Origin of the sequence: Morganella sp. EGD-HP17 (genome assembly GCF_000512315.2) — a bacterium.
GTDB lineage: Bacteria > Pseudomonadota > Gammaproteobacteria > Enterobacterales > Enterobacteriaceae > Morganella > Morganella morganii.
The window spans coordinates 1-57,671 of sequence record NZ_AZRH01000016.1; the positions used below are offsets into that span (position 1 = coordinate 1).

Below are 57,671 nucleotides of genomic sequence, written 5' to 3' on the forward strand. Positions count from 1 at the left end.
CAACTTTTTTCGCTTTCCTCTACTGTCGGCGCGCTTCTCAGCGTGTTGTTCCGTGTCAGTGAGGGCGCATTATAGACACTCACTGAGATCACGCAAGTGTTTATTTCAACTTTTTTTCTGTTTGCTCAAAAACCGGGCAAACATACAAGGTATCGCTGATTTCCTGTGCATTATGCACAAAAAAGGGGCGCTTTCGCGCCCCTCTGTTTTGTTTTCTTCTGTTATTACTGTTTCGCGGTGATCACACCATCGGTTAAATCCAGAGTGATCATTTTGCCCGGAATCAGTTTGCCGGACAGCATCGCCTGCGCCATCGGGTTTTCGATCTCCTGCTGAATAGCCCGTTTCAGCGGACGTGCCCCGAATACCGGGTCGAATCCGGCTTCTGCCAGTTTATCCAGCGCACTGTCAGTAATCGTGACCTGATAGCCGTGCTCTTCCAGACGTTTGTACAGGCGTTTGAGCTGAATTTTCGCAATCGCGTGGATCTGCTCTTTCGCCAGCGGATGGAATACCACCACTTCATCAATACGGTTGATGAATTCCGGTCTGAAGTGATGAGAAACCACTTCCATGACCGCGCCTTTCATTGCATCGTAATTCAGTTCACCAAAGTGTTCCTGAATCCGGTCAGACCCCAGGTTAGAGGTCATAATCACGACCGTGTTACGGAAGTCCACGGTGCGACCCTGCCCGTCAGTCAGCCGTCCGTCATCCAGCACCTGTAATAAGATGTTGAAGACATCCGGATGCGCTTTTTCCACTTCATCCAGCAGAATGACGGAATAAGGACGACGGCGGACCGCTTCGGTCAGATAACCGCCCTCTTCATACCCGACATATCCCGGAGGTGCCCCGATAAGCCGTGCCACAGAGTGTTTTTCCATAAACTCGGACATATCGATACGCACCATCGCGTCATCGCTGTCGAACAGGAAATCAGCCAGCGCTTTACACAGCTCGGTTTTACCCACCCCGGTCGGTCCGAGGAACAGGAACGAACCAATCGGACGGTTCGGATCCGATAACCCGGCACGGCTGCGGCGGATAGCATTGGCTACCGCGTCAACTGCTTCATCCTGGCCGATCACACGGCTGTGCATCACCTGCTCCATGCGCAGCAGTTTTTCACGCTCGCCTTCCAGCATGCGGGATACCGGAATACCGGTCCAGCGCGCCAGGATCTCAGCGATTTCCACATCAGTGACTTTATTACGCAGCAGTTTCATCTCTTTATCTTCTGCCGCATTGGCTGCTGCCAGCTGTTTTTCCAGCTCCGGAATTTTACCGTACTGTAATTCTGACATTTTGGTCAGATCACCGGTACGGCGTGCCTGCTCCAGTGCCGTTTTTGCCTGCTCCAGTTCTGCTTTGATGTGCTGGGTACCGGACAGCGTTGCTTTCTCCGCTTTCCACTCTTCTTCCAGAGACGCATACTCGCGCTCTTTCTCGGTCAGTTCCTGCTCCAGCATATCAAGCCGTTTTTTACTGGCATCATCAGACTCTTTTTTCAGTGCCTGCTGTTCCAGTTTTAACTGAATGATACGGCGATCCAGTCTGTCGAGGGATTCCGGTTTGGAATCCATCTGCATACGCAGACTTGCACCTGCTTCATCAATCAGGTCAATCGCTTTATCCGGTAACATACGATCCGTGATATAGCGGTGAGATAACGTTGCCGCCGCGACAATCGCCGGGTCGGTTATCTGCACATGGTGATGCAGTTCATACCGCTCTTTCAGACCACGCAGAATCGCAATGGTGTCTTCCACTGTCGGCTCTGCCACATAGACTTTCTGGAAACGGCGCTCTAATGCCGCATCTTTCTCTATATACTGGCGGTATTCATCCAGTGTGGTTGCGCCCACACAGTGCAGTTCACCACGGGCCAGTGCCGGTTTCAGCATGTTCCCGGCGTCCATTGCGCCATCCGCTTTACCTGCGCCGACCATGGTATGCAGCTCATCAATAAAGAGGATGACACTGCCTTCTTCTTTGGATAATTCATTCAGAACGGCTTTCAGACGCTCCTCGAAATCACCGCGGTATTTGGCACCAGCCAGCAGCGCACCGAGATCCAGAGACAGCACGCGTTTATTTTTCAGTCCTTCCGGGACTTCGCCGTTGACGATACGCTGCGCCAGTCCTTCCACGATGGCGGTTTTACCCACCCCGGGCTCCCCGATCAGTACCGGGTTGTTTTTGGTTCTGCGCTGTAAGACCTGGATAGTCCGGCGGATCTCTTCATCACGGCCGATAACCGGGTCGAGTTTGCCGGATTCGGCGCGCTCAGTTAAATCAATCGTATATTTCTTCAGGGCCTGGCGTTGATCTTCCGCGCCCTGGTCATTCACATTCTCACCACCACGCATAGTGTCTATAGCCTTCTTAAGTGTTTGTTTATTAATTCCGGCTGCTTTTAATACATCTGCTAATGAGCTGTTGCTCTCTAATACAGCCAGAACAAAAATTTCGGATGCGATGTAAGCATCATTTTGTTTTTGTGCAATCTGGTCACATATATTCAGGTGACGGATTAAATCCTGAGAGGGTTGCACATCCCCGGCGGAACCTTCCACCTGCGGTAAACGACTGATGGTGTCATCAATCTTCTGATTAAGCTGCGCAATATCCGCCCCGGCTGATGCCAGTAACGGACGCACCGACCCGCCTTCCTGATGCAGAAATGCTGACAGTAAATGCACGGGTTCAATAAACTGATTGCTGTGCCCGACTGCAAGAGACTGGGCGTCGGCGAGCGCTTGCTGGAATTTATTCGTGAAACGATCCAAACGCATAACACCTCCAAAAAATGGCTTTGAATTTTAGCTAAGTACTAAATGAGGACTTTTGTCAAATATTCAAGCCAGATTTTGAAAAAATATTAAATATTATGCGTAATCCTGAAGGTTATGACTTTTGCGGCGGGGTGATCCAGATAAATGACGCCATCCGTCCGGTACGGGCATCACGGCGGTAAGAAAAGAAGCGGGCAGAATCTGTCACGGTGCATTCGGTGCCGCCGGAAACAGCGGTCACACCGGCTGCTGCCAGCCGCTGACGGGCCAGCTGATAAATATCTGCCAGATATTTATCACCATGCGGAATAAATGCTGAAGCTGCTTCTGCCGCGTGCGCCATAAACGCCTCCCGCACTTCAGCGCCGACCTCAAATTTCTGCGGGCCGATGGCCGGCCCCAGCCAGGCAATAATGTCTGACGGCGCAGCCGTAAAGCAGGAGACCGTATTTTCCAGCACGCCACCACATAAACTGCGCCAGCCGGCGTGAGCACCGGCCACTTCGCGCCCGTCACGGGAACAGAACAGTACCGGCAGGCAATCCGCCGTCATGATCGCACAGACCTTCCCCGGGGTGCGGGTATACACCGCATCGGCCTGCGGGCCGCGCGGTGTGTTGTCATCCAGAATGGCAACATCCGTTCCGTGTACCTGATTCAGCCACAGCGGCGTGTCCGGAAACCCGGCCGCCTCTGCCAGAATCGCCCTGTTACGGGCGACATCCTCCGGGGAATCACCGGTATGCAGCCCCAGATTGAGGCTGTCAAACGGCGGCTGACTGACACCGCCTGTACGTAATGAACTGCAGGCTCTCACACCTGCGGGCAGCGGCCATTGCGGGGTAATCAGTGCGGTCATGGTGACTCCTTACCAGTCCATATCATCCTGATGCTCTTGTGCATCAGCTTTGAGAACTTCAATCAGTTTCACCATATCATCCGGAATCGGCGCGTGCCACTCCATCTGAATCCCGGTGATCGGATGGTAAAGACGCAGCATGGTGGCATGCAGAGCCTGGCGGTCAAATTCACGCAGTGCATCGCGGAATTCATCACTTGCCCCTTTCAGCGGGCGCGGACGACCGCCGTAGAGCTGATCACCCACCAACGGATGATTGATATGTGCCATATGCACACGGATCTGGTGAGTACGGCCGGTTTCCAGACGCAGACGCAGACGGGTGTGAGCACGGAAATGCTCCATCACACGGTAATGTGTCACCGCCGGTTTACCCATCGGGTTAACGGCCATATGAGTACGTTTGGTCGGGTGGCGGGAAATCGGTTCTTCCACTTTGCCGCCCGCTGTCATACGGCCATTGGCCACCGCTTCATATTCACGGGTGATTTCGCGCAGTTGCAGTGATTCCACCAGCCGTGTCTGGGCAGGTACAGTTTTCGCCACCACCATCAGCCCGGTGGTATCTTTATCCAGGCGGTGAACGATACCCGCACGCGGCACATCGGCAATATCAGGATAATGATACAGCAGCGCGTTCAGGACAGTACCGTCCGGATTACCTGCTCCCGGGTGCACCACAAAATCACGCGGTTTATTAATCACCAGGATATCATCATCTTCATAAACGATATTGAGCGGCAGGTTTTGCGGTTCAAAACGCATGTCCTCATCAATCAGTGCATCAATACTGATCTGTTCCCCGCCCAGCATTTTTTCTTTTGGTTTGTTGACAAGACGGCCGTTAACCTGAACCCTGTCATCTAAGATCCACTCTTTTATACGTGATCGTGAATAATCAGGGAACAATTCCGCCAAAGCCTGATCTAAACGCTGACCGAGCTGTGATTCATTAATAGTTGCGGTAAGTTGTATTTCTTGAGCCATGTTTGTCTCTGTTTCAGAAAGTTATATTTTGAACGGTAACACCGTTTCATTTAAACTATGTGGTATTGTATCGTGATCGCCAGCGGGAGCTGTACGGAGTGCTCCCTAAAAAATATTCAGAGGATAATCAACACGTGATGATACGTATGAAATATCTCGTGGCCGCCGCCACGCTAAGCCTCATGTTGTCCGGCTGTTCCGGAAACAAGGAAATTCTCCCGGATGCCTCACCGTCAGAGCTGTATACTGTCGGCCAGGAAAAATTACAGGACGGTAACTATAAAGGGGCCATCACGCAGCTTGAGACCCTCGATAACCGTTTTCCTTTCGGCCCGTATTCGCAGCAGGTTCAGCTGGATCTGATTTACGCCTACTATAAAGCAGGTGATTTACAGATGGCACTGGCCTCAATCGACCGTTTCATGCGTCTGAACCCGACACATCCGAACATCGATTACGTCCTGTACATGCGCGGTCTGACCGCTCAGGCGCTCGATGATAACATGCTGCAGAGTTTCTTTGGTATCGATCGTGCAGACCGTGACCCGCAAAACGCGCGTGTGGCGTTCCAGGATTTCAGCCAGTTACTGCGTTATTATCCGACCAGTATCTATGCAACAGACTCCGCAAAACGTCTGGTATTCCTCAAAGATCGCCTTGCGGCCTTTGAACTGGCCGTTGCGAAATTCTACACGAAACGCGGGGCATATGTCGCGGTGATTAATCGTGTTGAATTAATGCTGCGTGATTATCCGGACACACTGGCGACACGTCAGGCGCTGCCGCTGATGGAAAATGCCTATAATGAACTGGGATTAACGGCGGAAGCCGGAAAAGTGGCACAGCTGATTGCCGCCAACCCGCGCGACTGAGTTCCGTTTTACTCATCTGATTGAAAAGGCCATCTCCGGATGGCTTTTTTATTGTCTTATCATTATGTTACTACATAAAAAATGGCCGACAGCCTTCTCGTCTCTGAGAATATGCGGTCAGCCAACTTATCGATAATGCACGATTCAGTCCCTTCCCGCAAGTTGTATCATCTGTATTCTCAGCCTGAGTCACAAAATTATAACCTTTTGAAAAAACTAAAAAATATTAGTGACGGCGATCAATTTTTTCTTGCCGCCATCAACGTATTCTGAGTATCAACAAGACGGATGTAACAAAGAGAGGTCACTATGAATGTGAATATCACCAGTAAGCAAATGGAGATCACCCCGGCAATCCGGGAGCATGTTGAAAACCGTCTCGATAAGCTGAGTAAGTGGCAGGTTCCTTTAATTAACCCGCACATTATCCTCGCGAAAGATCCGCAGGGATTTGTGGTTGATGCCACCATCAGCACACCGAATGGAAATTTAGTTGCCAGCGCCAAACACGCTGATATGTACGCCGCCATCAATGAATTACTGGCGAAACTGGAACGGCAGCTGAATAAAGCACAGCACAAAGGTGAAGCGCGCCGCGCGGATAACAGTGTTAAAGAAGCCAACCTTGTGTCTGATGAAGAATCCGCAGAATAAAAAATATAATAAATTGAGTTTTGTCTCTGCGCGCCCTCCGGGCGCGTTTTTTTTGGTTGACACAACGGGTTGCATCAGGTCTATTAACTATCATCTGATGACACAACGGACAACGCACTGACCATGTATCCCCGTATCCGCTTCTTCTTTTTCTTTTTTCGCTTCTGTTAATGAGGCTTTTTGTCGTGTGAGAAAGAAAACGAAGACGCACAGAAAAGCCTCCCGCTGCGGAGGCTTTTTTTATCGCCGGGAAACAGGGTCTGAGGACAACATATGAACGATCTTTTAGCTATACGGGAACAAATCAGCCAGCTGGATGCACAATTGCTGGATCTGCTGGCAAAGCGGCGGCAGCTCGCCGTGGCTGTCGCACAGACAAAATTACAGGATAACCGCCCCATCCGCGATAAAAACCGCGAGCGTGAACTGCTGGATGTGCTGATAAACAAAGGCAAGCCGCACGGACTGGACGGATTTTATATCACCCGCCTGTTCCAGCTGATTATTGAGGATTCCGTCCTGACCCAGCAGGCGATTCTGCAAAAACACCTGAACCAGACACCGGATAACAGTGCACGGATAGCCTTCCTCGGCCCGAGAGGGTCTTATTCACATGTGGCCGCCCGCCAGTATTCCGCCCGTCATTTCGATCATATGACCGAGTTCAGCTGCAGTAAATTCCGCGATATTTTTGAGCTGGTTGAAAACGGTCAGGCCGATTACGGGATGCTGCCGCTGGAAAATACCAGTTCCGGCGCCATCAATGATGTCTATGATTTACTGCAGACCACCCCGCTTTCCATTGTCGGCGAGTTGCGCCTGCCGGTGAATCACTGTCTGCTGACCATTCCGGGCGCGGATATTGCCGGGATCACCACCCTTTACAGCCATCCGCAGCCGTTTGAGCAGTGCAGCCAGTATCTCAGCCAATTCCCGGATCACAAAATTGAATACTGCGAAAGTACCGCGGCGGCGATGGAAAAAGTTGCCTCCCTCAACCGGACAGATGTTGCAGCTCTCGGCAGCGAGGCCGGCGGCGCACTGTACGGGTTACAGGCGATCGCACAGAATCTTGCCAATCAGCAGACCAATATGACGCGCTTTATTGTCATTGCCCGCCAGCCGATTGATGTGTCAGAGCAGGTACCGGCGAAAACCACGCTGCTGATGGCGACCGGGCAACAGGCCGGTGCGCTGGTCGATGCCCTGATTATCCTGAAAGAGCATGACATTGTAATGAGCAAACTGGAATCCCGCCCTATTCACGGCACGCCGTGGGAAGAGATGTTTTATATTGATGTGCATGCCAATCTGCGCTCAGTACCGATGCAGCAGGCGCTCAAAGCGTTACAGGCAATCGCCCGTTCAGTGAAGGTGCTCGGCAGTTATCCGGGGGAACATGTCCCGCCTGCCTTAATCGGCTGATTATACCTGCCCGGGGTGCTGCCGCGCCCCGCCGCCGCACAATACGCCTGTTCAGAGTACGGTTTTACACGTAGCATGTTCTGCATATCTGTTTGTCACCATCAGAGGTTGCGGGTAAACTGCACCCTTTATTTTTATTCGGAGTTCTTACGGCATGAGTGATATTGCGGGCTGGCAGCCGACTGCCCCGATAGCCAATCTATTAAAACGCGCAAAAATTGTTAATGAAATCAGACATTTTTTTGCAGACAGAGGTGTATTAGAAGTCGAAACGCCGACCATGAGTCAGGCGACCGTCACCGATGTCCATCTGCGCGCCTTTGAAACTCAGTTTACCGGCCCCGGAGCCGCACAGGGAATAACGCTTTATCTGATGACCAGCCCGGAATACCACATGAAACGGTTACTGGCAGCGGGCAGCGGCCCTATTTATCAGATGGGCCGCAGTTATCGTAACGAGGAAGCCGGACGCTATCATAATCCGGAGTTCACCATGCTCGAATGGTATCGTCCTCATTATGATATGTACCGTCTGATAAATGAGGTTGATGATTTATTACAGCAAACCTTAGAGTGTGAAAGTGCAGAATCGTTATCCTATCAGCAGGCTTTCCTGCGCTACCTGGATATCGATCCGCTGACCGCCGAGAAAGACAAACTGCGTGAAGTTGCGGCCAAACTGGATGTCAGCAATATTGCCGATACTGAGGAAGATCGCGATACTATTTTGCAGTTGCTGTTTATGGTGGGTGTGGAGCCGCATATCGGGCTGGAAAAACCGACCTTTATTTATCACTTCCCGGCAAGCCAGGCGTCACTGGCGGAGATCAGCTCTGAAGATCACCGCGTGGCCGAGCGCTTTGAGGTGTATTACAAAGGGGTTGAGCTGGCAAACGGCTTCCGTGAACTGACTGATGCTGCAGAGCAGCGTCAGCGCTTTGAACGGGATAACCGCAAACGGGCAGCTATGGGTCTTCCGGAACAGCCGATTGATGAAAATCTGCTGGCAGCACTCGAGCACGGATTCCCGGAATGTGCAGGTGTGGCACTGGGGATTGACCGCCTGATTATGCTCGCACTGGGTGCAGAGCGGATCAGTGATGTGATCGCCTTCCCGGTTGATCGCGCATAATACCTCCTTCAGCCATCTGTTATGCAGATGGCTGCTTCTCTTTTCTTCATCTCATCTTTATTTTACCCGGCATAGCTAGTCAGCTCATTATTTGAAAGTGATCTGCATGGTCTGGTGCTATTTTTCGCTGAACATATATTAACGATATAAATCAGCGGAAAATAAATTATGCACATATCATCAGAAATCTTATCAGCTAAATTTCATGTGATTGAATCATCTGTAAAATCAGCAGTTAAAAACCTGTTTGCTTCATTACATTCTGTTTCTGATATTAAAATGACCAGCCATAAACCAGCTGAACCCACATTTAAGCAGGTTAACCTATGTCTTGATGAGGATGTGAATCAGGATCAAAGCATCACGTTCCGGGGTTACTGCAATAACTTCCGTGGCAATAAAGAAGATGCCATTCTGCTGCATGGACACTGGAAAGACGGACTCATACAGGTTGGTGGTAAGGCTGCCGCCGTTATAGAAAATAACAGGCTGGTTAAAATAAACGGGCAAGTTCAGCTAAAAACGGATCTGAGTGAAGCACAATGTCTGAATGCACAAGAACTGGTGGCTTACATAAATAAAAAATCCGGAGGCTCAGTTGATCTACTCAGGAATAACGGTCCTATCCATTTAGTTAGTTGTTTTGCAAAACGTCAGGCTGCGCAAGACCTTGCTGATGTGACAGGTCGTCCGGTCATTGCTTACTCCAATCAGCAAACAATTACTGCCGGTTATAACTATATTCATAACAAAGAATTTAATATTGAATCCAAACTCAAACATGCATGGGATCCGCGAGCTGTCATTATGAAAAAGGTATCTCATCAGGCAGTACCAAAAACCTTCTACCCTTCGGGAAATGGTGTGAAATAACCGGCAATGTATGAAGGTGCTGAAAATATCAGCACCTTCATATTTATCAGCGGCGGCTGTCGCTAGCCTGTTGCAGTAATCCCTGACTCTCTTTCATAAAGCGCTGTGCGTGCTCACCAAACCAGTCACTGACGGCGGAGAACTGCGAAATAAACTCTGCTTTATCCCGGCTTTCCAGCAGTGACATGGCTTCACCGAACTCACGGTGATAATCCTCTATCACATCCAGGTTATCTTCCGAAGCCATAATGATATCGGCATAAAGCTGCGGATCCTGGGCAAACAGACGACCAATCATGACCAGTTCCAGCCGGTAAATCGGTGAGGACAATGACAGCAGCTGCGCGAGATCGACATTTTCTTTTGCCAGATACCGCCCGTAAGCAAAGGTAGTGAAGTGACGCAGCGCCTGAATATAGCGCATATTGCGATCATGCTCCTGCGCCATAATACCCTGTAAATGCGCACCCCAGACCGTAATCTGTTCAAGGAACCACTGATACCGTTCCGGGAAACGTCCGTCACAAAAGGCCACCACCTGCTTGGCAAAACTGCCGACATCCGGCCCGAACATCGGGTGCAACCCGAGCACCGGCCCGTTGTGTACTGCCAGCATCGCCTGTAACGGCCCCGCTTTGACCGACGCAAGATCCGCCAGAATGCAATCTTCCGGCAGCGGCGGTAATTGTTTAATAACCTGTTCGGTCAGGTGGATAGGCACACTGACAATCACCATGCCCGCATCTGCCAGCAGTTCCGGGGCATCCGCCCAGTCGCCGCTGTCCAGAATACGCACGGTATAACCGGACAGTGTCAGCATTCGCCGGAACAACTGCCCCATTTTGCCGTCACCACCGACAATCACTATCGGCCGGGCCTGCTCATTGAGCTTTTTAAACCCTTTATCATTCTCACGGGAATAGGACTCCCGCATGATACGGCGCAGCAAATCCTCTATCAGATCCGGCGGAACCCCGAGTGATTCCGCCTCCTGCCGCCGTGATGCCAGCATTGCGGCTTCGCGATCCGGCGCATAGACCGGCAGGCCGTGCTGGCTTTTCACTTCCCCGACTTCCGCCACTAGCTGCAGGCGTTTTGCCAGCAGTGACAGCAGCGATTTATCCACTTCATCAATTTGATCACGTAAATGTGTTAATGCACCGGACATACACCCTGCCTGTTTTTATTATCCTGCCTGCTGTAACTGAACCACACGCTCTGCCAGCGCCGGTGAGATCTGCTGATGCAGCTGACGCAGAACTGCTTCAGTGGTTTCCCAACTGATGCAGGCGTCTGTCACTGACACGCCGTACTGCATGGCACTGCGCGGCTGTTCTGATGACTGATTGCCTTCATTAATATGGCTTTCCAGCATAATACCGGTAATTGAGGTATTTCCGGCACAAATTTGTTCTGCCACGGCATCCACCACCAGCGGCTGACGACGGAAATCTTTATCCGAGTTGCCGTGACTGCAGTCTACCATCAGTGAAGGGGTGAGACCGGCTTTCTTCATTTGTGCCTCGCATTCCGTAATATCTTCCGCACTGTAGTTCGGGCGTTTTCCGCCGCGCAGGATCACATGGCCGTTCGGGTTACCCTGTGTCTGTAACAGACAGACCTGACCGGACTGGTTGATCCCCATAAAACGGTGTGGCATGGACGCAGCTTTCATGGCGTTGATGGCAGTGCTCAGGCTGCCGTCAGTCCCGTTTTTAAAGCCGACCGGCATGGACAGACCGGATGCCATTTCACGGTGTGTCTGTGATTCAGTGGTACGTGCACCGATAGCAGACCAGCTGAACAGATCCCCGAGGTACTGCGGGTTATTCGGATCCAGCGCTTCACCGGCCAGCGGCAGGCCGAGCTGAACCAGATCCACCATCAGTTTGCGGGCGATGTGCAGACCTTTTTCCATCTCGAAAGATCCATCCATAAACGGATCACTGATAAGTCCTTTCCAGCCCACGGTTGTCCGCGGTTTCTCAAAATAGACACGCATCACGATATACAGACTGTCACTCAACTCAGCAGATAATTCTTTCAGACGACGGGCATACTCCAGCGCTGCATCCGTGTCATGAACGGAACACGGGCCACAGACAACCAGTAAACGCGGATCGCGGTGATGAACAATATCCGCAATCGTCTTACGTGCACCGGCGATGGCATGCTGGTCGTTGCGACTCAATGGGTACTTTTGTTTCAGTTCTTCCGGTGAGATTAAAACAATTTCATCACTGATGTGAACGTTATTGAGTGCGTCTTTTTGCATGATCATAGTGTTTTCCTGCTGAGTTTTACAAAAAATGGATTACGTGTTGAGTGTCTGAGAAAACACCATAACATCCTTTGTAAATAATTCAATCCAAAATCGTAAAATATTTAACTTTTCGTACATTTTAAATTACAAAATAAAAATGAGATGTTCTGCACAGATAACCCCCATCAGCTACACCGCTTACAAATAAACGCTAATTCATTGAAAATAGAGTTAATTGATCGGGTTAAGGTTATAGTGTGTAAGATAATGACAGAAAGAAAGGTAGTTTATAAGGCAGGTATGATGTAAATAAATATTTACATCATAAAAATAATGTCATATAAACAATACAGAGAATCGAACGGAAAACAGGCAGGAAAGGAAAATAAAATAGCGTATAAAAAAGGCCAGCACGAGGCTGGCCTTTTATTATCATATCGGATGCTTGCGCATTATTTTGCGTTCAAACGCTCTTTAATACGAGCTGCCTTACCTGAACGCTCACGCAGGTAGTACAGTTTAGCACGACGAACGGCACCACGGCGTTTAACGCTGATGCTGTCAACAACAGGTGAGTGAGTCTGGAATACACGCTCAACACCTTCGCCGTTAGAAATCTTGCGAACAGTGAATGCAGAGTGCAGACCGCGGTTACGGATAGCGATAACCACGCCCTCGAATGCCTGCAGACGTTTTTTAGAACCTTCAACGACCCATACCTTAACTTCCACGGTGTCACCCGGACGGAATGAAGGTACGTCTTGTTTCATCTGCTCTTGTTCAAGTTGTTTAATAATGTTGCTCATAATAAATCTCTTACCCTAGGTAAACTGATATTTCAAAAGATATCCCGCAGGATACCTGGATTAACTTGTTGCTCCGGACTGATATTCCCGCTGGAATTCAGCCAGCAACATCCTTTGCTCGTCAGTCAGAGCTAGGCTTTCCAGAAGTTCAGGTCTTCTGAGCCAGGTGCGACCGAGTGACTGTTTCATACGCCAGCGATCAATTTCTGCATGGTTTCCCGACAGTAAAACCGGCGGAACACACATGCCATCCAACACTTCAGGGCGGGTATAGTGTGGGTGGTCAAGTAAACCGTCAGCAAAGGAATCTTCTTTTGCTGATGCCTGATGTCCGAGGACACCCGGAACAAAACGCGATACCGCATCAATCAGCACCATCGCCGGTAATTCACCACCGCTGAGCACGTAATCCCCGACTGACCATTCTTCATCAATCTCAGTCTGGATAACGCGTTCATCTACTCCCTCATACCGGCCGCACACCAGAATTAACTTCTCGTTGGCGGCCAGCTCACAAACTCCCTGTTGATCGAGTTTGCGGCCCTGCGGCGAAAGATAAATCACTTTCGCATTGTCACCTGCGGCAGCTTTTGCTGCATGGATAGCTTTGCGCAGAGGCTCCACCATCATCAGCATGCCGGGACCGCCCCCGTAGGGCCGATCGTCCACAGTGTGGTGCCGGTCATACGTGAAATCACGCGGGTTCCAGCAATCTACACTGATCAGGCCGTTTTTTACTGCCCGTCCGGTTACACCATGCCCGGTTATTGAGAGGAACATTTCAGGAAACAGGCTGATAACCCCAATCCACATTTTCGTGTCCCACTTAATGACAAAACCATCACCGGAGGTTTAAAAACCGGGATCCCACTCAACTTCAATCAGTTTTTCAGTGAGATCAACTTTCCTGATAACCTGCCCGTCAAGAAACGGTACTAACCGCTCTTTCATGCCGAAGGCATCTTTCAGATTTGCTTTAATCACCAGAACATCATTCGACCCGGTTTCCATTAAATCGGTTACGGTGCCGAGATCATATCCGCCGGTGGTCACTACACGGCAGCCCATCAGGTCTTTCCAGTAGTAATCATCGCCGTCTAATTCCGGTAACTGCGAACTGTCTACCACGATTTCCGCGTTAGTCAGTACGTTTGCCGCATCTCTGTCGTCAACCCCTTTGAGTTTGACGATCATATCCTGATTGTGGGATTTCCAGTCTTCCGGTTCGATGTGTTGCCACACCCCGTTACGCTGGATAAACCACGGCTGATAATCAAAAATACTTTCAGTATTTTCGGTGGAAGAAAACACTCTGAGCCACCCTTTAATACCGTAAGATGACCCCAGTTTGCCGAGTACAATCGGATCAGAAGGGGCTTGCGGATTAGTGTGCTTGCTCATTGTTACCACCGTGACAGATTAAGCTGCTTTTTTTGCGTCTTTGATCAGTACAGCAACACGATCAGAGACAGTTGCACCCAGACCAACCCAGTGTTCAACACGGTCCAGATCTAAGCGCAGAGTTTCAGCCTTACCGGCAGCGATAGGGTTGAAGAAACCAATACGTTCGATGAAACGACCGTCACGTGCATTACGACTGTCGGTTACGACGATTTGGTAGAACGGACGCTTTTTTGCGCCGCCACGAGCTAAACGAATTGTTACCATAACATCCTCATTGAATTGACAAACAACCAGACCCCATCGAGGAATGGCGTCCGGTTGTCATAGAAAAAGCCCGAAAAGTTTACTCACTTTGGCGAAAAAATCAATCCAAAGTGATTATTCTTTGTGACTTTCTTTGTTTTACCGCCCCATCATACCCGGCGGCATCATACCTTTCATGCCCCGCATCATCTTCGCGAGGCCCCCTTTCTTCATCTTTTTCATCATGCGCTGCATATCATCGAACTGCTTGAGCAGCCGGTTGACATCCTGCACCTGAGTCCCGGAACCCGCTGCGATACGGCGTTTGCGGGAACCTTTAATAATTTCCGGTTTGACGCGCTCTTTTTTGGTCATGGAATTGATCATCGCTTCCATTTTGGTCAGCACGCTGTCATCCATCTGCGATTTCACCGCGTCCGGCACCTGAGACATGCCCGGCAGTTTGGTCAGCATCCCGGCCATACCGCCCATATTGCGCATCTGCTTAAGCTGTTCCAGGAAGTCGTTGAGGTCAAACCCGTCACCTTTTTTCAGCTTGGAGGCCAGTTTTTCCGCCTGATCACGGTCAACTTTGCTCTCAATCTCTTCAATCAGTGACAGCACATCGCCCATGCCCAGAATACGGGAGGCAACGCGGTCCGGATGGAACGGCTCCAGTGCTTCAGTTTTTTCCCCTACCCCCAGGAATTTAATCGGTTTACCGGTGATATGACGGATAGAAAGCGCCGCACCGCCGCGCGCATCACCATCAACTTTAGTCAGCACCACACCGGTCAGCGGCAGGGCTTCGTTAAAGGCTTTGGCGGTGTTTGCCGCATCCTGACCGGTCATGGCATCCACGACGAACAGGGTTTCCACCGGGTTAATGGCCGCATGCAGGTCTTTGATTTCGCCCATCATGCCTTCATCGACATGCAGACGGCCTGCGGTATCCACCAGCAGGACATCAAAAAATTGCAGCTGCGCATGTTTCAGCGCTTTTTTAGCGATATCAATCGGTTTTTCTGACACATCAGACGGGAAAAATTCAATTCCCACTGTCTCTGCCAGTGTCTGTAACTGTTTAATCGCCGCCGGACGGTAAACGTCAGCAGAGACCACCAGTACCTTTTTCTTGTGTTTTTCTTTCAGCAGTTTACCGAGCTTCGCCACACTGGTGGTTTTACCCGCACCCTGCAGACCGGCCATCAGCACCACAGCCGGCGGCTGGGCGGAGAGATCTAGGGCGTTGTTTTCCTCGCCCATCGCCGCAACCAGTTCGCCCTGAACGATTTTGACGAACTCCTGCCCCGGCGTCAGGCTTTTATTCACCTCATGGCCGACAGCACGCTCTTTGACGCGGTTGATGAAATCCCGTACCACCGGCAGGGCAACATCGGCTTCCAGAAGCGCCATGCGCACTTCGCGCAGCGTTTCTTTAATATTGTCTTCCGTCAGTCGTCCGCGACCACTGATATTGCGCAAGGTGCGCGAAAGTCTGTCAGTTAAATTATCAAACATGTCATCGACTCTGCCAAAACTGAGCTAAAAATAGAAAAGATACCCGGGATTATAACACGCACCGCAGCAAATCAGCGAACCGATTTACGTAAAGTATCGTGTAATCATTGGAGTGATCTGCGGGCTGCGGTATACTGGCGTATGAATTTTGTTTCATCTTACTGACTGAATAATCACAAAACCATGCCTGAAATCTCTGTTGTTGCAATTAGCGCATATCTGTTAAGCCTGGTACTTCTGATGCCGGGCGTGCTCCGCTATCAGCGCGGCTACCGGAAACTGGCGCTTATCTTCGCCGTTATCGCTCTGGTGTGTCACGGCGTGGCGATTAAATCACAGATTTTTCAGGGCGTTGGTCAGAACCTGACACTGCTGAACCTCGGTTCGGTGGTCAGCCTGCTGGTCTCCGTCATTATGACGATTGTCGCGTTTCAGGGCCGGGCGTGGTTCCTTATCCCGATTGTTTACAGCTTCTCGATGGTCAACCTGATTCTTGCCACCCTGATGCCGGGCGAGTTTATCACCCACCTGCAGGCCAGTGTGCCGCTGTTTGTGCATATCGGACTGGCGCTGCTCAGCTTCGCGACACTGATTATTGCGGCACTGTATGCTATGCAGCTCGGCTGGATGGATCATCAGCTGAAAAACAAACGTCTTAAGTTTACGCCGGATATGCCGCCGTTAATGGTTATCGAGCGTAAAATGTTTCATATCACGCAGGTCGGCGTGATTCTGCTGACACTAACACTCGCCACCGGCATTGTGTTTATGGATAACATCTTTGATAAAGATAATATTCATAAATCATTGCTGTCGATGGTTGCCTGGTGTGTCTACATCGTGCTGCTGTGGGGGCACTATCATGAAGGCTGGCGCGGCAAACGGGTTATCTGGTTTAACTTCGCCGGTGCCTTTATTCTCACACTGGCATTTTTCGGGCACCGTCTGTTTCAGGAACTGATGCTGTATGCATAACAGCCGGTCTCTGTAACGCCCTTTTCCGCTCATCACAAAAGAAAGGAACACCGCTGTGGAGCACGTCTCAACAAGTACGCTGATTATTATTCTTATTTTATTAGTGATAATTTCAGCGTACTTTTCCGCATCCGAAACCGGGATGATGACAATCAACCGCTACCGGCTGCGCCATCAGGCCAAGCAGGGAAACCGGGCGGCCCGCCGTGTCGAGCGGTTGCTGGAGAAACCGGATCGTCTGCTGAGCCTCATTCTTATCGGTAATAACCTGGTGAATATTGTCGCCTCCGCACTGGGGACGATTGTCGGTATGCGCCTGTACGGTAACGCCGGTGTGGCTATCGCCACCGGGGTGCTGACCTTTGTCATCCTCGTGTTTGCCGAAGTGATGCCGAAAACCATTGCCGCACTCTATCCGCAGCAGGTCGCCTTTCCGAGCAGTTTTCTGCTGCGTCCGCTGGCAAAAATCTGTCTGCCGCTGGTCTGGGCATTTAACGCAATAACCCTGATTCTGATGCGCTGCATCGGTATCCGCGGCACCGTGATCCGCAGTGATGCAGTATCAAAAGAAGAACTGAAAACCATCGTTAATGAGTCCAAAGGTAAACTGTCCCGCCGCAACCAGGACATGCTGATCTCCATCCTCGATCTGGATAAAGTCAGTGTGGATGAGATTATGGTGCCGCGCACTGAGATCATCGGGATTGATATCAATGATGAATGGAAATCCATTCTGCGCCAGCTTACGCACTCACCGCACGGCCGGATAGTGCTCTACCGCGACTCGCTGGATGATGCCATCGGTATGCTGCGTGTCCGTGAAGCTTACCGGCTGATGATTGAGAAGCAGGAATTCACCAAGCAAATGCTTATCAAGGCCGCTGATAAAGTTTACTTTGTGCCGGACAGCACACCACTGAACTTACAGTTGGTCAATTTCCAGCGCAATAATGAAAAAGTCGGATTAGTTGTCGATGAGTACGGCGATATTCAGGGGCTTATCTCCGTGGAAGACATCCTGGAAGAAATTGTCGGTGATTTTACCACCTCAATGTCACCATCGCTGGCCGAGGAAGTCACCCGTCAGCCTGACGGCACGCTGCTGATTGAAGGTTCTGCCAATATCCGTGAAATCAATAAAGCCCTGAATCTTTCCCTGCCGGAAGAAGGTGCCCGTACCATTAATGGCCTTCTGCTGGAAGAACTCGGTGATATCCCGACACTCAATACCCTTGTCACTGTCGGTAACTACCAGTTTGAAGTGGTTGCCATCGGCGAGAATGTGATTAAAACGGTAAAACTGTCACCGCTGAAACCGGCCGGTGCCGATATCGCTGCTGATATCTGAAAAAGATAAAAGACATAAAAAAACCTGCGGCAGCAATGCGCGCAGGTTTTTTTGTATCCGGGGCTGAAAAATTACGGATGCAGTTTTTCCAGCTCATCATCAGATAACAGCAGTTCATCATTTTTGTTGACGCGAACATCGCGCTCAATGATGTTTTTTGCAATCTGATGTGCTTCTTCCAGTGAATGCATTTTATACGTCCCGCACTGATACAGGTTCAGTTCAGGGATCTTCGCCTGATCTTTGACAGTCAGGATATCCGCCATAGCGTCTTTCCAGGCCTGTGCAACACGGGTTTCTGACGGTGCACCAATCAGGCTCATATAGAACCCGGTACGGCAGCCCATCGGCGAGATATCAATGATTTCAACACCATTGCCGTTTAAATGGTTACGCATAAAACCGGCAAACAGGTGTTCCAGTGTATGCGTTCCTCTTTCCGGCAGAATCTCTTCATTAGGAACACAAAAACGCAGATCGAAAACAGTGATGGTATCGCCACCCGGGGTGGTCATGGTTTTCGCTACGCGTACCGCAGGTGCCGCCATGCGTGTGTGGTCAACTAAAAAACTATCCAGCAAAGGCATAATTCCCGCTCCTCTTTTTTTTGTAAAAAATGCCGAACGAATGAAACTTTTTCTGAATACGCTGGTCTGATGTATTGAAAGACGCGCAAATTGTTATCATCCCTATTCTCTGAGAGATTTATTTTGGCCACATTGATTGTGGCCATTTTCTTATCTGTCAGAAATCAGCGACCGCCATGCAGCGCCAGATACTCATCAAAACTTATCGTATCACTCTCTTCCATCGCTTTTTGTTTATCGACAGAAGCCTGCCATTGTTCAGCAAAGTCTGCTTCACTGATCACTTCATACGGCTCGTGAGTCAGTTCTTCATGATACCGATCTGCCAGGGCCAGCCCGTAACTTCCGATACCCGCTTCTTTTATCAGTGCCAACATCCGCCCCGAGAACGTCAGTTCCGGGTCATCAAACTGTACTTTCAGTGCTTCGCACACTTCGCGATACTGTGTGCCTGAGCAGGTATCTAACACATCGGCAACACGCAGGAGATCATTAAACAGTGCGTGACCCACTTTTTGCAAGGGTTGTTTTTCACGGCCGCAGCCGATACCGATTTCCTGTCCCGGTTTGCGCCCTTCCAGAATCACACGATTCCAGTTATGGCGGGCACACGCCAGCTCATCCGCGCTCATTTCCGGCGCATCCGCCAGCACACACCAGATAAGGAACAGGTCGAGGAAACGAATTTGTGTTTCATCGACACCGGTAGCAGAGAACGGGTTGATATCCAGGGCACGGACTTCGATATACTCCACCCCGCCGCGCTGTAAGGCGTCAGACGGTGACTCATCACCTTTCTGCACACGCTTCGGCCGGATAGGGGCATAGAACTCGTTTTCGATCTGCAGGACGTTGGCGTTAATCTGAAGGTGTTTTCCGTCTTTGGTTAATCCCAGTGCGGCAAACTCTTCAGACGGGATCTGAATGGCATTCTTCAGCCCGGCGACATACGTGTCCAGATGGTTGAAGGTGATGTTCAGATCACTTTGTGACTTGTTGGTATAACCGAGGTCACTTAAACGCAGTGACGTGGCATACGGCAGATATAACGCCCCTTTCGGCAGCGTTTCAAACGGCAGATTGGTTTTGCGGCCACGCAGGAACGAGCTGCAAATCGCCGGTGATGCACCGAACAGATACGGGATCACCCAGCCGAAACGGTAATAGTTGCGGATCAGGCGGAAGTAGCCGTCGGAGATTTTATCCTTGCCGCTCTGTGCATCACTGATACCACTCCACGCCTGCCAGAATTCCATCGGCAGAGAGAAGTTATAGTGGACACCGGAAATGGTCTGCATCAGCGCGCCATAGCGGTTTTTAAGCCCTTCACGGTACAGCGTCTTGAAACGGCCGGCATTGGATGTGCCGAACTGCGCCAGTTCGATATGCTCTTCAGAATCAATGAAGCATGGCATGCTCAGCGGCCACATCCGTTCATTGTTCAGATGACGCGCAGTATAGCGGTGCACATCACGCAGAAATTTCACGGTGTAATCAATGCGCGAATCCACCGGGGTAATAAATTCCAGCAGTGACTCGGCAAAGTCCGTGGTGATCCACTTATGGGTTAATGATTTTCCCAGCCCTTCCGGGTGACCGGTACGTGCCAGGGCACCATCCGGCGTGATACGCAGTGTTTCGCGCTCAATGCCGCGGTTGATGCCTTTTAAAATCCGGGGGTGCGTCTCTAACCATGAGAGCGCTTTGGATACATCCGGGATCAAATCGACCTCCCGTCCTGATAATGGATATTATTCATAAGAGGGATACTTTATCGCAAAGCCGAGTTATTGTCGCTGTGATTCAACCCTGCCCCACACAAACGGAACAGCAGAAACCACTGCCGCGACAATACATTATCCCTCTTACACGTCATTGTTATTAAGATCAGTTTCAGAAGCATCTGTACTTCAGATAACGAGTATGACGTAAAAACGGATTCGATTCAGTGACGGGAAAAACGGAAAAAGAAAAACCCCGCTCAAAGAGCGGGGTTTTTATATGGTGCACCCGAGAGGATTCGAACCTCTGACCGCCCGGTTCGTAGCCGGGTACTCTATCCAGCTGAGCTACGGGTGCTGAATATGGGATAAGAGAGGAAGATGGTGCACCCGAGAGGATTCGAACCTCTGACCGCCCGGTTCGTAGCCGGGTACTCTATCCAGCTGAGCTACGGGTGCATCGCATACTAATTCTGTTACCGGAAATCAGTTTTGAAATAAGGTGATAAGATGGTGCACCCGAGAGGATTCGAACCTCTGACCGCCCGGTTCGTAGCCGGGTACTCTATCCAGCTGAGCTACGGGTGCGTACCTTAAAACATCTTTTCAGAACTGATTTTTTATCTTAGCATTTTCTTTTGCCAAAATAAAAACCCCATGACAGTATCGTGGGGTTCAAATGGTGCACCCGAGAGGATTCGAACCTCTGACCGCCCGGTTCGTAGCCGGGTACTCTATCCAGCTGAGCTACGGGTGCAATCTGAATGGCGGTGAGAGAGGGATTCGAACCCTCGATGCAGCTTTTGACCGCATACTCCCTTAGCAGGGGAGCGCCTTCAGCCTCTCGGCCATCTCACCATTGTTCCAGACCACACAACGATGATTTCCGTTTCCGTCATCTCGTCGTCGTGTGGCGCACATATTACTTTCCCCCACTGAGAAGTCAAACAATTTTTCCCAACTTTTTAAGATCTCACGATCGTTTGCACAATTACCGCGCACTATGTTGATTTTCACAACGATACGTGTGTTTTTACGGCAACAGGATCCACGTCAGCATAACGCGGCGGTGAGGAAAAAATCCGGCAGTGAGCAGAGAAAGTAACAGAATGACGGGCGATTTTTGCAGGAAAAAAAGTGAGGAGCCGGGATAATAGCGGCAGGAAGAAAAGAAGAAGGCGCCCGTCGCGGTAACGAGCGCGCCTCACAACTTAATAGTTATTGTTATTGGGTTGAGATTTTTCAGCCTGGATCCGCTGGTAAATTTCTTCACGGTGAACAGAAACCTCTTTGGGGGCGTTGACACCAATTCGTACCTGGTTTCCTTTAACACCCAGTACAGTCACTGTTACCTCATCGCCTATCATGAGTGTTTCACCAACTCGACGAGTCAGAATAAGCATTCTTTGCTCCTTGAAATATTAAAAGAGTCGGGCCTCTGAGTTTACCCGCCATTATCCATCCAACACCGTGAAAGCGTATAGCAATGATTATTTGTAAACTATATGTAGTTTTAGACACATTGCAATATTTAGTGTAGTTAAAAATTGCGACCTAACGTTAGTGATACAAAGACCTTATCACCAATATCAGGAGCACGCCGGAGCGCGCTCCTGTTCATATTTACTCAGACTACAGGTGAGATGCCACCCAGCTTTCAACGCTTGCCATAGCAGCAGGTAAAGCAGCGGTATCTGTCCCGCCGGCTTGGGCCATATCCGGGCGACCGCCCCCTTTACCGCCGATTTGTTCAGCAATAAAGGCAACCAGTTCGCCGGCTTTGACTTTGCCGGTCAGATCTTTCGTTACACCTGCAATGAGGCTAACTTTATCATCACTGATAGTTGAAAGCACAATAATTCCAGAGCTTAATTGATTTTTTAGATCATCAACCATCGTGCGTAACATTTTAGGTTCAGCGTTAGTCAGTTGTTTCACCAGGAGTTTAACACCGTTCACTGAAACGGCATCTTTGGTCATGGAGGAACTTTCCTGCGCAGCCTGCTGTTCTTTGAGTTGCTGTAACTCTTTTTCCAGGGTGCGGATTTTATCCAGCGCAGCTTTGACTTTTTCGCTCACACCGGCTTCATCACTTTTCACCAGCTGAGCCACCGCAGAGAGTGCATCAGACTGCTGATTCACGCTTTCCAGTGCGCCGCTACCGGTGACCGCTTCAATACGGCGGATACCGGCCGCTGTGGCGGATTCACTGATAATACGGAACAGACCGATATCACCGGTGCGTGCAGCGTGAGTACCGCCGCACAGCTCGGTTGAGAAGTCGCCCATGCTCAGTACACGGACACGTTCATCGTATTTTTCACCGAACAGAGCCATCGCACCTTTGGCTTTCGCCTCTTCCAGATCCATCAGCTCGGTCACGACCGGCTCATTTTTGCGGATTTCGGCGTTGACCAGAGCTTCCACTTCACGGATTTGTGCCGGTGTCATGGCTTCAAAGTGAGAGAAGTCAAAACGCAGGTATTTATCGTTTACCAGTGAGCCTTTCTGTGACACATGCTCACCCAGAACCTGACGCAGCGCGGCATGCATCAGGTGTGTTGCCGAGTGGTTCAGGCGGATAGCATTACGGCGCTCTTCGTCGATTTTCGCGGTGATTTTGTGGTTCACCGTCAGTTTGCCGCTGTCCACACGACCGGCATGGCCGATAGCCTGACCGTATTTCTGTGTGTCCAGAACGCTGAACTGCGCATCGTTGCTCGACAGCACACCGGTATCACCGACCTGGCCACCGGATTCCGCATAAAACGCGGTTTTATCCAGGATCACCAGACCTTCATCACCGGCATTCAGCTCAGTAACCGGCTGACCTTCTTTGTACAGTGCAACAATGGTTGCCGCCTGTTCATTGTGGTCATAACCGGAGAAGTCACTGCGCTTGTCCACTTTGATGAGACTGTTGTAGTCCGCACCAAAACCGCTGTTTTCACGGGCACGGCGGCGCTGTTCTTCCATTGCCGCTTCAAAACCGGCTTCATCCACTTTCAGGTTGCGCTCACGGCAGACGTCAGCGGTCAGATCCAGCGGGAAACCATAGGTGTCGTAAAGACGGAATGCCGCTTCACCGCTCAGGGTATCCCCGGTCAGTGAGGCTAATTCGTCATCCAGCAGTTGCAGGCCGCGTTCCAGCGTACGGGCAAACTGCTCTTCTTCTGACTTCAGTACTTTCTCCACCATCACACGCTGGCGGGCCAGTTCTTCACCGGCAGAGCCCATCACGTCGATCAGCGGCGCAACCAGTTTGTAGAAGAAGGTGTCTTTCGCGCCCAGCATGTAGCCATGACGGACAGCGCGGCGGATGATACGGCGCAGCACATAACCGCGGCCTTCGTTGGACGGAATAACGCCGTCGCAAATCAGGAAGGCACAGGAGCGGATATGGTCGGCGATCACGCGCAGTGATTTGCTGGTCAGATCGTCAGCACCGGTCACTTTCGCCACATCGGCAATCAGTTTGCGGAACAGGTCGATATCATAGTTAGAGTTTACATGCTGCAGAACAGCGGTAATACGCTCCAGACCCATACCGGTATCAACGGATGGTTTCGGCAGCGGCTCTAATGTGCCGTCAGACTGACGGTTGAATTGCATAAAGACGATGTTCCAGATCTCGATGTAACGGTCGCCGTCTTCTTCCGGTGATCCCGGAGGGCCGCCCCAGATGTGGTCGCCGTGATCAAAGAAAATCTCAGTACACGGACCGCAAGGGCCGGTATCGCCCATCTGCCAGAAGTTGTCAGAGGCGTATTGGGCACCTTTGTTATCACCGATGCGGATAATGCGCTCAGCCGGAACACCGACTTCATCTTTCCAAATGTTGTACGCTTCGTCATCCGTTGCATAAACAGTAACCCACAGCTTTTCTTTCGGCAGGTTAAACCATTCTTTGCCGGTCAGCAGTTCCCAGGCGAAATTGATGGCATCGTGCTTGAAGTAATCGCCGAAGCTGAAGTTACCCAGCATTTCGAAGAAAGTGTGGTGACGTGCAGTGTAGCCGACGTTTTCCAGGTCGTTGTGCTTACCGCCGGCACGGACACAGCGCTGTGCTGTGGTGGCACGGGTGTAAGGACGCTTATCCAGACCGAGGAAAACATCTTTGAATTGGTTCATCCCTGCGTTAGTAAAAAGCAGCGTTGGGTCGTTGTTCGGAACCAGCGAACTGCTCTGGACAATCTGATGTCCTTTTGTATGGAAAAAGTCGAGAAACGCTTGACGGATCTCAGCGGTGCTTTTGCTCATATTTATCCCGAAATCAAGCTGAAATAATAAGATTTATGAATTGCGAAACAGACTGTGAAGCCGCTCCGATTCAACCTTCGGATCAATCAAGGCGGAGAGAAATTTAAGGGTTTCCCTTGAACATTAATTCCCAGATAAATCCATTCGCTGTACCCATTGTAAAGCGAATAAACTTTTTCTGAAAGTCTGTTCGTACAAACGGCGTTCATCCGGCCGGGAGAGGGGTTTTTGTATAAAGAACACGGTATGAAGGACAGAGACAGGTGGTTGTCCGCAGATAAAAAGAAAGCCGTACCCGTCACGGATACAGCTTTCAGAATAACTCAATGATTTTATTACTTTAAATCTTAAAATCAGTGTGGTTTTACGAATTAAAACTCTTCGTTGCCCGCATCTTCAGTTTCACTTTCTTCGTTGAAACTTTCTGCTGCGGTACTGAATTCACCACTGTGATTCAGTAATAACTCACGTAATTTTTTATCCAGTTCATCCGCCATTTCCGGATGTTCTTTCAGGTAAATTGTGGCGTTTGCCTTACCCTGACCGATTTTTTCACCGTTGTAGCTGTACCATGCACCGGCTTTCTCAACCAGTTTATGTTTCACACCCAGGTCGATCAGTTCGCCCATGGTGTTGATACCTTCGCCGTACATGATCTGGAATTCAGCCTGTTTGAACGGTGCAGCCACTTTGTTTTTCACCACTTTCACGCGGGTTTCGCTGCCGACCACTTCATCACCGTTTTTCACCGCGCCGATACGGCGGATATCCAGACGGACAGAGGCATAGAACTTCAGTGCGTTACCACCGGTGGTGGTTTCCGGGTTACCGAACATCACACCAATCTTCATACGGATCTGGTTGATGAAAATCAGCAGTGTGTTGGAGTTTTTCAGGTTACCGGCCAGCTTACGCATCGCCTGGCTCATCATACGGGCAGCCAGACCCATGTGTGAATCACCAATTTCACCTTCGATTTCAGCTTTTGGTGTCAGTGCTGCCACGGAGTCAACAATGATGACATCAACAGCACCGGAGCGGGTTAAAGCATCACAGATTTCCAGTGCCTGCTCGCCGGTGTCCGGCTGGGAGCACAGCAGGTTATCAATATCCACGCCCAGTTTCTTGGCATAGACCGGATCCAGTGCGTGTTCCGCATCGATAAACGCACACACACGGCCCTGACGCTGTGCAGCGGCAATAACCTGTAATGTCAGCGTGGTTTTACCGGAAGATTCAGGCCCGTAGATTTCAACAATACGTCCCAGCGGCAGACCACCTGCACCCAGTGCAACGTCCAGTGCCAGAGAGCCGGTTGAGATAGTTTCCACATCCATGGAACGGTCTTCACCCAGACGCATGATCGAACCTTTACCGAACTGCTTCTCGATCTGACCTAAGGCTGCTGCCAGTGCTTTCTGTTTGTTCTCATCAATAGCCATGTAAACTCCCTTCTCAACCCCTGAGACACCGCCAGGGTTATTAAAATGGTTTCAACTGAATCTGTTGAACTGATTATACTGTATAGTCATACAGTATCAAGTGATTTTTTCGTCAGAATTGCAATTAATCCGTCGAGCCCTTTCAGCACCGCCTGACAGCGCACCGCATTACGATCGCCCGGAAAACACCAGCTGCGGGCCGCGGTTTTTATTCCTGTTTTTTCCCGCCACGCCCAGCCGAACCAGACTGTGCCGACCGGCTTTTCATCACTGCCGCCATCCGGCCCGGCAATGCCGCTGACAGAGACGGCCAGATCCGCATCCGCAGTGTCCAGCGCCCCGGCGGCCATTTCGCGGACCACCGCCTCACTGACCGCACCAAAGGCGGACAGTGACTGTTCTGATACGCCGATCATACTGTGTTTGGCATCATTACTGTAGGTGACAAATCCGCGCTGAAAATACGCCGAACTCCCAGCGATATCTGTGATCACCTTGGCAATCCACCCGCCGGTGCAGGATTCTGCCGTTGTGACACTCAGACCGGCCTCAAGGAGATAAGATCCCAGTTCCGTACTGCGCCGGGTCAGAGCCTGTTCATCATGCATCGGTCACTCCTGTTGTGAAATCTGTTTTTTGCGGCGGATATCCCAGAGCCATAATCCGCCGATGGCGAGGGCAAACAGGCTGCCGAACGCCGCACCGATTACCACCACCGGCACACCTGCTTTAACGGCCAGGGAGTAGAGCCCCAGCATCAGCAGCATCGCACCGTTTTCCCCCATATTCTGTACCGCAATAGCGTTCCCCGCCCCGACAGTCTCTTTACCGCGCTTTTGCAGCAGGGCATTGAGCGGCACCACAAACAGGCCGCCGAATACACCGAGCATAATCAGCGTGATATTGGTCGGTACCACCGAGGTCTGGAAGGTGAAAATAATGACCATCACCCCGATCAGGATCCCGGCCGGCATGCAGCGGCGCACGGTTTCCAGGGTGATAAAGCGGGCAGCCAGCCCCGCCCCCGCCACAATCCCGATAGCAACCATGGCGTTAAGCAGTGTCGGCATGGTCTGGCCGGTAATACCCAGCGCCACCGGAACCCACAATACCAGCATCAGCCGCAGTGTCACGCCCGCGCCCCAGAACAGACTGGTACCGGTCAGGGAAAAACGGCTTTCCTGGTTTTTCCACAGTGATACTACAGCGCGGAAGAAAGTGACCACCATCGTGCGTGCGCGGATTGCGGCTCAGGCCGGTTTTCGCCGGCGGCAGCCGCGGAATATAGATATTGGTCACTGCCGCCAGTGCGTACATCACCGTGCATAAAATCAGTGCCATTGTAATATGGTAATCAGACAGAAAGCCGCCGGTTACCGAGCCCAGCAGAATAGCCACAATCGTCGACGCTTCAATCAGCCCGTTGGCTTTCACCAGTTGCTCACCGGTGGTCAGCTCACCAAGGATCCCGTATTTTGCCGGGGAATAGGCCGCCGCCCCGACCCCGATCAGCCCGTATCCCAGGAACGGATCCGCGCCGAAGCAGATCACCACCGCGCCGAACAGCTTACAGGCGTTCGACAGCAGCATCACCCGCCCTTTCGGGAAGCTGTCGGCAATCTGTCCGACAAACGGTGCCAGCACAATAAAAGTCAGCACAAAGACCATCTGCAGCATCGGCTGGCTCCATTCGGGATAGTGCCGGGCGCTGAGCTGTGCAAGGATGGCGAACAGAATCGCGTTATCCGCAAATGCCGTAATAAACTGGGAAACCAGTACCGCTTTCATGCCTTTGTTCAGTAACGGGGCGGATGCTGTCATACCTGCGGCTCCTGTAATGCCTGTTGTTTCAGTGTGACAAAATCCGGTTTACCGCTGCCGAGCACCGGCAGCTGTCTGATATAACGGATATCACGCGGAACAGCCAGTTCCGGCAGCCCTTTCGCTTTCGCTTCTGTCAGCAGTTGTGTGCGATCCAGTTCACTGTCAGTGGTAAACATCACCAGTGCTTCGCCGCGTTTTGCATCCGGCTTCGTCACCACGGCATGCAGTTTATCCGGCGAAACACTCAGTGCCAGCTGCTCAACACTCTCCAGCGAGATCATCTCACCGGCCAGTTTGGCAAAGCGTTTGACCCGTCCGCGGATAGTGATAAACCCGGCTGCATCCTGTGTGACGATATCGCCGGTGTCATACCAGCCGATCTGAACCTCGCCCTGTATATTCTCCGCTGACGGCGGTTCAATCTGCCCCGGTTTTTCCACCCGCAGATACCCTTTCATCACATTCGGGCCGCGCACCTGCAGCAACCCGCCGTTTTCAATCCCGGCAACCGGCAGCAGCCGCGCTTCCATCCCCGGCATCAGCCGTCCGACAGTACCGGTACGGGCGGCCATCGGCACGTTAATGGAAATCACCGGCGCACACTCAGTCACCCCGTAACCTTCCAGAATGCGCAGGCCGAATTTATCCTGCCAGACCTGTTTGGTGCCTTCCGCCAGCTTCTCCGCCCCGGCCACAGCATAGCGGACACGGGCAAAATCATACGGATGAGCAAAACGGGCATAGTTGGCAAGGAAGGTGGATGTCCCGAAAATGACGGTACAGTTCTGATCGTACGTCAGCTCCGGCACCATGCGGTAATGCAGCGGGCTCGGATAGAGGAAAATCCGGCTGCCGCACAGCAGCGGCGTGATAAGCCCGGCAGTCAGACCAAAGGCGTGAAACAGCGGCAGTGCGGACATAAAACGGTCTTTCGGCGTGAAATCCGCCACCGTTTTAATCTGCTCAACGTTCGCCAGCAGAGAGTCGTGGCTGTGCACCACACCTTTCGGTGTGCCTTCTGAGCCGGAGGTAAAAAGAATAATCGCATCATCTTCCGGCTTTTGCGGCAGCAGTGCCGCCTGCGGCGTGACCAGGTGACGCATCACCCACAGTTTGTCTTTCAGGGTAACGGATGCTTTTGCCTCTTCCAGATAGACCCAGTTGGCTTCTGTCAGCTGCTCCGGCAAATGTGTCATCTTGCCCTTTTCCAGAAACTGGCGCGAGGTGATGATGGTCGTGATCCCCGCTGCTTTCATAGCATTCCGCAGCCCGGCGACACCCGCTGTGTAGTTAAGCAGTGCCGGAATACGGCGGCGCATGGAAGCGCCGAGGATCGCCGCTCCCATCACGGTGGCATTCGGCAGCAGGAAACCGGTGCGCTCCCCCTCTTTGGTGTAGTGGCTGATAATACAGCTTAGTCCGAGGGATTTTTTCAGCAGCCCCTGATAACTGTCCTCACTGAAATTGATGTCATCAATGATCCGCTGGAAACGGCCGTAACGTTTTACCGCGCCGAGAAACGCCTGCGGCAGTGTCAGTGACGGGCGGCACGTCATGCGTGCATCCATCATAATGTCGCGCAGATGTTCCCCCGCCAGACGGCGGCGCTCTGCGGCACGCGGTGCCTCCGGCATCGGAATGGTCTCCGGCGGCAGAACATGAATGGTGATGGCCGGGAAAAAGTGACTTTTGATCACTTTCCGCATCCGGCTGAAATACGTCAGTTCCGCGCCGTCAATCCGCACCGGGATCACTTTCGCGCCGGTTTTGGCAGCAATAAAAGCAGCGCCGTCGTAGATCTTCATCAGAGAATCAGTGATCGTCACCCGCCCTTCCGGGAAGATCACTATCTGACGCCCTTTTTCCACTTCGCGGATCAGATGCCGCAATGCCAGCGGATTACGCGGATCCACCGGAATAATATCGGCAATGGGTTTTAAACAGCGGATGAAAAATGGCGTGGCATAATTGGTGTACATCGCGAACACCGGCCGGGTCGGCAGGAATAATCCCAGCAGAACACCATCGATAAAAGAGGCGTGGTTCGGGGTGATTACACTTCGCGGTTGATTAAGATTACTCAGGTCACCTGTAACACGAATGCGGAATAATCCGCGGAGCAGTGCACGTAACACATTCATCAACATACTGAATTCCCTGTGTATTTATTATTCCGCCAATCAGTTCGGCGGGCAGACGCTTTAATAATAACACAGCGGATTGATTAACCAACTGACAGAGCGGTACGGAATTACCTTTATTCGATTTGTGTCACTGTTCACAATAATACAGCAACAGGCACTATACGGCGGCGTGGATGCAGGTGCAGATCTGACTGATTAGTTCCGGCACCGGACAGGTGGCATCCACCACGATATCCGCGCATTCCAGATAGAGCGGCTCGCGTTTGCTCAGCACCTCTGCCATCTCCTCCACAATGCATTTGCCGGTCAGGCTCGGACGCTGATGCGCCTGAGGTGTGTGTGACAACCGTTCCGCCAGGGTTTCGGCACTGGCGCGCAGATACACCACTTTGCCGGAGGATTGCATAAACGCCCGGTTTTCCGGTGCCATCACAATGCCGCCGCCGGTGGAGACCAGACGGTGCGGTTTACTGACCTGACGCAGCACATCACTTTCCAGCTCGCGGAAACTGCGCCAGCCCGATTGTTCCACCAGCTGGGAGATAGACATCCGGCACTGTTCTGTCACACAGGCATCAGTGTCAATAAAATCGTACAGTAATGCCTGTGCCAGTGGTTTACCCACCGTGGTTTTGCCAGCCCCGCGGGCGCCGATAAGATAAATAATCGGTTTCTCATCCTGATGATTCATACTATCCGCTTTCTCCGCAGGTGTTCATAATATTTTACATAAGTGTAAATTAAGATGGCCTATCATAGCGTACTCAGATAAAAAGCTAAAGCGCGATCCGCAGAACGTGGCTGTCATCTGACAAAAAACGTCCTGCGGATGCATAACGGCCTGTTTATGAACGGATCGTGTGGTCACCGACCCCGATCCACTTATAGGTGGTCAGTGCCGCCAGCCCCATCGGGCCGCGGGCATGCAGTTTCTGGGTGCTGACCGCGACTTCCGCGCCCAGTCCGAACTGACCGCCGTCAGTGAAACGGGTGCTGGCGTTAACATAAACTGCTGATGAATCAATATTTGAGACGAAATAATCAGCCTGAGACATGGATTGTGTCAGAATCGATTCCGAGTGCTGAGTGCCGTAATGACGGATATGCTCAATCGCCCCGTCAATGTCCTTCACAATCACCACATTCAGATCAAGTGACAGCCATTCATCTGACAGCTGTGCTTCTGTTACGGCTTCCGTCTTCGCCGGGCCGTTTTTCAGCAGCGCCAGCGCGGCAGGATCCGCATGCAGGGTAACATTATCCGCCGCCATGTGATCACTCAGCAGCGGCAGGAATTCTGCAGCCACTTTTTCATGCACCAGCAGCGTTTCCACCGCATTACAGACACTCGGACGCTGCACTTTGGCATTGCGGATGACCGGCAGCGCTTTATGCAGATCCGCCGTTTCATCAACAAAAATATGACACACGCCGATACCGCCGGTGATCACCGGGATCGTGGACTGCTCACGACACAGACGATGCAGACCGGCACCGCCGCGCGGAATAAGAATATCCACATAGCGATCCATCTTCAGCAATTCATTGACCAACGCACGATCCGGGGTATCAATCGCCTGGATCGCCGCCTGCGGCAGGCCACACTCACTGAGCGCCTGCTGAATAACACTGACCATCGCCACATTGGTATTGTGTGTCTCTTTGCCGCCGCGCAGGATCACCGCATTACCGGTTTTCAGGCACAGCGAGGCAACATCCACCGTCACATTCGGGCGTGCTTCATAAATCACACCGACCACACCGAGCGGCACACGGCGGCGCTCAAGGCGCAGACCACTTTCCAGCACACCGCCGTCGATCACTTCCCCGACAGGATCCGCCAGCTGACAGACCTTACGCACGTCCGCAGCAATACTTTCCAGGCGTGCCTGCGTCAGCAGCAGGCGATCAAGCATCGCCTCTGAGGTGCCCTGCTCACGGGCTTTGGCAATATCAAGTTCATTGGCAGCAAGGATCGGCGCACTGTTCTGTTCCAGCAGATCGGCGATGCGGGTCAGAGCCTGATTTTTCTGTTTTCCGGAAAGCTGAGCCAGTGCCCAGGAGGCGGCTTTGGCCGCTTTACCCATTTGTTCTAACATATGCTGATATCCTTAACTGACAATCATATCGTCGCGGTGAACAGCCACTGCGCCGTATTCATAACCTAAAATCGTGCTGATTTCCTGTGACTGCCGTCCGGCAATCAGGCGCAGTGCATCGCTGTTATACCGGCAGACACCGTGTGCCAGATCCCGCCCGTTCAGCGCGCGGATGCGGACAACCTCACCACGGGAGAAATTGCCGTTCACAGTACGGATCCCGCTCGGCAACAGGGAACTGCCCTTATCTTTCAGCGCTTTCTCCGCACCGTCATCCACAATGATCTCGCCGGCAGGCGGTGCCCCGAAGATCCACTGCTTACGCGCTTCCATCGGTGCTTTTTTCCCGAAGAACCGGGTGCCGACCGGAATATCATCAATCACATCACAAATCACCCCGGCGCGATCACCGGCAGCAATAATGACATCGATCCCCGCACGTCCTGCGACCGTCGCGGCCTGGAGCTTGGTGGCCATTCCGCCGGTGCCCAGCCCGGAGACACTGTCGCCTGCAACACTGCGCAGTTCATCGCTGATGTCATGCACTTCAGAAATCAGGGTGGCGTCCGGGTTGCTGCGCGGATCGGCAGTATACAGCCCTTCAATATCGGTCAGCAGCAGGAGCTTATCCGCCCCGCCGAGGATCGCTGCCAGCGCGGAGAGGTTATCGTTATCTCCGACTTTAATTTCTGCTGTGGCAACCGCATCATTTTCATTGATGACCGGCACAATGCCGTTATCCAGCAGTGCGGTCAGCGTGTCACGGGCATTCAGGAAACGCTCGCGATCTTCCATATCCGCGCGGGTCAGCAGCATCTGGCCGATATGGATACCGTAAATCGAGAACAGGCGCTCCCATAACTGGATCAGGCGGCTCTGACCAACGGCCGCCAGCAGCTGTTTGGACGCAATGGTGGCGGGGAGTTCCGGGTAACCGAGGTGTTCACGACCGGCGGCAATCGCCCCGGAAGTCACAATAATAATACGGTGCCCTTTTGCATACTGCTGCGCACACTGCCGGACCAGTTCAACAATCCTGGCCTGATTTAAATGTCGTGATCCGCCGGTCAGCACACTTGTGCCCAGTTTGACAACCAGCGTTTGGCTGCTATTCATTGCGTTCTACCATTCATTTTGCGGGATAAGAAAAGATGACCTGTTTTAACAGGTGATGCGCGCCATGCCAACAGGCACAACGCAAAACCGGACATTAATCCGGCTGCTTTCCGGGGGGCGGTGATACCGGTGACGGGGTCAGGGACAGATCCAGTTCCTGAAGAACGGCCTGTAAGCGGGGATAAAAATCAGTCAGGGTTTTGCTGACCGCATCACGGATCTCTTTGTCAGACAGGGATTTTTCCTGCCAGAGCCCTTTTTTATCAAATACCCCGGTATGGTATTCTGAGACAAACCCGGTTTCCTGCGGGATCAGTGTCAGCCACCAGCCAAAAAACTCACGTTTTTCCGGCGCGACCCCCGCATTCACACACACCGCCAGGCAGTCAAAAAAATAGTGCCCCTCCTGACACTGCGGCTCACGGATATACGGACCCAATGCAGTGAAACATCGCAGCAACCTGCCGCGTGTGTAATCTGAAACCAGTGCCATCATTAAGCCTCCTTTCAGCGAAGGCTTAGTTGTAGCAAACAGACAGGAATTATCAATGATTATTATGCTGTTCAGGATAAAATTCTGGTGAGCCAGCGGGTGGCCTCATCCAGCGATTTGTGGAAAGTGTCAAAAACCGGCGTATGGCCGAATTCCACCAGCTTACCGTCAGCGCTGGAGCGGACAATCAGCTCCGATTCACTTTTCGGGCTGAACACATCCTCTTTCCAGCACATGCTCAGCACCGGCAGTGAACAGCGGCGGCCGAGCAGTCCCTGATTTTTCAGAGATAAGCAACCGAGCCGGGTGCGGACAGTATCAAGGTCAGTACAGCGCGCCGCCGCACGGCTGGCCAGCACATCCATATACATGCCGGGAATTTTATCCTGCCGCTCCGGGCTGACAAACAGATCATGCACCACCGGCCCGAACAGCACGGCCCCCCGCAGCTGATGTGCGGACAGGTATGCCATACGCATCGCCACATTGGCACCAAAACGCAGCCCCATCACCGCCACACGGGTGTGGTCAATCCACGGCACATTGCGCAGCTGATCCAGTACCTGCTGGTGCATCAGGCTGCTTTCCTGGCCTAAAGTCTGTTTTGAAGAGTAACCGATTGACGGCATATCCAGCGTCAGCAGTGCAATGCCCTGCGGTGCCAGATAGTCACGGAAGTAGCGGCAGTAATCACTTTGCAGATTATCCAGACTGCCGCACATCATCACCACCGGAAACGCACTGCCTTTCCCCGGCGGGAGGTGCAGGAAAGCGCAGATGTTTCCGCCGCTCTCCATTTTGAATTCAATTTTTTTCAGTTCATATGCGGCAAACCGGGCGGAGTTTTCATACGCCTGATTTGCCAGAACGGTAGCCTGATCCGCCAGCTCATCCCCTTTTAAATGGGGATATCCCGCAATACTGTACAGATTTGCGGCAAGCAGCCAGGCTTCACAGGCTTTTTCGCCGGATTCAAATTCCAGCGCTTTGCGCTGCCACAACATCGCCTGCTGAGACCATTCATAAGCCCAGTTACCGCGGCGGTAGCCGATCACCGTATCCAGCAGTGCATCATCACTGCGGGGGGCATCAGATGCCGCGATCCGGCTGAGAACCTCTTCGGTTTCCAGCGGCGGGATCCCCCGCCAGGCCCACATTAAGCGGTTAATCATGCGATACCAGCCCGGATGGGTACATCCGCTCAGGACGCTGCCCCTGACTTCCTTCATCCCGGAACGGGTAAAGTTCACCAGTGCGGATGTCTCAGGGTGCTTGATTTTCGGCTTAAACAGTTTCTCTGACAGGTTCTGTTGTGTCATGGCATTCGCTTACTGATCGCAGATTGGTTTAACAAAACTGACGGTCATATCCCACGGCTGTTCGATCCAGGTATCCTGCGGGATATCAACCACATAATCGTCAACCAGCGGACGTCCGGCCGGTTTGGCAAAAATAGTGACGAAATGCGCTTTCGGATACATATCGCGGATCATCTGAGCAGTACCGCCGGTGTCCACCAGATCATCAACAATGATAAATCCTTCGCCGTCACCTTCGGCTTTTTTCAGGACTTTCATATCGCGCTGATGGTCATGATCATAGCTGGAAATGCAGACAGTATCCACATGACGGATACCCAGTTCACGAGCGAGTAAGGCACCCGGCACCAGACCACCGCGGCTTACGGCGATGATGCCTTTCCATTGTTCGGTTGGCATTAAACGCTGTGCCAGTTTACGGGCATGCATTTGCAACATATCCCACGTTACGACGTATTTTTCGCTCATATCAGATTGATCCCGGCTTGATTATTTACAGAAAAGAGTCTTTTTTGCGGAAAAAAGGTTGCGCGAGATTATAGTGACTTGAGCCGCCAAAGACCAGAGTATCTGACAAATTCATCATAATTCCCTGTTATGACACACGCACTTTGCGTAAGAATTTGCTATTCTCCGGACATCGGATATTCGCGACCGCTCATTTTAAACAGCGTTACCGGCCGCCTTCGGGTATCCTCCCCCTAATAATGAAAAATGCAGTAACAGGAGATCGAACGTGTCTGAACTATCACAATTATTTCCGCAGCCGCTGTGGGATATTTTTGCCAAAATCTGCTCTATTCCTCATCCGTCCTACCACGAAGAGCAACTGGCTGCACATATTATTGAATGGGCAAAAGAAAAGGAATTCCACGTTGAACGCGACAGCGTCGGTAATATCCTGATCCGCAAACCGGCCAGCAAAGGCCTGGAAAACCGCAAAGCGGTCGTTCTGCAGGCGCACCTGGATATGGTGCCGCAGAAAAATAATGATACAGCACACGATTTCGAAAAAGATCCGATTCAGCCGTACATCGACGGCGACTGGGTAACCGCGAAAGGCACCACATTAGGTGCGGATAACGGCATCGGTATGGCCTCCGCGCTGGCAGTACTGGCTGACGATTCAGTCAAACACGGGCCGCTGGAAGTTCTGCTGACCATGACAGAAGAAGCCGGGATGGACGGCGCATTCGGTCTGCAGCCGGGCTGGTTACAGGCTGATATCCTGATCAATACCGACTCCGAAGAAGAAGGTGAAATCTATATGGGTTGTGCGGGCGGTATTGACGTCACCACAACACTCTCACTGAGCCGTGAAGCCGTTCCGGCCGGTTACAGCACCTTCACCCTGACCCTCAAAGGTCTCAAAGGCGGCCACTCCGGCGGCGATATTCATCTGGGCCTCGGCAATGCCAACAAATTACTGGCCCGTTTCCTGGCCGGTCACGCCACAGAACTCGGCGCGCGTCTGGTTGATTTTCAGGGCGGCACACTGCGCAACGCGATTCCGCGCGAAGGCCACATCACTCTGGCAGTACCGGCAGATAAAGCCGCACAGCTGAAATCGCTGGCACAGACCTTTGAAGCGCTGCTCAGAGAAGAGCTCGCGCAGAAAGAGAAAAACCTGGTTGTCACCCTGGAAGCTGCAACCGCTGCTCAGGGCGCTCTGACCGCTGATGTGCAGTCCCGCTTTATCAATATGCTCAATGTGATGCCGAACGGCGTGATCCGCATGAGTGACGTGGTTCCGGGCGTGGTCGAAACCTCACTGAACGTGGGTGTGGTGAAAATGAGTGACGACCGTGTGCAGATTATCTGCCTGGTACGTTCCCTGATTGAATCCGGCAAATCCTCCGTGGTCAGCATGCTGACCTCGCTGGCGGCACTGTCCGGTGCGGATATTGTTGCCGAAGGCGGCTATCCGGGCTGGCAGCCGGATGCAGACTCTCCGGTCATGCATCTGGTCAGCGAAACCTATCAGCAGCTGTTTGACAAAACCCCGAACATCATGGTGATCCACGCCGGTCTTGAGTGCGGTTTATTCAAAAAACCGTATCCGGACATGGACATGGTCTCCATCGGGCCGACCATCACCGGAGCGCACTCCCCTGATGAACAAGTACATATCAAGAGTGTCGGGCAGTACTGGCAGTTACTGACCGCTATCTTAAAAGCGATCCCTGAAAAAGCGTAATCGCCTTATTCAGCTCAGCGGCGGGATAATTATCCCGCCGTTTTTATATGTGATTCAGAACCCGAGCAGCAACTGCCGCTCAAGCTGCGGATCCCGCAGTGTTACATGCAGCCCCACCAGCCGTACGCCGCGCCCTTCCCGGCGGCTCTCCCAGGCCAGTTCCGCCGTTTTCAGCAAATCCGCTTTATCCAGCACCTGATGGACATGTTCCTGTGTGGTCTGCTGAAAGTCCGCAAACTTCAGTTTAATGCCCTGACGGGCGATCCGCAGATCCGGTGACACCTTTGTCAGACGACGCTCCAGCTCCGGAAACAGCTCATCAATAATCGTCTGACACTCATCCCACGAGGCAATATCTTCCGCCAGTGTCCGCTCGACACCGACAGATTTCCGTTCCCTGTCCGGACAAACCGGCCGCTCATCGCTACCGTGACTGCGCTGCCAGATGATCTGCCCGAACTTTCCGAACTGTTTCAGCAGCGATATCTGATCATAATTCTGCACATCCCGGCAGGTCTCCAGACCGAGATCAGCCAGTCGCTTTGCTGTCACCTTTCCCACACCGGGAATTTTACGCAGTGGCAGTGACAACACAAAATCCGTCACCTGCTCCGGCGTGATAATGTACTGCCCGTCGGGTTTATTCAGATCAGACGCAATTTTGGCAAGGAATTTCACCGGTGCCACACCGGCAGATGCGGTCAGCCCCAGCTCGGTAAAAATGGTTTTGCGGATCTCTTCCGCCATCAGTGTGGCTGAACCCCGGCACTGCGGGCTGTCCGTCACATCAAGATAAGCTTCATCCAGTGACAGCGGCTCAATCAGTGAAGTATAACGGGCGAAAATCGCATGCAGGTGGCGGGAGGTGGTTTTATACAGCTCCATCCGCCCAGGGATCACTTTCAGATGCGGACACAGCAGCAGTGCTTTTGCCGTTGACATCGCGCTGTGCACCCCGAAGCGCCGCGCCGGATAATTGGCGGTCGCAATCACACCACGCCGGTCGGAACTGCCGCCGATAGCCAGCGGGATATCGCGCAGACGGGGATCGTCACGCATTTCAATCGCCGCATAAAAGCAATCCATATCAATATGAATTATTTTACGCATCCGCCTCTCCTGCTCACCAATAACACTGTTTAAATATACAGTTAAAATCAATGCAATTCAAATCGGTTAATTTGCTTATTATTCACCAAATCAATCAGTGGGCTGAAATTTGCAGGTTTGTACTTTTTTTCTGTGATTACATCCGGTTGTCATGTTACTCCGCTACAACAGCGTGACATCACACCTGGTCTCATTCTTTTTGACGGACGGATTATGAAAAAAATACTATCAGCCCTTTTCCTGAGTGGCATTGTTATGACAGCCCATGCAGCACCGCAGATTATTGCCCATCGCGCCGCCACGGCGGACGCCCCTGAGAATACCCTTTATGCCATCGATAAGGCGCTGAGTAACAAAGCCGATGCCATCTGGATCACCCTTCAGCTCTCAAAGGACAACCAGGTGGTGTTATACCGCCCGTCTGATCTGAAATCCCTGACCGACAAAACCGGTCCGGTTTCCGGTTACAGCGCCGCAGAACTGGCACAAACCGATGCAGCCCGGGATTATAATCAGAAAAATAAAACCCATATCAAGGCTTCTGTTCCGGCACTGGATGCCGTCCTGAGCCGTTACCCGGATACTTTTTTCTACCTCGATATCAAATCTCCGGACGCCTCACCGGCGGTTTTTGCACAACAGCTGGATTCAGTACTGACCCGTCATAACGCCAAAAACCGTGTCCGCGTCTATTCAACCGATCAGGATTATCTGGCTGCCCTGCCGCCGTCAATCCCCGTTTTTGAAAGCCGTGATACCACCCGTAATGCACTGGCCGGCAGCCTGATCACACACACCTGTGACCTGGCAGATAATCCGCAGCCGCGCTGGTATGGCTTTGAACTGCACCGTAACGTGGATGTGGTTGAAACCTTCACATTGGGTGAAGCACGCTCTCCGGTTGTGCTGACCTGGGATAAAACCGCAATGGATTGTTTTCGTAAAAATAATCAAAACCATGTTGTTCTGTTCGGTATAAAAACACCCGCCGATTTACAACTGGCGACAGAATTGGGTGCAGATGGCGTGATGGTCGATTCGCTGCTCAATATGAAAATAAAATAATTAATCAAGGTATTATTACTTGGTAATTTTACCCGCCTGAAAAATAAGAGTGAGATTTAACAGATGATGAATATCACTCTTATTTAATACATTCTGTCTCTTCCTGCCATTTACTCTGTAATCCTTACATAATATTTTATAATCTCAGCAAACCTAATTAATTATAGTAATTTATTTATCAGGCCACTTTTGTTATAACTATAAGAAACATCCGGGAGGCTATGCGGTGATAAGTAACCTGTTCTTCGATTTAAATTCACCACCAAAATCCCTCTTTGTTTTTACGGGATTATTTTTTCTGTTATTCAGTGTTTATTCTTACGCAGACTGCAGTTTGTATTCAGATGAGACACGCAGCAGTAACTTTATTATTCTGGGTGCCGGTATGATCAACGGCCCGGTAAAATCCGTCATCACAACAGCACATTCCCCGGACAACAAAAACAGCAATATTATGATTAACGGGCAATATGACCTGACGCCGTGTGGTGAACTGAGTTACTTTTCGCTGGAAGTTACCGAGCACTACCCGGGGTTGCAAAACCGGATGTATTCCGAAGGAAAGAAGACGGAACAGGGATATACCTTATTATTCACGTCACAACTGCATGGCAGCGGAAAAGCACCCGTCACGCTGATTCATGCCCGAAGCCGCCTTTTCTATAATAATCAGAAGCAAATCGTCCGTGCCGAATCTGAAAGTAACAGTGGCGGCAATACCCAAAAATCGCATATGGAAACCGATTTTTTTTATGAAAACAGTTTAATCTCACATGCGGTATCCACAGGGGATTCCGCGGACACCGGCGGTGAAATCCGCTACGACTGGCGTCAGGATCGGCAGATAAATGCGATTATGTCCCAAAGTAACGGGCTTCCTCAGCTGAACTATGAATTTGCGTATAATGATGATGGTCAGGTTATCCGGCAGACACAGACACAACATACGCCGCTGGGCCGGGTAAAAGCTATTTATATCTGCCAGCAGACAGATACTTACGGGAATTGTGAAAAAGCACTCTGGCAGAGTATCTCTGAAGGGAATCAGGCCAATAATATTATTGTGATAAATACCGCTATTGTGACATCAGACTATCGTTATTACTGATTCCGTATTGTTGTCCTGCCATTAATAAACAAAGGCGCTTTAAGGCGCCTTTGTTATATCTTCCGAATCTATACAATCCGGTTTTTATTCAGTTTCTCTTCGCGGGCAGCTTCACGTGCCATTCGTTTTTTCCGGGCATCACACGGTTCAGGACAGTCACAGACTTTCTCGACACCAATGCTGCTCAGCCCGCCGCAGCTTCCCTGAATGCTCTTGCGCTTAATAATATACCCGAGAGACATTCCCAGAAACGCGACCAGAAACAGGATAAAGGTTGCGATAAATACTTTTATCATCATATCAGCCACCTCCTTTTATTTTTGCTGCAAATAGGGCTTAAATGCCTCACTGTAGCGTTCTTCAAATCCCTTCTCTGTTTTGACAATCATAAAAACAGGGATATTTTGCGCATTCGCCACTTCAAGCCCGCGCTCCGGCCCGAGCACATTCAGTCCGGTAGAAAAGCCATCCGCACTCATGCAATTATCAGCAATCACCGTAATCGATACCAGATTATGGTTAATCGGACGTGCTGTTTTCGGATCAATGGTATGTGAATAACGGACATTATTCTCTTCAAAATAATTCCGGTAATCCCCGGATGTCGCCACAGAGGCATTCCCCGGCTCAATGATTTCCTGTGCAGACTGGCTCAGCCCCTGTGACGACGGTTTTTCAATCGCAATGCGCCACGGTTTGCCTTTGCCGTTAATGCCCTGTGTCCGGACTTCGCCGCCCACATCCACCATATAATTACGGATATTCTGTGATTCCAGGTATTCTGCCACCGCATCCACCCCGTAGCCTTTGGCAATCGAGGACAGATCCACATACAGTTCCGGCACTGTCTTAATCAGATTATTACCTTCAACCTTCAGTTTATCAATTCCGGTCCACTGACGGCGGGTTTCGATATCCTGCTCTGTCGGCACATGGGTCACGCGCCCTTCCGGACCAAATCCCCATAAATTGACCAGCGGGCCGACGGTGACATCCAGTGCGCCGTCTGTCAGCTGATTAATACGGATAGCCTCACGAACCACTTTTGCAGTCGCGGCAGAGACCGGAAACGGCGTATTCACCTCACGGCTCTGATTAAAACGGCTGAGTTCAGAATCCGGCCGGTAGGTGGACATCTGGTCATTGACCTCTTCCAGCACCACATCAATGCCTTTCTGCAGTGATTCCGCCGACGGGCCTTTCGGGTCAGCGACATATTTTATCGCGTAATAGGTGCCCATCGTTTTGCCGTTCAGGGTTACCTGCTGTGTTTCCGGAGTGTTATCACCGCACGCGCTCAGTAACAATGCCATCAGTGCCAGCGGCAGGAAAGCCCGTTTTATTTTTACCATATACAATCCAGTCTGATTTCAGATCATCTGCGCCCACAGGTGTGGGCGCAGTTTCGTTATGACAGGGGCGGAAATCAGCCGCCGAAGTCATCCAGCATAATGTTCTCGTCTTCCACACCCAGATCTTTGAGCATCTTGATCACGGCGGCGTTCATCATCGGCGGCCCGCACATGTAGAACTCACAATCTTCCGGTGCCGGGTGATTTTTCAGGTAATGCTCATAGAGAACATTATGAATAAACCCGGTGTATCCGTCCCAGTTATCTTCCGGCAGGGCATCAGACAACGCCACGTTCCAGGTGAAGTTTTCATTCTCAGCCTGAAGCTGGTCAAAATCTTCCTCATAGAACATTTCACGTTTTGAACGCGCACCATACCAGAAAGACATCTTACGTTTGGAGTGCAGACGCTTGAGCTGATCGAAGATATGCGAACGCATCGGCGCCATCCCCGCACCACCACCAATAAAGATCATTTCCGCGTCGGTATCTTTCGCGAAGAACTCCCCGAACGGCCCGGAAATTGTCACTTTATCACCCGGTTTCAGTGACCAGATGTAAGAGGACATAATCCCCGGAGGCGCATCCGGCACACGCGGAGGCGGTGTGGCGATACGCACGTTCAGCATGATAATGCCGTGCTCTTCCGGATAGTTCGCCATAGAGTAAGCACGCACTGTCGGCTCTTTCACATCAGACACATAGCGGAACAGGTTGAACTTGTCCCAGTCCTCGCGGTATTCCTGCGGCACATCAAACTCATCATAGCGGACCACATGCGGCGGACATTCAATCTGAATATAACCACCGGCACGGAACGGCACACTTTCGCCATCAGGAATTTTCAGTTTCAGCTCTTTAATGAAAGTCGCTTTGTTATCATTGGAGATAACTTCGCACTCCCATTTTTTCACCCCGAAGATCTCTTCCGGCAGCTCAATTTTCAGATCCTGCTTCACATTCACCTGGCACGCCAGACGGCAGCCTTCACGGGCTTCGCGTTTATTAATGTGAGACATTTCTGTCGGCAGAATATCACCGCCGCCTTCTTTGATCTTCACGCGGCACTGGCCGCAGGTTCCGCCTCCGCCGCAGGCCGAGGAGACAAAAATCCCCTGACCGGACAGCACATTCAGTAACTTGTCACCGGCCGGTGCGTCGAAGCTTTTCTCCGCATCGCCGTTGATTTCAATCTTAACGTCCCCTGTGTTCACCAGTTTTGATTTTGCAAACAAAATCAACGCGGTCAGCGCCAGAACAATCAGGGTAAACATTGCCACGCCTAAAATAACGATATCCATAATTGCGTTTCACCCTTATAACTGTACGCCGGAGAAGGACATAAAGCCCAGAGCCATCAGTCCGGTGGTCACGAATGTGATCCCCAGCCCTTTCAGGCCGGCCGGTACGTCAGAGTATTTCATCTTCTCGCGGATAGCGGCCATCAGCACGATCGCCAGCAGCCAGCCGATACCGGAAGCGAACCCGTAAACCACAGACTCCGTAAAGTTGTAGTCGCGCTGCGCCATAAAGGACACACCACCGAAAATCGCACAGTTTACGGTGATTAACGGCAAGAAGATCCCCAGCGCGTTATACAGTGCCGGGAAGTAGCGATCCAGAATCATCTCCAGAATCTGTACCAGCGCCGCAATGACCCCGATAAAGGTAATGAAATTCAGGAAGCTTAAATCCACACCTTCCATCAGTGCGCCGTCGCGCAGCAGCAGGTTGTACACCAGGTTGTTTGCCGGAACCGAAATCCCCAGCACCACGGTAACCGCCACGCCGAGACCAAACGCCGTTTTGACGTTTTTCGACACCGCCAGGAACGTACACATCCCGAGGAAGAAGGCCAGTGCCATGTTTTCAATAAACACAGCCCGCACAAAGAGACTGATATAATGTTCCATATCTTAATCCTCCTCGACTTGTGACGGTTTCAGGGTACGGATCCCCCAGATAAGCATCCCGATGATAAAGAATGCACTTGGTGCCAGCAGGAACAGGCCGTTCGGCAGATACCAGCCACCGTTCTGTACTGTCTCCAGCACGGTCACACCAAAGAGTTTGCCGGAGCCGATCAGTTCGCGGAAGAAGCCCACCAGCAGCAGGATCACACCGTAACCCAGGCCGTTACCGATACCGTCCATAAAGCTTTCAAGCGGTGGTGCTTTCATGGCATACGCTTCCGCACGTCCCATCACAATACAGTTGGTAATGATCAGGCCGACGAACACGGAAAGCTGCTTGGAGATACCGTAGGCATAGGCCCTCAGGATCTGATCAACAAGAATAACCAGCGAGGCGATAATTGCCATCTGAACGATAATCCGCACACTGCCCGGAATAAAGTTACGGATCATCGAGATAAACATGCTGGAGAATGCCGTCACCAGGGTTACCGCGATGGTCATAACCAGTGCAGTTTCCAGTTTGGTGGTCACAGCCAGCGCCGAACACACACCCAGTACCTGGAGGGCAATCGGGTTGTTATCTAATAACGGTCCGAGAAGAACGCGTTTAATTTCTTTACTATCAGCCATGATTCAACGCTCCTTCGCGTACTGTTTTCAGGAACGGGCCAAAACCGTTGTCGCCCAGCCAGAAATCAAACATATGCTGGATACCGTTTGAGGTCAGTGTCGCACCGGATAAACCATCAATGCCGTACGGGCTGTCAGTGGCGCCGCTGCGGACTATTTTGATAGCCGGCATACCTTCTTCATTAAACAGCTTTTTACCAATCCACTGTTTACGCCATTGCGGGTTATCCACCTCACCGCCCAGCCCCGGCGTTTCACCGTGCTGGTAGTAAGTGATCCCCTCGGAGGTGATACCGTCGACATCAATCGCGATAAAGGCATACATCACCGACCACAGACCGGAGCCGTAAACCGGCAGAACAATCTTGCTGGTTTCACCCTGCTCATTCTGTACCAGATAGATTTCCGCGCTGTTGGCACGGCGACGGATTTTCGCCAGATCTTCTTCCGGTGACAGGGCAATACTGCTCTCATCACTGCGCAGTTCATCGTTGAGATCGTACTTGCCGGTGCTGTCGCTCATCTGACCGGTTTTTAAATTCACCATTTTTGCTCTGATGAATTTTTTATAGACAGCATCGATTTCGTCTGCCGGCATGGATGGCGTCAGTAACCCGGCCACATCCAGAATGTTACGCTGCTTATCCAGCATAATCTGGTTCTGCTGCGTGGACTTCAGCCCCACAGCAGAACCGGCCACGACTATTGAACACACAAGGCAAAGGACGAAGACAACGATAAACGTTCTTGCGACACTGTCCTTGTTTTTCGTTTTTTCATTAGCCACGTGCTTTTCTCCGTTTAATGTTTGCCTGAACCACCAGATAATCAAATAACGGGGCGAATAAGTTGGCGAACAGGATAGCCAGCATCATCCCTTCCGGATATGCCGGGTTTGCCACACGGATCAGGACACACATCACCCCGATCAGGATCCCGTAAGCCCATTTCCCTTTGTCGGTAAATGAGGCTGAAACCGGGTCCGTCGCCATGAAAATCATACCGAAGGCAAAACCGCCCAGGACCAGATGCCAGTACCACGGCATAGCAAACAGCGGGTTGGTATCCGAACCAATCATATTAAAGACGGCGGACATTGCGATCATCCCGACCATCACACCGGCCACAATACGCAGAGACGCAATACGGGCAAACAGAATGACTGCACCACCGATCAGAATCATCAGCGTGGAAACTTCACCAATCGAGCCCGGTACGTTACCGATAAAGGCATCCATCCAGGAAATCGGCTGATTGGTCATGGTATTAACGAGCTGATGCTCGCCACCGACCGCCCACTGTGACAGCGGGGTTGCGCCGGAGAAGCCGTCAGCGGCAGTCCAGACGGTATCACCGGAAATCTGAGCCGGATAAGCGAAGAACAGGAAAGCACGACCGGCCAGTGCCGGGTTCAGGAAGTTGCGTCCTGTACCACCGAAAATTTCCTTTGCGACCACCACACCGAAGGTGACAGCCAGCGCGGCCTGCCATAACGGCAGCGTCGGCGGAACAATCAGTGCCAGCAGAATGGAGGTGATAAAGAAACCTTCGTTGATTTCATGCCCGCGGATCATCGCAAACAGGACTTCCCAGAAGCCGCCGACGATAAAAATCACCCCGTAGATCGGCAGGAAATAGACAGCGCCGAACAGCATCTTGCTGATCCAGCCCGCGTCCTGTGTGAAGGACACCCCGATAAGCTCCGCCAGACGATAATGCCAGTCACCGGCAATCACCTGCTGAAGCTCCGCACCGCTGTACATATCCAGCAGTACCGGCATTGCCTGGTTACCGACGTTATACATCCCCCAGAACATGGCCGGGAAAACGGATAACCAGACCAGGATCATCAGACGTTTAAGGTCGATGGAGTCACGGACATGTGAACGCCCGCGGGTAACTGTCCCCGGGGTATAGAAGATGGTGGCGGCTGCTTCGTACAGTGCATACCATCTCTGTAATTTACCGCCCGGTTCAAAATGCGGCTCAATTTTTTCGAGAAATTTTTTCAGACCCATGATTATCCTTCCTGCTCAATCCTGGTCAGTACGTCACGCAGCACCGGGCCGTACTCATATTTACTCTGACAGACATAGGTACACAGCCCCAGATCTTCCTCATCCAGCTCCAGCGCACCCAGTGCCTGGGCACTGTCAGTATCACCCGCCAGCAGATCGCGCAGGAAATGTGTCGCCATAATGTCGAGCGGCATCACACGTTCATAACTGCCGATTGGCACCATAGAACGTTCGCCACCATTCATTGATGTGGTGAATGAGAACAGTTTTTTCTTAAAGAAATGACCCAGTGTGGTGCGGGTAACCGTGTATTTGTCTGTGCCCGGCATAATCCAGCCGAACAGCTCTTTCTCCCGGCCTTCTTCCAGAACAGAGACCTGATTGGTAAAACGGCCCAGATAGTGATGAGCATCATCACTGGCCACGCCCCACAGGACCGAACCGGAAATAATGCGGTTTTCACCGGCTTTCAACTGCCCTTCGGTCAGTTCATACAGATCTGCGCCGAGGCGGGTTTTCAGCAGACGCGGATTTTCCACCTGCGGGCCACCGAGCGCCACAATACGGTCGGTATATAAAAAGCCGGTCGTGAACAGTTTACCGATGGCGATGACATCCTGGTAATTCAGAGACCAGACGGTTTTCGTTGCGCTGACCGGTTCCAGGAAGTGGATGTGCGTACCGGCAAGGCCTGCCGGATGCGGCCCGGTAAACTGCGTGTAACTAACACGATTGTTATCGGTAACTTTTGCGAAGTCATCTGTACCGTGACAAACATGAACCTTCCCTTCCGTCAGGCAGCTCAGTACCTGTAAGCCGTCATCAAATGACGCCTGTTCCTGACGGATAATCACCAGCGGATCAGCCGCCAGCGGATTGGTGTCCATAGCAGTGACAAAAATAGCAGCCGGCACAGAGCCTAATTTTGGGGTATGACTGAACGGACGTGTCCGCAGCGCGGTCCATAATCCGGAGGCCACCAGGTTTTTCTCTGCCTGTTCACGGGTCAGTGACGGCAGATCCCGGCGGTCATAACTGTCAAATGTTAATTGCTCGTCTCCCTGTATCTCAATCACCACAGATTGTAATACACGACGCTCACCACGATTGATGGCTTTTACCACTCCGCAGGCGGGGCTGGTAAAAATCACACCGGGGTTCTTTTTGTCTTCAAAAAGAGCCTGTCCTTTCTTCACTGATTCACCTTCCTGAACCAGCATCGACGGACGCATCCCGATGTATTCCTCACCCAGCAATGCTGCGTGGCGGACTGAAGGGCCATCTTCTGTGACTTGAGCAGGTGCTCCTGCGATCGGCAGGTCGAGTCCTTTTTTAATTTTAATCATAAAATTTGCACAAGTTTTTGTTAAACCCACGTCATCACTGCCGCAGCAGCGTATGACAACTCAACAATAAAAACACTCCGGGCCGTTATTGTCGCCCCGGGCTGTTTTCTCTGATGTATGTCACGATTTTGCGTAAATCAGATCCGCATTATTTTACCACTTCACAACAATTCTGTCCGGCGAAACGAGTGACCTGGTTCAAGCAAATGGGATTATTGTGATCAGAAAAAGCCTAATAACTCGCCTTTACCGAGTAGTTAAGTCATCTTTACCGATTGCTGTTTATTTTTTAACCACAACAATATTTGTAACAACCGATTTTATTCTCACAGGAAACCATTCACAAATTATCTGCATCATGGCAATCTGTTGTTACTTTTTTCACCAACCTATTGCCACCCTGAATATTAAGAATGCGACATATCATTTTTATGATGATCGGCCTGCTGTTTTTTGCGGGACAATCATCAGCAAACACGGAAAAATCCGCGTCATTATGGCTCACAGCGCCGGTGAGTGATGTCCGGAACAGCCAGGTATTCATACAGATATTTAAAGAAGAAAAAGAGCTGGAGCTTTATAAGCGGGAAAATAACGGACGTTTTAAACTGGTAAAACGCTACCCGGTTTGTCAGTTTTCCGGCGGCCTCGGACCAAAGCAACTGACCGGTGATTTAAAAAGCCCGGAAGGATTTTACCGCATCAGTCTGTCACAGCTTAACCCGAACAGTCGGTTTTACCGAGCTATCAACCTTGGTTTTCCCAATGAATTCGACCGTGCGCACGGCTATACCGGGGATTATCTGATGGTTCACGGTGACTGCAAATCCGTCGGCTGCTACGCCATGACAGATGCTTATATTGATGAGATTTACCGCTATGTGGAAAGCGCCCTGCTGAGCGGACAGACAGATCTGAATATCGCGATTTACCCTTTCCGGATGACGCCTGAGAACCTGAACCGCCACCGGAACTCCGCACATCTGGCGTTCTGGCAGCAGTTGCAGCCTGCTTATCAGTATTTCGCTGAAAATCAGATACCGGCAGTCGTTGCGGTTGTTAACGGCCGTTATGTAACCGCTGCACATTCAGCTTTACCGGCACCGGCAGCGGATACCGGTTTGCTGACTCAGAACACGGACTCATCCCGTTCGCCGTAATAAAAGAGAACGGCTTCGCCGGGCCCGATTTTCTGCCACTGTTCATTGCCGGTCAGCGGTTGCGTGGCAATCACAGACACCACATCATCCGGCCGGGTATGCTGTGAGAAATCAATCTCCACATCACTGTCCACCAACCGCGCCTTACCAAAAGGTGCGCGGCGGGTGATCCAGTGCAGATTCGTTGAACAGTACGCCAGCACATAGCTGCCGTCTGACAGCAGCATATTAAAGACACCAAACTGCCGCAGCACATCCGCCAGCCGTTTAATTTCACGGAATACTGTCTGCAGATCCTGCGGCGGCTGCGGGTATTTTTCTTTCAGCTGATTCAGCAGCCAGCAGAATGCATGCTCGCTGTCAGTCTGGCCGACCGGGGTAAAAAAACCGGTCGGCAGATGCTCATAGCCGCTGAGCTGCCCGTTATGGGCATATGTCCAGTTCCGCCCCCACAGTTCGCGGGTAAAAGGGTGGGTATTTTCCAGTGATACCACCCCTCTGTTTGCCTGGCGGATATGGGCGATCACCGCTTCGGATTTGACAGGATAGTCACGGACAAAACGGGCAACGGGGGAGTTGCAGCAGGCACGGGCGTCTTTGAATGTCCGGCAGCCCATTCCTTCATAAAACGTAATTCCCCACCCGTCTTTATGCGGCCCGGTTTCGCCGCCGCGCGGGATCAGGCCACTGAGACTGAAATGAATATCAGTCGGGACATTCGCACTCATCCCCAGCAATTCACACATCGCCTTTCTCCCTTACCCGTTTTTGTGATGACTGAGGACTATTGTTACCCGCAATCTGATAGTTTCACAATCGCGAAAATATCATTCTTTTAGATGATTTAGTTATATGTAAGGTGATTTATGCTTATGGTGAATAAGACAGGCATTACGCCATAAAAAAGCACTCAACCGGCGGCAGAGTGCTTTTTCAGGATCCGGCTTATATCCGGTTATTTGGCCATTTCTTTTTCGATCAGCATGATCAGAATATGAATAACCTTAATATGGATTTCCTGAATGCGATCCGCATAACCAAAGTGCGGAACACGGATTTCAATATCCGCGCTGCCTGCCATCTTACCGCCGTCTTTGCCGGTCAGCGTGATCACTTTCATGCCTTTGGTGCGGGCTGCTTCAATGGCTTTAATAATGTTGCCTGAATTACCGGATGTGGAGATACCGAGTAACACATCCCCTTCACGGCCGACAGATTCCACAAAACGGGAGAAAACATATTCATAGCCAAAATCATTGCTGACGCAGGATAAGTGGCTGACATCTGAAATGGCAATCGCCGGATAGCCCGGACGGTTTTCACGGTAGCGCCCGGTCAGTTCTTCCGCAAAATGCATCGCATCGCAGTGTGAACCGCCGTTGCCGCATGACATCACTTTGCCGCCCGCTTTAAAAGAATCAGCCAGCATGACAGCAGCCCGGCGGATAGCATCGATATTATTCTCATCTTTCAAAAAGTTATCGAGGGTTGCCGCTGCTTCGGTCAGTTCACCGCGGATAAGTTCCTGGTACATAGAGATAGGCTCCTGAAAATGAATCGGATTTGTCTGTCCTGAGTGTAACGGATCTGCCGGGGTGAAAGAAGTCACAATCCGTGGTATCTGCAAATAAGACACATTGAGATTGCTGACAAAGAAGGATAAAACGTGGTTTTTCCTGGTTTATTTTTACAACCTCTGTCGGTCGTCGCCAACCCCTGCGGGTTTGTCAATGGCCGGATTTTATTTTGCTAATTTTGTGAGCTGAGTTGTAAATAAAATGTGAAATCATTGAAGTTATTCCGCCGTTGCGCTAAATCTGAACACAACAGGTCAGACCTCTGATGACATCATATTGTGCTGACACGAATATCCGCCTACGGAGGTTCATCATGTTACTAATCAGCATTATTCTGTTTATCGCCGTCACCGGGTTGCTCTCATTTCACCGGGTCAGCCTGAAGTACAGTGCAATGACACTGGTACTGTTCAGTATCGTCATGAATATCTTCCGTTTATGGCCGTTTACTGTCACCGTTTTACTGGTGCTGGTTACCCTGCCGTTTGTTATCACCCCCGTCCGTCAGGCACTGTTCAGCAGCCGTCTGATGCTGCTGTTCCGCAAAGTAATGCCGCCGATGTCGCAGACAGAAAAAGAGGCGATCGATGCGGGTACCACCTGGTGGGAAGGTGATTTATTTCGCGGGCAGCCGGACTGGCAGAAACTGCACAGCTATCCTGCCCCGCAACTGACAGCAGAAGAACAGGCTTTCCTCGACGGCCCGGCAGAAGAAGCCTGCCGGATGGCCAATGATTTTGAAATTACCCACGAACTGGCAGATCTGCCGCCGGAGCTATGGCAGTTCCTGCGCGAGCATAAATTCTTCGCCATGATCATCCGCAAAGAATATGGCGGCCTGGCGTTCTCCGCCTATGCCCAGGCGCGGGTGCTGCAAAAACTCGCCGGAGTTTCCGGTATTCTGGCGATTACCGTCGGCGTTCCTAACTCACTGGGGCCGGGAGAGCTGTTACAGCACTACGGCACTGATGAGCAGAAAAAACGCTGGCTGCCGGGACTGGCCTCCGGGGAGGAAATCCCCTGCTTTGCCCTGACCAGCCCGGAAGCCGGTTCAGATGCCGGTGCCATTCCGGATACCGGGATTATCTGCACCGGCGAATGGCAGGGTGAACAGGTGCTCGGCATGCGCCTGAACTGGAATAAACGCTATATCACCCTGGCACCGGTCGCCACAGTACTGGGTCTCGCCTTTAAACTGTATGACCCGGACAAACTGCTCGGTGAAAAAGCCTCGCTCGGGATCACCTGCGCACTCATCCCGGTAAATACCCCCGGGGTTGAAACCGGCACCCGTCATTTCCCGCTTAATGTCCCGTTTCAGAACGGCCCGACACGCGGCAAAGATGTCTTTGTGCCGCTGGATTATATTATCGGCGGGCCGGCTATGGCCGGACAGGGCTGGCGCATGCTGGTGGAGTGTCTGTCGGTCGGGCGTGGTATCACCCTGCCGTCCAATGCCACCGGCGGGCTGAAAAGTGCGGCCATGGCAATCGGTGCTTATTCTTATATCCGCCGCCAGTTCCGAATGCCGATCGGCAAAATGGAAGGGATTGAGGAGCCGCTGGCGCGGATTGCCGGAAATGCCTATCTGATGGATGCCGCCGCCACACTGATCACCACCGGTATTATGCTGGGAGAAAAACCGGCGGTTCTGTCCGCGATTGTGAAATACCACTGTACCCACCGGGGACAGCGCGCCATTATTGATGCCATGGATATTGCGGGGGGTAAAGGTATCTGCCTCGGACCGTCCAACTTCCTGGCCCGCAACTATCAGGGTGCGCCTATCGCGATTACTGTCGAAGGTGCCAATATTCTGACCCGCAGTATGATTATCTTTGGTCAGGGCGCTATCCGCTGTCACCCGTACATACTGACTGAGATGGCCGCAGCGGCGGATAATCAGCTGAATGACTTCGATAACGCGCTGTTTGCTCATGTCGGCCATGTGTTAACCGCTGCCACCCGCAGTTTCTGGCTCGGACTTTCACGCGGACATTTCAGCCCGTCACCGTTCCGGGATGCCACCCGCCGCTATTATCAGCACCTCAACCGGCTGAGCGCCAACCTGGCACTGTTGTCTGATATTGCCATGGCGACACTCGGCGGCAGCTTAAAACGCCGTGAGCGGATCTCCGCCAGACTCGGCGATATACTCAGCCAGCTTTACCTGGCATCCGCCACCTTAAAACGCTTTGATGAGGATGGCCGTCCGCAGGCAGACTTACCGCTGGTGCACTGGGCTGTACAGGATTGCCTGTATGAGGCTGAAAAAGCGATGGATGAACTGCTGACCAACTTCCCTGACCGCAAAGTCGCTGCGCTGCTGCGCCTGACCATCTTCCCGACAGGCCGCCATCACCGTCCGCCGTCAGACAGACTGGACAGCAAACTCGCCCGTCTGCTGCAGGAACCGTCAGAGACCCGCGACAGAATCGGACGCGGACAATATCTGGCACCTGATCCCAACAACCCGCACGGGCTGCTCAATGCTGCACTCAGTGATATTCTCGCCGCCGAACCGCTGGTGGATCGCCTGAGCCGCATGGCTGAAAAACACATTGATTTCACCCGGCTGGATAAACTGGCAGATATTGCCCTGGAGGGCGGAAAAGTCACTCCGGAAGAAGCGGATATTCTGCGCAAAGCCGAAGCCAGCCGTCTGCGCTCGATTAATGTGGATGAGTTTGCACCGGAGATTATCGGCTTAAAATCACACGCCCATTCTCACCGTTACCGCAAAGGTGAAAATCCCGGCGCATAAATAACACGGCGGAGCAGTTCCCTGCTCCGCCATTACTGCGCTCTGTATTACCGTCCTGTATCGCTGTTACCGGTCATATTGGCATCCAGGCTGAGGATTTCCCGTATTTGTGCGTCTGTCAGATCGGTATCAAAGAACTGCTTAAAGAACTGACGGATATCCTGCTGTATTGCCGCATCATCTGCCGGTTTACGCTTAACCCGCGCTTCAATCCATTTCATCATCAGCGGCGTTTCGATCCCCGGTGCATCCCAGCGGTAAATACCGATAGGGGCTTTATAGACACGTCTGTTCTTCACGGCTGAAATCGTTTCTGCGCCCTGCCAGCCGACCGTATTCCGGTACACATCTTCCGGCACGAATGAATCAAACTGGCTCAGAATAATAATTTCAGGATCCAGGTTGACCACCTGCTCTGCCGATACCGTGATCCAATTTGGTTTCACCGGCATATCATCTGTCAGATTAATGCCCCCGGCCCGGTTGATCATCAGGCTGTTTACCGAGGTTTTGCCGGCCACCGTCAGGTTTTTGTCTCTGACATACAAAATGCCCGGCTTTCCGTACGGCATTTCACGAATAGTCACCGGAGTTGAGTCTCTTGTCACCGTGTTCACTGACTCAATCTGATGATCAAAAAAAGCCAGTAAATCTGCGACCCGCTTTTCTTTGCCCAGAATATCGCCCAGCAACCTGATCCCGTTTTTCACATCATCCAAATCACCGTATCTGATTGCCACCGCCGGGATACCGAGTTTATCCAGTTTCTCTTTTTCTTCTTTCTGGTAATCCCAGATAATCACCAGATCCGGGTTTAACCTGACCAGCTCTTCACCGTTAATCGTGAAATCTTTATTCACAAAAGTGCTGTTCACCTTCTCAATTCCGGGCGCCAGTGTTTTTAAAATACTGTTGCGGTAAGCCTCTTTTGCTGACGGATGCATCCCGGCAATTTTTGCATCTGAACCATCCACCACATAAATCATCGACATCCACGGAATAGGCACAACCGCAATCCGCTCTACCGTATCCGGAATAGTGACCCGGTTTCCGGTGAGATCGGTGATTTCTTTTGCCCCGGCACAATTGAAACACAGCAGTAATACACCGGCACTGAAAATACGTTTTAAGACTGATATTGCCATGTTATCTTCCTGTCATTGTATTTACTGTTATCAGCGAAATGCCCGGATATACGGACGGGGAATTAATTTACGATCATATTTCAGTAAATATTCCAGATACCAGTTAGGATTGCGTAATAACCCGCGACCGACAGCAATTAAATCCGCATACTGATGTTCTAATATATCATCAGCCAGTTGGTGATCACGAATACCCCCGACAACAATAACCGGTTTTTCACAGCCTTTTTTTACCCCTTTGGTATCTTCCAGCTGATAAGCAACACCTTTATTTGTTCCGTGCATCTGACTGCCGCCATTAGATATATGCACAATATCAATAAGCGGATTTATATTACGCAGAATTTTTTGTGTAAATGAAATACTGTCTTCTTCGCAGTAACGGGTGCCGATACGTAAAATAATAGCTTTATCTTCCGGCCAGGATTTGCGGACTGCGGTCAGTAATTCAGTCAGGAAAATAACCGGATCGGCATATTTATCGCTGCGCTGATTTGTCCGCCTGTCAATAAACTGAGAAATCAGAAACTCGTGAGATGCCATAATTTCCACGGCATCAAAACCGGCTTTATCTGCCCGTGCCGCCGCGTGTGTATAACAGTCAAACAATGCCGTAATATCTTCTGCGGTTAATGCATTAATATCCTGAATAATATTGCCGGATTCCAGCCGTGACTTGCTGCCTGCATGATTAAGCTGAATCGCCACTTTGCTGCCTTCATTTTGCAGCATCGCCACAATCTGCGCCAGCATCGTGACATGCCCGTCCTCATATAAACCCAGCGCGCCACTGCCCAGACGACCGTCAGCGGTAACAGCGCACTCTTCCATAATAATCAGCCCGACCTGACCGACAGCAAAAGACATATAATGCGCCAGATGAAAGTAATTCGCGTAGCCGTCAGCAGCGCGTTTTATTCTGACCGGCGGATAAACTAATTTATTTTTAAGTGTTAATTTTTCTGATACAAATGGCTGCATTAAATTCATAATACGCACGTCCCCGGAAAAAGCTGACCGGCACTGTTATATAAAAACTGTACCGGCGATAAATAATAAAGTAACTAAAGGGATAATAGAGGTAACAGTGCGGGGACTCTATGACAGGTAATCTGTTTTATAACGTCTGTCACACTCTGCCGGGATACCGCCTCCGGATGCAGTTATTGCGTTAATAATCATTATTATATTGTTATCTTTATGTGATAATAAATAACAATAATATACTCCCGGGGAGTATAAAAATAAAATCCACGGGATGTTATTCCCGGGGATTTTCAATATCAGTCAGAAACAATAACGGATAATATATTATTCAGTGATTTCCAGCGCCATCAGTTCATCAATTGTCTGACGACGGCGGATCAGTTTTGCCTTTCCGTCAGTAAATAAGATTTCCGGTAATAACGGACGGCTGTTGTAATTCGATGACATCGACGCACCGTATGCCCCGGTATCGTGAAAGACCAGAAAATCATTCACACCGGCTTCCGGTAATGCACGCGGCACCACCATTCCGCCTTCCAGCTGGGTAAACACATCCCCGGATTCACATAACGGCCCGGCCACAATCGTTTCCCGCACTGTGCTGTTTTGCAGCTCTCCCGCTGCCGGTAACACAGAAATATGGTGATAACTGCCGTACATGGCCGGACGCATCAGGTCATTAAAACCACTGTCCACCAGCACATAGTGACGGCTCCCCATACCTTTGACCGCCCGCACCTGTGCCAGCAGAATACCGGATTCCGCCACCAGATAACGACCCGGTTCAATTTCCAGGGTGATCTCACGGCCGAGATGGCGGGCAATACGTGCCCGGGCGGCATCCCAGAGTGAAAAATAATTATCGATATCAATAACTTCATCCCCTTCACGGTAAGGGGTCGATAATCCGCCGCCGGCAGAAATCGCGCGGATATCCAGATTATTAGTGATCACCAGTTCGGCCATGGCATCACAGACCGTAGCCAAGTGCTCATAATCCACACCGGAACCGATATGCATATGGATGCCGGTTAATGTCAGCTGATAATGGCTGATCTCCGCCAGTGCTTCACCGAGATCCGCAAACCAGATCCCGTGTTTGCTGTTCTCGCCACCGGTATTGGTTTTCTGGCTGTGGCCGTGACCAAACCCCGGATTAATGCGCAGCCACACCGGGTGTCCCGGACGACGGGCACCAATCTGGCGCAGCATATCCACCGAGCCGGTATTCACCGCGATGCCGAGTTCCAGCACGCGATCCAGCGTTTCTTCTGTGATCATATCGGCGGTGAAAACAATCTCATCCGGACGGTAACCGGCTTTCAGTGCCCGTTCGATTTCCCCTGCGGATACAGAATCCACCTTTACACCATGCTCATGCATCAGGCGCAGAATATGAATATTCGAATTGGCTTTCTGTGCAAAACGGATCACATCAAAGCGGTTCAGCCGGGCAATGCGGCTGACAATCACCTCACTGTCATACAGCCACAGCGGGGTACCGTATTGCTGAGCTAAGCTGCGCAGGGCATCCGGGGTAAACGGGGCACGGAGTGTTTTGGTTGCGATGGTCATGATGTTGTGCTCTTTTTGATCGTGATCTCATTTTTTTCCATCGTGACAAAAATTCTGCGCGATTTAAAATATCTGATTTGCTAAGATCTATTCATTACTGATATGAACTTGATGAATAATGGAACACTACTCCTGGCGTCACATTGATATTTTCCACGCGGTTATGACAACAAAAAGTCTGACGGATGCCGCGCAACTGCTGCATACCTCACAGCCGACGGTCAGCCGGGAGCTTGCCCGTTTCGAAAAAATCCTCGGGTTCCGTGTTTTCGACCGCATCAAAGGCCGCCTGCACCCGACAGAACAGGGGCTGCGGTTATTTGAGGAAGTGGAGCGATCGTATTACGGGCTTGAGCGCATCAGCCGGGCAGCGGAGAGCATCCGCCAGTTTCAGCATGCCCAGCTGGCAATCACCTGTCTGCCCGCCTTTGCTCAGTCATTACTGCCCGCGGTCTGCCGCACATTTCATGCGCAGTATCCGGATGTGAATTTTGAAATCGCCCCGCAGGAATCACCGCTTCTTGAAGAGTGGCTCTCCGCCCAGCGCTATGACCTC

Annotated in this window: 50 protein-coding genes, 5 tRNA genes, 1 pseudogene and 1 other annotated feature (1 of these 57 running past the window's edge); of the genes and pseudogenes, 13 read left to right on the top strand and 43 right to left on the bottom strand. The window is 51.4% G+C overall.

The window, feature by feature from the left end:
* Positions 1–224 precede the first annotated feature (224 nt).
* From clpB to rluD, 3 genes are all read right to left on the bottom strand, one after another.
* The gene (clpB, locus tag X965_RS15455) at positions 225–2,798 is read right to left on the bottom strand and encodes an ATP-dependent chaperone ClpB (RefSeq protein ID WP_032097900.1); all 2,574 of its coding nucleotides are present in this window, start codon (positions 2,796–2,798) and stop codon (positions 225–227) included.
* A gap of 112 nt (positions 2,799–2,910) precedes the next feature.
* Complete coding sequence (yfiH, locus tag X965_RS15460; protein ID WP_004237890.1) at positions 2,911–3,657, bottom strand: purine nucleoside phosphorylase YfiH; 747 nt, start codon at positions 3,655–3,657, stop codon at positions 2,911–2,913.
* Positions 3,658–3,666: 9 nt separating this feature from the next.
* On the bottom strand, positions 3,667–4,644 hold the full coding sequence (rluD, locus tag X965_RS15465; RefSeq protein ID WP_004237889.1) for a 23S rRNA pseudouridine(1911/1915/1917) synthase RluD: 978 nt from the start codon (positions 4,642–4,644) through the stop codon (positions 3,667–3,669).
* Positions 4,645–4,781: 137 nt separating this feature from the next.
* Here rluD and bamD point away from each other — a divergent pair, with 137 nt between their 5' ends.
* The 5 genes from bamD (at position 4,782) to X965_RS15490 (ending at position 9,600) form a co-directional block, all read left to right on the top strand.
* On the top strand, positions 4,782–5,516 hold the full coding sequence (gene bamD / locus X965_RS15470; RefSeq protein ID WP_024472621.1) for an outer membrane protein assembly factor BamD: 735 nt from the start codon (positions 4,782–4,784) through the stop codon (positions 5,514–5,516).
* Between the two features lie 309 nt (positions 5,517–5,825).
* On the top strand, positions 5,826–6,170 hold the full coding sequence (raiA, locus tag X965_RS15475; protein ID WP_004237887.1) for a ribosome-associated translation inhibitor RaiA: 345 nt from the start codon (positions 5,826–5,828) through the stop codon (positions 6,168–6,170).
* A gap of 122 nt (positions 6,171–6,292) precedes the next feature.
* Positions 6,293–6,414, top strand: a sequence feature (Phe leader region).
* Positions 6,415–6,443: 29 nt separating this feature from the next.
* Positions 6,444–7,595 carry a bifunctional chorismate mutase/prephenate dehydratase gene (pheA, locus tag X965_RS15480; RefSeq protein WP_036418780.1) on the top strand — a complete coding sequence of 384 codons (1,152 nt, stop codon included), beginning with the start codon at positions 6,444–6,446 and terminating at the stop codon, positions 7,593–7,595.
* A 154-nt stretch (positions 7,596–7,749) separates the two neighbouring features.
* Positions 7,750–8,727: an elongation factor P--(R)-beta-lysine ligase gene (epmA, locus tag X965_RS15485; RefSeq protein WP_004237885.1), complete on the top strand. Its 978-nt coding sequence runs from the start codon at positions 7,750–7,752 to the stop codon at positions 8,725–8,727.
* Positions 8,728–8,895: 168 nt separating this feature from the next.
* On the top strand, positions 8,896–9,600 hold the full coding sequence (locus X965_RS15490; protein ID WP_004237884.1) for a hypothetical protein: 705 nt from the start codon (positions 8,896–8,898) through the stop codon (positions 9,598–9,600).
* Between the two features lie 46 nt (positions 9,601–9,646).
* On the opposite strand, the gene tyrA is transcribed toward X965_RS15490, so the two are convergent.
* From tyrA to ffh, 7 genes are all read right to left on the bottom strand, one after another.
* Positions 9,647–10,768 (bottom strand): bifunctional chorismate mutase/prephenate dehydrogenase, encoded by a 1,122-nt coding sequence (tyrA, locus tag X965_RS15495; RefSeq protein WP_036418782.1) that lies wholly within the window; start codon positions 10,766–10,768, stop codon positions 9,647–9,649.
* A gap of 18 nt (positions 10,769–10,786) precedes the next feature.
* Positions 10,787–11,881, bottom strand: a complete 1,095-nt coding sequence (locus tag X965_RS15500; protein ID WP_004237882.1) for a 3-deoxy-7-phosphoheptulonate synthase — start codon at positions 11,879–11,881, stop codon at positions 10,787–10,789.
* Between the two features lie 434 nt (positions 11,882–12,315).
* Positions 12,316–12,669, bottom strand: coding sequence for a 50S ribosomal protein L19 (rplS, locus tag X965_RS15505; RefSeq protein WP_004237881.1), 354 nt, complete (start codon positions 12,667–12,669; stop codon positions 12,316–12,318).
* Between the two features lie 60 nt (positions 12,670–12,729).
* Complete coding sequence (gene trmD, locus X965_RS15510) at positions 12,730–13,482, bottom strand: tRNA (guanosine(37)-N1)-methyltransferase TrmD (protein WP_004237880.1); 753 nt, start codon at positions 13,480–13,482, stop codon at positions 12,730–12,732.
* A gap of 39 nt (positions 13,483–13,521) precedes the next feature.
* Positions 13,522–14,070 (bottom strand): ribosome maturation factor RimM, encoded by a 549-nt coding sequence (gene rimM, locus X965_RS15515; protein ID WP_004237879.1) that lies wholly within the window; start codon positions 14,068–14,070, stop codon positions 13,522–13,524.
* A gap of 18 nt (positions 14,071–14,088) precedes the next feature.
* Positions 14,089–14,337 carry a 30S ribosomal protein S16 gene (rpsP, locus tag X965_RS15520; protein ID WP_004237878.1) on the bottom strand — a complete coding sequence of 83 codons (249 nt, stop codon included), beginning with the start codon at positions 14,335–14,337 and terminating at the stop codon, positions 14,089–14,091.
* Between the two features lie 138 nt (positions 14,338–14,475).
* Entirely contained in the window at positions 14,476–15,837 is a 1,362-nt protein-coding gene (gene ffh / locus X965_RS15525; protein WP_004237877.1) for a signal recognition particle protein, read from the bottom strand.
* 183 nt (positions 15,838–16,020) lie between these two features.
* On the opposite strand from ffh, the gene X965_RS15530 reads away from it, so the two are divergent.
* Positions 16,021–16,812, top strand: a complete 792-nt coding sequence (locus X965_RS15530) for an inner membrane protein YpjD (protein WP_004238740.1) — start codon at positions 16,021–16,023, stop codon at positions 16,810–16,812.
* Between the two features lie 55 nt (positions 16,813–16,867).
* Positions 16,868–18,160: a CNNM domain-containing protein gene (locus X965_RS15535; protein ID WP_004238742.1), complete on the top strand. Its 1,293-nt coding sequence runs from the start codon at positions 16,868–16,870 to the stop codon at positions 18,158–18,160.
* 71 nt (positions 18,161–18,231) lie between these two features.
* Here X965_RS15535 and luxS read toward each other — a convergent pair whose 3' ends face one another.
* From luxS to gpt, 19 genes and pseudogenes are all read right to left on the bottom strand, one after another.
* Complete coding sequence (luxS, locus tag X965_RS15540; RefSeq protein WP_004238743.1) at positions 18,232–18,747, bottom strand: S-ribosylhomocysteine lyase; 516 nt, start codon at positions 18,745–18,747, stop codon at positions 18,232–18,234.
* Positions 18,748–18,911: 164 nt separating this feature from the next.
* The gene (gshA, locus tag X965_RS15545) at positions 18,912–20,471 is read right to left on the bottom strand and encodes a glutamate--cysteine ligase (RefSeq protein WP_004237872.1); all 1,560 of its coding nucleotides are present in this window, start codon (positions 20,469–20,471) and stop codon (positions 18,912–18,914) included.
* Between the two features lie 278 nt (positions 20,472–20,749).
* Positions 20,750–20,826, bottom strand: a tRNA-Arg gene (locus tag X965_RS15550).
* A gap of 24 nt (positions 20,827–20,850) precedes the next feature.
* Positions 20,851–20,927: transfer RNA gene (locus X965_RS15555), tRNA-Arg, on the bottom strand.
* Between the two features lie 52 nt (positions 20,928–20,979).
* Positions 20,980–21,056, bottom strand: a tRNA-Arg gene (locus tag X965_RS15560).
* A 92-nt stretch (positions 21,057–21,148) separates the two neighbouring features.
* Positions 21,149–21,225 (bottom strand) — tRNA-Arg (locus X965_RS15565).
* Positions 21,226–21,233: 8 nt separating this feature from the next.
* Positions 21,234–21,326: transfer RNA gene (locus tag X965_RS15570), tRNA-Ser, on the bottom strand.
* Between the two features lie 353 nt (positions 21,327–21,679).
* Positions 21,680–21,871 carry a carbon storage regulator CsrA gene (csrA, locus tag X965_RS15575; RefSeq protein WP_004237871.1) on the bottom strand — a complete coding sequence of 64 codons (192 nt, stop codon included), beginning with the start codon at positions 21,869–21,871 and terminating at the stop codon, positions 21,680–21,682.
* 229 nt (positions 21,872–22,100) lie between these two features.
* Positions 22,101–24,728, bottom strand: coding sequence for an alanine--tRNA ligase (gene alaS / locus X965_RS15580; RefSeq protein WP_015422531.1), 2,628 nt, complete (start codon positions 24,726–24,728; stop codon positions 22,101–22,103).
* A gap of 371 nt (positions 24,729–25,099) precedes the next feature.
* Positions 25,100–26,170: a recombinase RecA gene (recA, locus tag X965_RS15585; protein WP_004237869.1), complete on the bottom strand. Its 1,071-nt coding sequence runs from the start codon at positions 26,168–26,170 to the stop codon at positions 25,100–25,102.
* A gap of 86 nt (positions 26,171–26,256) precedes the next feature.
* Complete coding sequence (gene pncC / locus X965_RS15590) at positions 26,257–26,778, bottom strand: nicotinamide-nucleotide amidase (protein WP_004237868.1); 522 nt, start codon at positions 26,776–26,778, stop codon at positions 26,257–26,259.
* Between the two features lie 3 nt (positions 26,779–26,781).
* Positions 26,782–27,991: pseudogene (gene lplT, locus X965_RS15595) on the bottom strand (lysophospholipid transporter LplT).
* The gene (aas, locus tag X965_RS15600; RefSeq protein ID WP_036414078.1) at positions 27,988–30,141 is read right to left on the bottom strand and encodes a bifunctional acyl-ACP--phospholipid O-acyltransferase/long-chain-fatty-acid--ACP ligase; all 2,154 of its coding nucleotides are present in this window, start codon (positions 30,139–30,141) and stop codon (positions 27,988–27,990) included. The pseudogene lplT and the gene aas overlap by 4 nt, the downstream one beginning before the upstream one ends.
* A gap of 154 nt (positions 30,142–30,295) precedes the next feature.
* Complete coding sequence (gene aroL / locus X965_RS15605; protein WP_004237865.1) at positions 30,296–30,829, bottom strand: shikimate kinase AroL; 534 nt, start codon at positions 30,827–30,829, stop codon at positions 30,296–30,298.
* A gap of 154 nt (positions 30,830–30,983) precedes the next feature.
* Positions 30,984–32,237 (bottom strand): glutamate-5-semialdehyde dehydrogenase, encoded by a 1,254-nt coding sequence (gene proA, locus X965_RS15610; RefSeq protein WP_036418785.1) that lies wholly within the window; start codon positions 32,235–32,237, stop codon positions 30,984–30,986.
* 12 nt (positions 32,238–32,249) lie between these two features.
* A complete protein-coding gene (proB, locus tag X965_RS15615) occupies positions 32,250–33,353 on the bottom strand; it encodes a glutamate 5-kinase (protein ID WP_004237863.1) in 1,104 nt (367 codons plus the stop codon).
* A gap of 94 nt (positions 33,354–33,447) precedes the next feature.
* Positions 33,448–33,849 (bottom strand): sigma factor-binding protein Crl, encoded by a 402-nt coding sequence (crl, locus tag X965_RS15620; RefSeq protein WP_004237862.1) that lies wholly within the window; start codon positions 33,847–33,849, stop codon positions 33,448–33,450.
* A gap of 68 nt (positions 33,850–33,917) precedes the next feature.
* Positions 33,918–35,165 (bottom strand): esterase FrsA, encoded by a 1,248-nt coding sequence (gene frsA / locus X965_RS15625; protein ID WP_004237861.1) that lies wholly within the window; start codon positions 35,163–35,165, stop codon positions 33,918–33,920.
* 9 nt (positions 35,166–35,174) lie between these two features.
* Complete coding sequence (gene gpt, locus X965_RS15630; protein ID WP_015422528.1) at positions 35,175–35,633, bottom strand: xanthine phosphoribosyltransferase; 459 nt, start codon at positions 35,631–35,633, stop codon at positions 35,175–35,177.
* A 268-nt stretch (positions 35,634–35,901) separates the two neighbouring features.
* Here gpt and pepD point away from each other — a divergent pair, with 268 nt between their 5' ends.
* Positions 35,902–37,362, top strand: coding sequence for a beta-Ala-His dipeptidase (gene pepD / locus X965_RS15635; protein ID WP_015422527.1), 1,461 nt, complete (start codon positions 35,902–35,904; stop codon positions 37,360–37,362).
* 54 nt (positions 37,363–37,416) lie between these two features.
* Here pepD and dinB read toward each other — a convergent pair whose 3' ends face one another.
* Positions 37,417–38,472 carry a DNA polymerase IV gene (dinB, locus tag X965_RS15640; protein WP_015422526.1) on the bottom strand — a complete coding sequence of 352 codons (1,056 nt, stop codon included), beginning with the start codon at positions 38,470–38,472 and terminating at the stop codon, positions 37,417–37,419.
* A gap of 213 nt (positions 38,473–38,685) precedes the next feature.
* Here dinB and X965_RS15645 point away from each other — a divergent pair, with 213 nt between their 5' ends.
* Together X965_RS15645 and X965_RS15650 are read left to right on the top strand one after the other, a co-directional pair.
* Positions 38,686–39,537 (top strand): glycerophosphodiester phosphodiesterase family protein, encoded by an 852-nt coding sequence (locus X965_RS15645; RefSeq protein ID WP_015422525.1) that lies wholly within the window; start codon positions 38,686–38,688, stop codon positions 39,535–39,537.
* A gap of 334 nt (positions 39,538–39,871) precedes the next feature.
* On the top strand, positions 39,872–40,645 hold the full coding sequence (locus X965_RS15650) for a hypothetical protein (protein WP_214270518.1): 774 nt from the start codon (positions 39,872–39,874) through the stop codon (positions 40,643–40,645).
* A gap of 68 nt (positions 40,646–40,713) precedes the next feature.
* Here the strand turns inward: X965_RS15650 and nqrM are convergent, their stop codons facing one another.
* The 8 genes from nqrM to X965_RS15690 form a co-directional block, all read right to left on the bottom strand.
* A complete protein-coding gene (nqrM, locus tag X965_RS15655) occupies positions 40,714–40,941 on the bottom strand; it encodes a (Na+)-NQR maturation NqrM (RefSeq protein WP_024472643.1) in 228 nt (75 codons plus the stop codon).
* A gap of 18 nt (positions 40,942–40,959) precedes the next feature.
* Positions 40,960–41,997 carry an FAD:protein FMN transferase gene (locus X965_RS15660; RefSeq protein ID WP_004237854.1) on the bottom strand — a complete coding sequence of 346 codons (1,038 nt, stop codon included), beginning with the start codon at positions 41,995–41,997 and terminating at the stop codon, positions 40,960–40,962.
* Positions 41,998–42,071: 74 nt separating this feature from the next.
* Positions 42,072–43,298, bottom strand: a complete 1,227-nt coding sequence (nqrF, locus tag X965_RS15665) for an NADH:ubiquinone reductase (Na(+)-transporting) subunit F (protein ID WP_004238760.1) — start codon at positions 43,296–43,298, stop codon at positions 42,072–42,074.
* 15 nt (positions 43,299–43,313) lie between these two features.
* Positions 43,314–43,910, bottom strand: coding sequence for an NADH:ubiquinone reductase (Na(+)-transporting) subunit E (gene nqrE / locus X965_RS15670; protein WP_004237852.1), 597 nt, complete (start codon positions 43,908–43,910; stop codon positions 43,314–43,316).
* Positions 43,911–43,913: 3 nt separating this feature from the next.
* On the bottom strand, positions 43,914–44,543 hold the full coding sequence (locus X965_RS15675; protein ID WP_004237851.1) for an NADH:ubiquinone reductase (Na(+)-transporting) subunit D: 630 nt from the start codon (positions 44,541–44,543) through the stop codon (positions 43,914–43,916).
* On the bottom strand, positions 44,536–45,330 hold the full coding sequence (locus X965_RS15680) for a Na(+)-translocating NADH-quinone reductase subunit C (protein WP_036418789.1): 795 nt from the start codon (positions 45,328–45,330) through the stop codon (positions 44,536–44,538). Before X965_RS15680 ends, X965_RS15675 begins: the two co-directional genes overlap by 8 nt.
* The gene (locus X965_RS15685; protein WP_036418792.1) at positions 45,323–46,561 is read right to left on the bottom strand and encodes an NADH:ubiquinone reductase (Na(+)-transporting) subunit B; all 1,239 of its coding nucleotides are present in this window, start codon (positions 46,559–46,561) and stop codon (positions 45,323–45,325) included. Before X965_RS15685 ends, X965_RS15680 begins: the two co-directional genes overlap by 8 nt.
* 2 nt (positions 46,562–46,563) lie before the next feature.
* On the bottom strand, positions 46,564–47,907 hold the full coding sequence (locus X965_RS15690) for a Na(+)-translocating NADH-quinone reductase subunit A (RefSeq protein WP_004237846.1): 1,344 nt from the start codon (positions 47,905–47,907) through the stop codon (positions 46,564–46,566).
* Positions 47,908–48,320: 413 nt separating this feature from the next.
* On the opposite strand from X965_RS15690, the gene X965_RS15695 reads away from it, so the two are divergent.
* The gene (locus X965_RS15695) at positions 48,321–49,067 is read left to right on the top strand and encodes a murein L,D-transpeptidase family protein (protein WP_004238762.1); all 747 of its coding nucleotides are present in this window, start codon (positions 48,321–48,323) and stop codon (positions 49,065–49,067) included.
* Here the strand turns inward: X965_RS15695 and X965_RS15700 are convergent.
* Together X965_RS15700 and lpcA are read right to left on the bottom strand one after the other, a co-directional pair.
* Positions 49,037–49,813, bottom strand: a complete 777-nt coding sequence (locus tag X965_RS15700) for a class II glutamine amidotransferase (protein WP_004237844.1) — start codon at positions 49,811–49,813, stop codon at positions 49,037–49,039. The genes X965_RS15695 and X965_RS15700 overlap by 31 nt on opposite strands.
* A 209-nt stretch (positions 49,814–50,022) precedes the next feature.
* Entirely contained in the window at positions 50,023–50,601 is a 579-nt protein-coding gene (gene lpcA / locus X965_RS15705; protein WP_036418795.1) for a D-sedoheptulose 7-phosphate isomerase, read from the bottom strand.
* Between the two features lie 356 nt (positions 50,602–50,957).
* Here lpcA and fadE point away from each other — a divergent pair, with 356 nt between their 5' ends.
* The gene (fadE, locus tag X965_RS15710) at positions 50,958–53,408 is read left to right on the top strand and encodes an acyl-CoA dehydrogenase FadE (protein ID WP_004237842.1); all 2,451 of its coding nucleotides are present in this window, start codon (positions 50,958–50,960) and stop codon (positions 53,406–53,408) included.
* Between the two features lie 47 nt (positions 53,409–53,455).
* Here fadE and X965_RS15715 read toward each other — a convergent pair whose 3' ends face one another.
* The 3 genes from X965_RS15715 to lysA all read right to left on the bottom strand — a co-directional run bounded on the left by X965_RS15715 (position 53,456) and on the right by lysA (position 57,115).
* Positions 53,456–54,553 (bottom strand): ABC transporter substrate-binding protein, encoded by a 1,098-nt coding sequence (locus tag X965_RS15715; protein ID WP_036418798.1) that lies wholly within the window; start codon positions 54,551–54,553, stop codon positions 53,456–53,458.
* Positions 54,554–54,583: 30 nt separating this feature from the next.
* On the bottom strand, positions 54,584–55,543 hold the full coding sequence (locus tag X965_RS15720; protein WP_036418800.1) for a tRNA-dihydrouridine synthase: 960 nt from the start codon (positions 55,541–55,543) through the stop codon (positions 54,584–54,586).
* 321 nt (positions 55,544–55,864) lie between these two features.
* Positions 55,865–57,115, bottom strand: coding sequence for a diaminopimelate decarboxylase (gene lysA / locus X965_RS15725; RefSeq protein ID WP_036418804.1), 1,251 nt, complete (start codon positions 57,113–57,115; stop codon positions 55,865–55,867).
* A gap of 118 nt (positions 57,116–57,233) precedes the next feature.
* Between lysA and X965_RS15730 the strand changes: the two genes are divergently transcribed.
* Positions 57,234–57,671, top strand: the 5' end (the start) of a protein-coding gene (locus tag X965_RS15730; RefSeq protein WP_004237837.1) for a LysR family transcriptional regulator. 477 nt of this gene lie beyond the right edge of the window; the window shows 438 of its 915 coding nt (coding positions 1–438); its start codon is at positions 57,234–57,236; its stop codon lies off the right edge, out of view.

Bases quoted from the DNA above. Each gene is read 5' to 3' on its own strand.
- clpB (WP_032097900.1), bottom strand. From the start codon at position 2,798: ATGCGTTTGGATCGTTTCACGAATAAATTCCAGCAAGCGCTCGCCGAC.
- yfiH (WP_004237890.1), bottom strand. From the start codon at position 3,657: ATGACCGCACTGATTACCCCGCAATGGCCGCTGCCCGCAGGTGTGAGA.
- rluD (WP_004237889.1), bottom strand. From the start codon at position 4,644: ATGGCTCAAGAAATACAACTTACCGCAACTATTAATGAATCACAGCTC.
- bamD (WP_024472621.1), top strand. From the start codon at position 4,782: ATGATACGTATGAAATATCTCGTGGCCGCCGCCACGCTAAGCCTCATG.
- raiA (WP_004237887.1), top strand. From the start codon at position 5,826: ATGAATGTGAATATCACCAGTAAGCAAATGGAGATCACCCCGGCAATC.
- pheA (WP_036418780.1), top strand. From the start codon at position 6,444: ATGAACGATCTTTTAGCTATACGGGAACAAATCAGCCAGCTGGATGCA.
- epmA (WP_004237885.1), top strand. From the start codon at position 7,750: ATGAGTGATATTGCGGGCTGGCAGCCGACTGCCCCGATAGCCAATCTA.
- X965_RS15490 (WP_004237884.1), top strand. From the start codon at position 8,896: ATGCACATATCATCAGAAATCTTATCAGCTAAATTTCATGTGATTGAA.
- tyrA (WP_036418782.1), bottom strand. From the start codon at position 10,768: ATGTCCGGTGCATTAACACATTTACGTGATCAAATTGATGAAGTGGAT.
- X965_RS15500 (WP_004237882.1), bottom strand. From the start codon at position 11,881: ATGATCATGCAAAAAGACGCACTCAATAACGTTCACATCAGTGATGAA.
- rplS (WP_004237881.1), bottom strand. From the start codon at position 12,669: ATGAGCAACATTATTAAACAACTTGAACAAGAGCAGATGAAACAAGAC.
- trmD (WP_004237880.1), bottom strand. From the start codon at position 13,482: ATGTGGATTGGGGTTATCAGCCTGTTTCCTGAAATGTTCCTCTCAATA.
- rimM (WP_004237879.1), bottom strand. From the start codon at position 14,070: ATGAGCAAGCACACTAATCCGCAAGCCCCTTCTGATCCGATTGTACTC.
- rpsP (WP_004237878.1), bottom strand. From the start codon at position 14,337: ATGGTAACAATTCGTTTAGCTCGTGGCGGCGCAAAAAAGCGTCCGTTC.
- ffh (WP_004237877.1), bottom strand. From the start codon at position 15,837: ATGTTTGATAATTTAACTGACAGACTTTCGCGCACCTTGCGCAATATC.
- X965_RS15530 (WP_004238740.1), top strand. From the start codon at position 16,021: ATGCCTGAAATCTCTGTTGTTGCAATTAGCGCATATCTGTTAAGCCTG.
- luxS (WP_004238743.1), bottom strand. From the start codon at position 18,747: ATGCCTTTGCTGGATAGTTTTTTAGTTGACCACACACGCATGGCGGCA.
- csrA (WP_004237871.1), bottom strand. From the start codon at position 21,871: ATGCTTATTCTGACTCGTCGAGTTGGTGAAACACTCATGATAGGCGAT.
- alaS (WP_015422531.1), bottom strand. From the start codon at position 24,728: ATGAGCAAAAGCACCGCTGAGATCCGTCAAGCGTTTCTCGACTTTTTC.
- recA (WP_004237869.1), bottom strand. From the start codon at position 26,170: ATGGCTATTGATGAGAACAAACAGAAAGCACTGGCAGCAGCCTTAGGT.
- pncC (WP_004237868.1), bottom strand. From the start codon at position 26,778: ATGCATGATGAACAGGCTCTGACCCGGCGCAGTACGGAACTGGGATCT.
- aas (WP_036414078.1), bottom strand. From the start codon at position 30,141: ATGTTGATGAATGTGTTACGTGCACTGCTCCGCGGATTATTCCGCATT.
- aroL (WP_004237865.1), bottom strand. From the start codon at position 30,829: ATGAATCATCAGGATGAGAAACCGATTATTTATCTTATCGGCGCCCGC.
- proA (WP_036418785.1), bottom strand. From the start codon at position 32,237: ATGTTAGAACAAATGGGTAAAGCGGCCAAAGCCGCCTCCTGGGCACTG.
- proB (WP_004237863.1), bottom strand. From the start codon at position 33,353: ATGAATAGCAGCCAAACGCTGGTTGTCAAACTGGGCACAAGTGTGCTG.
- crl (WP_004237862.1), bottom strand. From the start codon at position 33,849: ATGATGGCACTGGTTTCAGATTACACACGCGGCAGGTTGCTGCGATGT.
- frsA (WP_004237861.1), bottom strand. From the start codon at position 35,165: ATGACACAACAGAACCTGTCAGAGAAACTGTTTAAGCCGAAAATCAAG.
- gpt (WP_015422528.1), bottom strand. From the start codon at position 35,633: ATGAGCGAAAAATACGTCGTAACGTGGGATATGTTGCAAATGCATGCC.
- dinB (WP_015422526.1), bottom strand. From the start codon at position 38,472: ATGCGTAAAATAATTCATATTGATATGGATTGCTTTTATGCGGCGATT.
- X965_RS15645 (WP_015422525.1), top strand. From the start codon at position 38,686: ATGAAAAAAATACTATCAGCCCTTTTCCTGAGTGGCATTGTTATGACA.
- nqrM (WP_024472643.1), bottom strand. From the start codon at position 40,941: ATGATAAAAGTATTTATCGCAACCTTTATCCTGTTTCTGGTCGCGTTT.
- X965_RS15660 (WP_004237854.1), bottom strand. From the start codon at position 41,997: ATGGTAAAAATAAAACGGGCTTTCCTGCCGCTGGCACTGATGGCATTG.
- nqrF (WP_004238760.1), bottom strand. From the start codon at position 43,298: ATGGATATCGTTATTTTAGGCGTGGCAATGTTTACCCTGATTGTTCTG.
- nqrE (WP_004237852.1), bottom strand. From the start codon at position 43,910: ATGGAACATTATATCAGTCTCTTTGTGCGGGCTGTGTTTATTGAAAAC.
- X965_RS15675 (WP_004237851.1), bottom strand. From the start codon at position 44,543: ATGGCTGATAGTAAAGAAATTAAACGCGTTCTTCTCGGACCGTTATTA.
- X965_RS15685 (WP_036418792.1), bottom strand. From the start codon at position 46,561: ATGGGTCTGAAAAAATTTCTCGAAAAAATTGAGCCGCATTTTGAACCG.
- X965_RS15690 (WP_004237846.1), bottom strand. From the start codon at position 47,907: ATGATTAAAATTAAAAAAGGACTCGACCTGCCGATCGCAGGAGCACCT.
- X965_RS15695 (WP_004238762.1), top strand. From the start codon at position 48,321: ATGCGACATATCATTTTTATGATGATCGGCCTGCTGTTTTTTGCGGGA.
- X965_RS15700 (WP_004237844.1), bottom strand. From the start codon at position 49,813: ATGTGTGAATTGCTGGGGATGAGTGCGAATGTCCCGACTGATATTCAT.
- lpcA (WP_036418795.1), bottom strand. From the start codon at position 50,601: ATGTACCAGGAACTTATCCGCGGTGAACTGACCGAAGCAGCGGCAACC.
- fadE (WP_004237842.1), top strand. From the start codon at position 50,958: ATGTTACTAATCAGCATTATTCTGTTTATCGCCGTCACCGGGTTGCTC.
- X965_RS15715 (WP_036418798.1), bottom strand. From the start codon at position 54,553: ATGGCAATATCAGTCTTAAAACGTATTTTCAGTGCCGGTGTATTACTG.
- X965_RS15720 (WP_036418800.1), bottom strand. From the start codon at position 55,543: ATGAATTTAATGCAGCCATTTGTATCAGAAAAATTAACACTTAAAAAT.
- lysA (WP_036418804.1), bottom strand. From the start codon at position 57,115: ATGACCATCGCAACCAAAACACTCCGTGCCCCGTTTACCCCGGATGCC.